The 55,579-nt window shown below is 73.0% G+C and carries 57 protein-coding genes and 1 pseudogene (2 of these 58 running past the window's edge); 14 read left to right on the forward strand and 44 right to left on the reverse strand.

Annotated elements, in window-relative coordinates:
* From BJY16_RS33620 to BJY16_RS33630, 3 genes are all read right to left on the reverse strand, one after another.
* Positions 1-171, reverse strand: the 5' portion of a protein-coding gene (locus BJY16_RS33620; RefSeq protein ID WP_203759188.1) for an oxidoreductase. 759 nt of this gene lie to the left of the window's left edge; only the first 171 of its 930 coding nucleotides appear in the window; the start codon lies at positions 169-171; the stop codon falls past the left edge of the window.
* A 107-nt stretch (positions 172-278) separates the two neighbouring features.
* A complete protein-coding gene (locus BJY16_RS33625; RefSeq protein ID WP_185043581.1) occupies positions 279-1,823 on the reverse strand; it encodes an alpha-L-arabinofuranosidase B in 1,545 nt (514 codons plus the stop codon).
* A gap of 134 nt (positions 1,824-1,957) precedes the next feature.
* Entirely contained in the window at positions 1,958-2,938 is a 981-nt protein-coding gene (locus BJY16_RS33630) for an RNA polymerase subunit sigma-70 (protein WP_185043582.1), read from the reverse strand.
* Between the two features lie 95 nt (positions 2,939-3,033).
* On the opposite strand from BJY16_RS33630, the gene BJY16_RS33635 reads away from it, so the two are divergent.
* On the forward strand, positions 3,034-3,606 hold the full coding sequence (locus BJY16_RS33635) for a dihydrofolate reductase family protein (RefSeq protein ID WP_185043583.1): 573 nt from the start codon (positions 3,034-3,036) through the stop codon (positions 3,604-3,606).
* Positions 3,607-3,794: 188 nt separating this feature from the next.
* On the opposite strand, the gene BJY16_RS33640 is transcribed toward BJY16_RS33635, so the two are convergent.
* The 3 genes from BJY16_RS33640 to BJY16_RS33650 form a co-directional block, all read right to left on the reverse strand.
* Positions 3,795-4,241, reverse strand: coding sequence for an SRPBCC family protein (locus BJY16_RS33640; RefSeq protein WP_185043584.1), 447 nt, complete (start codon positions 4,239-4,241; stop codon positions 3,795-3,797).
* A 388-nt stretch (positions 4,242-4,629) separates the two neighbouring features.
* Entirely contained in the window at positions 4,630-7,164 is a 2,535-nt protein-coding gene (locus BJY16_RS33645) for an ABC transporter permease (RefSeq protein WP_185043585.1), read from the reverse strand.
* A complete protein-coding gene (locus BJY16_RS33650) occupies positions 7,164-7,907 on the reverse strand; it encodes an ABC transporter ATP-binding protein (protein ID WP_185043586.1) in 744 nt (247 codons plus the stop codon). Before BJY16_RS33650 ends, BJY16_RS33645 begins: the two co-directional genes overlap by 1 nt.
* Before the next feature lie 112 nt (positions 7,908-8,019).
* On the opposite strand from BJY16_RS33650, the gene BJY16_RS33655 reads away from it, so the two are divergent.
* From BJY16_RS33655 to BJY16_RS33665, 3 genes are read left to right on the forward strand one after another with little or no spacing between them, the layout of a single operon-like run.
* On the forward strand, positions 8,020-9,171 hold the full coding sequence (locus BJY16_RS33655; protein WP_203759189.1) for a sensor histidine kinase: 1,152 nt from the start codon (positions 8,020-8,022) through the stop codon (positions 9,169-9,171).
* Positions 9,159-9,326: a hypothetical protein gene (locus BJY16_RS33660; protein WP_185043587.1), complete on the forward strand. Its 168-nt coding sequence runs from the start codon at positions 9,159-9,161 to the stop codon at positions 9,324-9,326. Before BJY16_RS33655 ends, BJY16_RS33660 begins: the two co-directional genes overlap by 13 nt.
* Positions 9,314-9,964 carry a response regulator gene (locus BJY16_RS33665; RefSeq protein ID WP_185043588.1) on the forward strand — a complete coding sequence of 217 codons (651 nt, stop codon included), beginning with the start codon at positions 9,314-9,316 and terminating at the stop codon, positions 9,962-9,964. Before BJY16_RS33660 ends, BJY16_RS33665 begins: the two co-directional genes overlap by 13 nt.
* A 216-nt stretch (positions 9,965-10,180) precedes the next feature.
* On the opposite strand, the gene BJY16_RS33670 is transcribed toward BJY16_RS33665, so the two are convergent.
* The 4 genes from BJY16_RS33670 to BJY16_RS33685 are packed head-to-tail and all read right to left on the reverse strand — an operon-like array spanning position 10,181 to position 14,058.
* A complete protein-coding gene (locus tag BJY16_RS33670) occupies positions 10,181-10,996 on the reverse strand; it encodes an ABC transporter permease (protein WP_185043589.1) in 816 nt (271 codons plus the stop codon).
* On the reverse strand, positions 10,993-11,838 hold the full coding sequence (locus tag BJY16_RS33675; protein ID WP_185043590.1) for an ABC transporter permease: 846 nt from the start codon (positions 11,836-11,838) through the stop codon (positions 10,993-10,995). Before BJY16_RS33675 ends, BJY16_RS33670 begins: the two co-directional genes overlap by 4 nt.
* 1 nt (position 11,839) lies before the next feature.
* Positions 11,840-13,045: an ABC transporter substrate-binding protein gene (locus tag BJY16_RS33680; RefSeq protein WP_185043591.1), complete on the reverse strand. Its 1,206-nt coding sequence runs from the start codon at positions 13,043-13,045 to the stop codon at positions 11,840-11,842.
* Between the two features lie 11 nt (positions 13,046-13,056).
* Positions 13,057-14,058, reverse strand: coding sequence for an ABC transporter ATP-binding protein (locus tag BJY16_RS33685; protein WP_185043592.1), 1,002 nt, complete (start codon positions 14,056-14,058; stop codon positions 13,057-13,059).
* 143 nt (positions 14,059-14,201) lie between these two features.
* Here BJY16_RS33685 and BJY16_RS33690 point away from each other — a divergent pair, with 143 nt between their 5' ends.
* The 4 genes from BJY16_RS33690 to BJY16_RS33705 all read left to right on the forward strand — a co-directional run bounded on the left by BJY16_RS33690 (position 14,202) and on the right by BJY16_RS33705 (position 18,871).
* Positions 14,202-14,891, forward strand: coding sequence for a FadR/GntR family transcriptional regulator (locus BJY16_RS33690; protein ID WP_221502061.1), 690 nt, complete (start codon positions 14,202-14,204; stop codon positions 14,889-14,891).
* A gap of 30 nt (positions 14,892-14,921) precedes the next feature.
* Positions 14,922-15,677, forward strand: a complete 756-nt coding sequence (locus BJY16_RS33695; RefSeq protein WP_185043594.1) for a cache domain-containing protein — start codon at positions 14,922-14,924, stop codon at positions 15,675-15,677.
* A gap of 288 nt (positions 15,678-15,965) precedes the next feature.
* Positions 15,966-17,207: a L,D-transpeptidase gene (locus BJY16_RS33700; protein ID WP_185043595.1), complete on the forward strand. Its 1,242-nt coding sequence runs from the start codon at positions 15,966-15,968 to the stop codon at positions 17,205-17,207.
* A 77-nt stretch (positions 17,208-17,284) separates the two neighbouring features.
* The gene (locus BJY16_RS33705; RefSeq protein ID WP_185043596.1) at positions 17,285-18,871 is read left to right on the forward strand and encodes a peptide chain release factor 3; all 1,587 of its coding nucleotides are present in this window, start codon (positions 17,285-17,287) and stop codon (positions 18,869-18,871) included.
* An 805-nt stretch (positions 18,872-19,676) separates the two neighbouring features.
* Here BJY16_RS33705 and BJY16_RS33710 read toward each other — a convergent pair.
* Positions 19,677-19,832 (reverse strand): hypothetical protein, encoded by a 156-nt coding sequence (locus BJY16_RS33710; RefSeq protein ID WP_185043597.1) that lies wholly within the window; start codon positions 19,830-19,832, stop codon positions 19,677-19,679.
* A 254-nt stretch (positions 19,833-20,086) separates the two neighbouring features.
* Positions 20,087-20,950, reverse strand: coding sequence for an oxidoreductase (locus tag BJY16_RS33715; protein ID WP_185043598.1), 864 nt, complete (start codon positions 20,948-20,950; stop codon positions 20,087-20,089).
* 69 nt (positions 20,951-21,019) lie between these two features.
* Between BJY16_RS33715 and BJY16_RS33720 the strand changes: the two genes are divergently transcribed.
* On the forward strand, positions 21,020-21,619 hold the full coding sequence (locus BJY16_RS33720) for an acyl-CoA-like ligand-binding transcription factor (RefSeq protein ID WP_185046798.1): 600 nt from the start codon (positions 21,020-21,022) through the stop codon (positions 21,617-21,619).
* Positions 21,591-21,692, forward strand: a complete 102-nt coding sequence (locus BJY16_RS49015) for a pentapeptide repeat-containing protein (protein WP_185046797.1) — start codon at positions 21,591-21,593, stop codon at positions 21,690-21,692. The genes BJY16_RS33720 and BJY16_RS49015 overlap by 29 nt, the downstream gene beginning before the upstream one ends.
* A 2-nt stretch (positions 21,693-21,694) precedes the next feature.
* On the opposite strand, the gene BJY16_RS33730 is transcribed toward BJY16_RS49015, so the two are convergent.
* The 5 genes from BJY16_RS33730 to BJY16_RS33750 form a co-directional block, all read right to left on the reverse strand.
* Positions 21,695-22,222, reverse strand: coding sequence for a hypothetical protein (locus BJY16_RS33730; RefSeq protein WP_185043599.1), 528 nt, complete (start codon positions 22,220-22,222; stop codon positions 21,695-21,697).
* 64 nt (positions 22,223-22,286) lie between these two features.
* Positions 22,287-22,706 carry a GNAT family N-acetyltransferase gene (locus BJY16_RS33735; RefSeq protein WP_185043600.1) on the reverse strand — a complete coding sequence of 140 codons (420 nt, stop codon included), beginning with the start codon at positions 22,704-22,706 and terminating at the stop codon, positions 22,287-22,289.
* A gap of 10 nt (positions 22,707-22,716) precedes the next feature.
* A complete protein-coding gene (locus BJY16_RS33740; protein ID WP_185043601.1) occupies positions 22,717-23,097 on the reverse strand; it encodes an ATP-binding protein in 381 nt (126 codons plus the stop codon).
* Entirely contained in the window at positions 23,094-24,953 is a 1,860-nt protein-coding gene (locus tag BJY16_RS33745; protein WP_185043602.1) for a SpoIIE family protein phosphatase, read from the reverse strand. The genes BJY16_RS33740 and BJY16_RS33745 overlap by 4 nt, the downstream gene beginning before the upstream one ends.
* Positions 24,953-25,288 (reverse strand): STAS domain-containing protein, encoded by a 336-nt coding sequence (locus BJY16_RS33750; RefSeq protein ID WP_185043603.1) that lies wholly within the window; start codon positions 25,286-25,288, stop codon positions 24,953-24,955. Before BJY16_RS33750 ends, BJY16_RS33745 begins: the two co-directional genes overlap by 1 nt.
* 179 nt (positions 25,289-25,467) lie before the next feature.
* Here BJY16_RS33750 and BJY16_RS33755 point away from each other — a divergent pair, with 179 nt between their 5' ends.
* Both BJY16_RS33755 and BJY16_RS33760 read left to right on the forward strand, forming a co-directional pair.
* On the forward strand, positions 25,468-25,683 hold the full coding sequence (locus tag BJY16_RS33755) for a DUF2795 domain-containing protein (protein ID WP_185043604.1): 216 nt from the start codon (positions 25,468-25,470) through the stop codon (positions 25,681-25,683).
* A 6-nt stretch (positions 25,684-25,689) separates the two neighbouring features.
* Positions 25,690-26,958, forward strand: a pseudogene (locus tag BJY16_RS33760) (M20/M25/M40 family metallo-hydrolase); the annotation flags it as partial.
* 8 nt (positions 26,959-26,966) lie between these two features.
* On the opposite strand, the gene BJY16_RS47780 reads toward BJY16_RS33760, so the two are convergent.
* The 24 genes from BJY16_RS47780 to BJY16_RS33880 form a co-directional block, all read right to left on the reverse strand.
* A complete protein-coding gene (locus BJY16_RS47780) occupies positions 26,967-28,391 on the reverse strand; it encodes an aminotransferase class I/II-fold pyridoxal phosphate-dependent enzyme (RefSeq protein WP_185043605.1) in 1,425 nt (474 codons plus the stop codon).
* A 157-nt stretch (positions 28,392-28,548) separates the two neighbouring features.
* Positions 28,549-29,781, reverse strand: a complete 1,233-nt coding sequence (locus BJY16_RS33770) for a cytochrome P450 family protein (RefSeq protein ID WP_185043606.1) — start codon at positions 29,779-29,781, stop codon at positions 28,549-28,551.
* Positions 29,778-30,107 carry an antibiotic biosynthesis monooxygenase family protein gene (locus BJY16_RS33775; protein WP_203759190.1) on the reverse strand — a complete coding sequence of 110 codons (330 nt, stop codon included), beginning with the start codon at positions 30,105-30,107 and terminating at the stop codon, positions 29,778-29,780. The genes BJY16_RS33770 and BJY16_RS33775 overlap by 4 nt, the downstream gene beginning before the upstream one ends.
* Positions 30,104-30,430 (reverse strand): antibiotic biosynthesis monooxygenase family protein, encoded by a 327-nt coding sequence (locus BJY16_RS33780; protein WP_185043607.1) that lies wholly within the window; start codon positions 30,428-30,430, stop codon positions 30,104-30,106. Before BJY16_RS33780 ends, BJY16_RS33775 begins: the two co-directional genes overlap by 4 nt.
* A 1-nt stretch (position 30,431) precedes the next feature.
* Positions 30,432-31,181 (reverse strand): SDR family NAD(P)-dependent oxidoreductase, encoded by a 750-nt coding sequence (locus BJY16_RS33785; protein ID WP_185043608.1) that lies wholly within the window; start codon positions 31,179-31,181, stop codon positions 30,432-30,434.
* Between the two features lie 14 nt (positions 31,182-31,195).
* Entirely contained in the window at positions 31,196-31,951 is a 756-nt protein-coding gene (locus BJY16_RS33790; RefSeq protein WP_185043609.1) for an SDR family NAD(P)-dependent oxidoreductase, read from the reverse strand.
* The gene (locus tag BJY16_RS49020; protein WP_185043610.1) at positions 31,948-32,412 is read right to left on the reverse strand and encodes an SRPBCC family protein; all 465 of its coding nucleotides are present in this window, start codon (positions 32,410-32,412) and stop codon (positions 31,948-31,950) included. Before BJY16_RS49020 ends, BJY16_RS33790 begins: the two co-directional genes overlap by 4 nt.
* A complete protein-coding gene (locus BJY16_RS49025) occupies positions 32,409-32,672 on the reverse strand; it encodes an acyl carrier protein (RefSeq protein WP_185043611.1) in 264 nt (87 codons plus the stop codon). The genes BJY16_RS49020 and BJY16_RS49025 overlap by 4 nt, the downstream gene beginning before the upstream one ends.
* A gap of 25 nt (positions 32,673-32,697) precedes the next feature.
* Positions 32,698-33,909, reverse strand: coding sequence for a ketosynthase chain-length factor (locus tag BJY16_RS33805; protein WP_185043612.1), 1,212 nt, complete (start codon positions 33,907-33,909; stop codon positions 32,698-32,700).
* A gap of 19 nt (positions 33,910-33,928) precedes the next feature.
* A complete protein-coding gene (locus BJY16_RS33810) occupies positions 33,929-35,182 on the reverse strand; it encodes a beta-ketoacyl-[acyl-carrier-protein] synthase family protein (RefSeq protein ID WP_185043613.1) in 1,254 nt (417 codons plus the stop codon).
* Positions 35,179-35,592 carry a cupin domain-containing protein gene (locus BJY16_RS33815; protein WP_185043614.1) on the reverse strand — a complete coding sequence of 138 codons (414 nt, stop codon included), beginning with the start codon at positions 35,590-35,592 and terminating at the stop codon, positions 35,179-35,181. The genes BJY16_RS33810 and BJY16_RS33815 overlap by 4 nt, the downstream gene beginning before the upstream one ends.
* Complete coding sequence (locus BJY16_RS33820; protein WP_185043615.1) at positions 35,592-35,957, reverse strand: TcmI family type II polyketide cyclase; 366 nt, start codon at positions 35,955-35,957, stop codon at positions 35,592-35,594. The genes BJY16_RS33815 and BJY16_RS33820 overlap by 1 nt, the downstream gene beginning before the upstream one ends.
* Before the next feature lie 142 nt (positions 35,958-36,099).
* Positions 36,100-38,121 (reverse strand): AfsR/SARP family transcriptional regulator, encoded by a 2,022-nt coding sequence (locus BJY16_RS33825; RefSeq protein WP_185043616.1) that lies wholly within the window; start codon positions 38,119-38,121, stop codon positions 36,100-36,102.
* A gap of 537 nt (positions 38,122-38,658) precedes the next feature.
* Positions 38,659-40,503 (reverse strand): asparagine synthase (glutamine-hydrolyzing), encoded by a 1,845-nt coding sequence (asnB, locus tag BJY16_RS33830; RefSeq protein WP_185043617.1) that lies wholly within the window; start codon positions 40,501-40,503, stop codon positions 38,659-38,661.
* On the reverse strand, positions 40,500-40,982 hold the full coding sequence (locus tag BJY16_RS33835) for a hypothetical protein (RefSeq protein ID WP_185043618.1): 483 nt from the start codon (positions 40,980-40,982) through the stop codon (positions 40,500-40,502). The genes asnB and BJY16_RS33835 overlap by 4 nt, the downstream gene beginning before the upstream one ends.
* Positions 40,976-41,440: an anthrone oxygenase family protein gene (locus BJY16_RS33840; protein ID WP_185043619.1), complete on the reverse strand. Its 465-nt coding sequence runs from the start codon at positions 41,438-41,440 to the stop codon at positions 40,976-40,978. Before BJY16_RS33840 ends, BJY16_RS33835 begins: the two co-directional genes overlap by 7 nt.
* A gap of 145 nt (positions 41,441-41,585) precedes the next feature.
* Positions 41,586-43,124, reverse strand: a complete 1,539-nt coding sequence (locus BJY16_RS33845; RefSeq protein ID WP_185043620.1) for an FAD-dependent monooxygenase — start codon at positions 43,122-43,124, stop codon at positions 41,586-41,588.
* Complete coding sequence (locus BJY16_RS33850; RefSeq protein ID WP_185043621.1) at positions 43,117-44,139, reverse strand: methyltransferase; 1,023 nt, start codon at positions 44,137-44,139, stop codon at positions 43,117-43,119. The genes BJY16_RS33845 and BJY16_RS33850 overlap by 8 nt, the downstream gene beginning before the upstream one ends.
* An 80-nt stretch (positions 44,140-44,219) precedes the next feature.
* Entirely contained in the window at positions 44,220-44,993 is a 774-nt protein-coding gene (locus BJY16_RS33855; protein WP_185043622.1) for an SDR family NAD(P)-dependent oxidoreductase, read from the reverse strand.
* A 13-nt stretch (positions 44,994-45,006) separates the two neighbouring features.
* Entirely contained in the window at positions 45,007-46,542 is a 1,536-nt protein-coding gene (locus BJY16_RS33860) for an FAD-dependent oxidoreductase (protein ID WP_185043623.1), read from the reverse strand.
* A complete protein-coding gene (locus BJY16_RS33865) occupies positions 46,502-47,911 on the reverse strand; it encodes a peptide MFS transporter (RefSeq protein ID WP_185043624.1) in 1,410 nt (469 codons plus the stop codon). The genes BJY16_RS33860 and BJY16_RS33865 overlap by 41 nt, the downstream gene beginning before the upstream one ends.
* The gene (locus BJY16_RS33870; protein WP_185043625.1) at positions 47,908-48,102 is read right to left on the reverse strand and encodes a hypothetical protein; all 195 of its coding nucleotides are present in this window, start codon (positions 48,100-48,102) and stop codon (positions 47,908-47,910) included. Before BJY16_RS33870 ends, BJY16_RS33865 begins: the two co-directional genes overlap by 4 nt.
* Positions 48,099-49,526: an FAD-binding oxidoreductase gene (locus BJY16_RS33875; protein WP_185043626.1), complete on the reverse strand. Its 1,428-nt coding sequence runs from the start codon at positions 49,524-49,526 to the stop codon at positions 48,099-48,101. The genes BJY16_RS33870 and BJY16_RS33875 overlap by 4 nt, the downstream gene beginning before the upstream one ends.
* Positions 49,526-49,942: a hypothetical protein gene (locus tag BJY16_RS33880; RefSeq protein WP_185043627.1), complete on the reverse strand. Its 417-nt coding sequence runs from the start codon at positions 49,940-49,942 to the stop codon at positions 49,526-49,528. The genes BJY16_RS33875 and BJY16_RS33880 overlap by 1 nt, the downstream gene beginning before the upstream one ends.
* A 165-nt stretch (positions 49,943-50,107) precedes the next feature.
* Between BJY16_RS33880 and BJY16_RS33885 the strand changes: the two genes are divergently transcribed.
* On the forward strand, positions 50,108-50,596 hold the full coding sequence (locus BJY16_RS33885; RefSeq protein ID WP_185043628.1) for a MarR family winged helix-turn-helix transcriptional regulator: 489 nt from the start codon (positions 50,108-50,110) through the stop codon (positions 50,594-50,596).
* Here the strand turns inward: BJY16_RS33885 and BJY16_RS33890 are convergent.
* Positions 50,593-51,399 (reverse strand): SAM-dependent methyltransferase, encoded by an 807-nt coding sequence (locus BJY16_RS33890; RefSeq protein ID WP_185043629.1) that lies wholly within the window; start codon positions 51,397-51,399, stop codon positions 50,593-50,595. The genes BJY16_RS33885 and BJY16_RS33890 overlap by 4 nt on opposite strands.
* A gap of 135 nt (positions 51,400-51,534) precedes the next feature.
* Here BJY16_RS33890 and BJY16_RS33895 point away from each other — a divergent pair, with 135 nt between their 5' ends.
* On the forward strand, positions 51,535-53,106 hold the full coding sequence (locus tag BJY16_RS33895) for an FAD-dependent monooxygenase (RefSeq protein ID WP_185043630.1): 1,572 nt from the start codon (positions 51,535-51,537) through the stop codon (positions 53,104-53,106).
* Positions 53,107-53,157: 51 nt separating this feature from the next.
* Here BJY16_RS33895 and BJY16_RS33900 read toward each other — a convergent pair whose 3' ends face one another.
* Both BJY16_RS33900 and BJY16_RS33905 read right to left on the reverse strand, forming a co-directional pair.
* Positions 53,158-54,711 carry an MDR family MFS transporter gene (locus BJY16_RS33900; protein ID WP_185043631.1) on the reverse strand — a complete coding sequence of 518 codons (1,554 nt, stop codon included), beginning with the start codon at positions 54,709-54,711 and terminating at the stop codon, positions 53,158-53,160.
* Between the two features lie 76 nt (positions 54,712-54,787).
* Positions 54,788-55,579, reverse strand: partial view of a quinone oxidoreductase family protein gene (locus BJY16_RS33905; protein ID WP_185043632.1) — the 3' portion only. 189 nt of this gene lie beyond the right edge of the window; the window shows 792 of its 981 coding nt (coding positions 190-981); its start codon lies off the right edge, out of view; the stop codon is at positions 54,788-54,790.

A 55,579-nucleotide genomic window follows, 5' to 3' on the forward strand; every position in this document is an offset into this window, starting at 1 on the left:
CCGGATCCGATCCAGCGCGGCCTGCCCGCGATCCGGGTCCCGGCAGGCGAGCACCACGGTCATGTCCCGTCGCGCCAGCTCCCGCGCGGTCACGTAACCGATGCCGCTGTTGGCGCCGGTCACCACCGCGACCCGGCCGGACTTCTCCGCGGGAAAGGGATGCGCATTCATCGTCATCAGGATCCACGGCGGACGGGCGTACCGGAAGCCGGAAAGCGTAAGCAGAAGCGGACCGGGCGGGATCAGCGATCCCGCCCGGTCCTGAGGGTCCGCCGCGGTCAGGACCAGCCGGCGCCGACGACCCAGCTGACGTCGTCAGCGAACAGGCCGGTGGCGTCGAACGTGTGCACGCCGCCCTGGCTGGCGAGGTAGCCGGTGTTGTTGTAGTGCCGGATGAAGCGGGTCGGATAGTTGAACGAGCGCAGCGCGTTGCCCTGGCCGTTGAGGCCGGCCTGCGGGCAGAAGGTGGCGTCCTGCTTGAACACCGCGCTGTTGTCGTTGGCGTTCAGGTAGAGCTGGAAATTGAAGTGCCGCAGGTAGCTGCCGGGCGTGTCCTTCGACTCGAACGACCGGCAGCCGCTGTTCGCCAGGCCGGCCCGGACGACGAAGGTGGCCTGCCCCTTCACGGTCGCCGAGCTGGACGAGGTGACCGCCTGGGTGGCCACGCTGGTGCCGGAGTGCGCGAGGTACCGCCCGGTGCAGCAGGCGGTGGTGGCGCGCAACGACACCGACGAGCCGACGGTGAGCGCCGGGCCGCTGGTCAGCGAGGTGGTGGCGTAACCGGCGGCGGTGATGTTCGCCTGGACCGCGTTCTCGGTGGCGTCCGACGGGTAACCGGAGGTCATCACGCCCTCGTAGAAGGTGCCCTGGGCGCTGACGCTGTTGTCGCCGCCGATGCCGAGGATGATGGCGCCCTCCTTGTGCATCGGGTTGTAGCCGGACTTGTTCGGCCGGACCCCGCTGTAGAAGGTGGACAGGCCGCCGGACTGGGCGTTGCCGCCGCGGATCGACCACTGGTTCGGGCCGCCCTTGAGGGTCGCGGTCAGGAACCGGTGGGTGATCGTCGGGTCGCCCGAGTTGTTGCCCGGGTTGTAGCCACTGAACAGCCCGTTCTCCAGGTCGGCCATGATCCACGGGCCACTGCCGGCGCCGGTGCCCCAGCCGGTGCTGGTGCCGAAGTAGAGCGCTTCCATGTGGCCGTTGCCGGTGTCCAGGCTGTTGGTCTCGGCGTTGCCGTAGTCGAAGCAGCAGCCGCCGTTGTAGTGGGTGCCGTCGAAGATCGCGTACATGCCCTCCGGCTGGTCGCCGGTGGCGATGCCGTTGGTGTTGTTGTTGCGGTAACCGGTGCCCGGCGAGATCCACACGCCGTAGGCCTTCCTGCCGCCCACGGTGATCGGGGCGCCGGTGGCGCTGGCCAGGTTGTCCTTGCCGCCCACGTCCGGGCCCTGGAAGCCGCCGGGCGGGGCCTGGGTCAGGTGGTTGCCGCGGCCGGACTGGTCGTAGATGACGGTGATCAGACAGGTGGTGTTCGCGCAGAAGCTGTCCTGGGCGGCGGCGTTGGCGACCCCGCCGGCGGTCAGCGGGGCGATCGTCGTGGTGGCTCCGTCGGAGTTGCGTCTGACCTGGTAGAGGGGCCCGGCGTAGGCCCCGTAGAGAGCGCGGGTGGTGCTGTGCGCGGCGACGCAGGGAGTGCCGCCGGAGGCGTAGATGTCGCACGGGCCGGTGCCGGCGGCGACCGAGGGGGTGGGGTCGACCAGGATGCCGGCGAGCAGGGCGCCGAGGACGGCGGCGCCGGAGACCAGCCTGCGGGTTCGGGACGGCATGGCGGGACTCCTCCTTTCGATCTTCCGGAGGTGGTGTGAGCGCTAACAGGAACGGGCGCACGTGAGGACGGATCGTGGAGTGTTACCGCTCACAGGGGATATGTCGCCGATTGAACACCGCGGTCACCCGACTGTCAACGCATCGACGAAAGCCATTCTTCGTCGACGACCGGCGGCAGTCCGAACAGGTCGAAGAGCCCCGGGTCGACGAAGGTCACCGCCCGCCGGATCAACCCACCGGACACGGTGAACACCTGCAGCGAATGCGCCCGTCCGTCCGGGGCGTAGGCGGCCAGCGCCGGACCGCCGTTGGCCGGCACCGGCACCAGACGCCAGCCCGGGCCGCGCATCGCGAACACCCGCTCCAGGAACGCCGCGTAGTGCGCGCGGCCGAGAAGCCAGAGCGCGACCGGCGGCATCTCCAGCGCCACGTCGTCGGCGAGCAGCCGGGACAGGGCCGGCACGTCGGCCGCCTCGAACGCCACCAGATAGCGCTCGACCACCGCCCGCTCCGCCGGATCACTCGGCTCACGCAGGTCGTCGAGCGCCGGGGCGGCGGCGCGCAGCGTGGCCCGGGCCCGCTGCAAGCCGCTGTTCACCGAGGCGACGCTGGTGTCGAGCAGGTCGGCGACCTCGGCTGCGGACAGCTGGAGCACCTCGCGCAGGACCAGCATGGCGCGCTGCCGGGCGGGCAGCAGCTGCAGCGCCGCGACCCAGGCCAGGCGCAGGCCGGCACGCTGCTGGGCGGCGTCGGCGGGATCACCGAGCCGGGCGTCCGGGAACGGCTGCAGCCACCGGATGTCTTCCGCCGCCTGCTGATCCCGCCGGCCGAGGGTCGGGGTGAGCGGCGCCTGCGGGTCGCCGGGGGCGCCGAGACCGCTCGGCAGCGGGCGGCGGGCCCGGCCCTCCAGGGCGGTCAGGCAGACGTTGGTGGCGATCCGGTGCAGCCAGGTGCGCAGCGAGGCGCGCCGCGGGTCGAAGCGGTCGGCGGCCTTCCAGGCGCGAAGCAGGGTCTCCTGGACCAGGTCCTCGGCCTCCTGGACCGAGCCGAGCATCCGGTAGCAGTGGGCGAGCAGGTCGCCGCGGAAGGCCTCGTGCTGCTCCGGAGTCGTCATGAGGCGAACAGTAGCGATGAGTTCGGCGGCGCGACCCGGTATGTGGTCGGTGAGAGGCGGTCCGCGCGGGCCGCCGCGACGACGAGGAGCATGTGATGGGCGACGTGATCGTGATTCAGTTCAGCACGCTGGACGGCGTGGTCTCCGACCCGGACGGGCGCGGCGGCACCCGGCACGGCGGCTGGGCGTTCCGGTTCGGGACCGGGCCGGTCGACGGCGACAAGTTCCGGCTCGGCGCCCGGATGCAGACGGCGGTTCACCTGTACGGCCGGCGCACCTGGGAGCACTTCGCCAAGCTGTGGCCGGCCCGCGAGGGCGACTTCGCCGGCCTGATGAACGCCGCCACCAAACGGGTCGCCACCCGCACCGGGATCGACGGGGCGGCCTGGTCGAACTCCGCCCCGATCGACGGCGACCCGCTCGCCTGGGTCAAGGACGAACGCCAGCACCGGGACATCGTGGTGATCGGCAGCCTGAGTGTGGTGCACGCGCTCGCGGCCGCCGACCTGGTCGACGAGTACCGGCTGGTCACCTTCCCGGTGGTGGCCGGCGAGGGCGACCGGTTGTTCGCCGACGGCCGGCCCGCCGACTTCCGCTTCACCACCGCGGAGTTCGGCGACCCCGCCGGCGTGACCACCCTGACCGTCCTACGCCGAGCCACCAGCTGACCCACCCTTGCCGGAGCATCACCAGCAGCAGACCCGCCCTCGCCGGACCAACACCGGCTGACCCGCCGTTGCCGGACCAACACCGGCTGACCCGCCGTTACCGGACCACCGGCTGACCCGCCGTTACCGGACCACCGGCTGACCCGCCGCTGCCGGACCACCGGCGGCAGCTGACCGCGCCCGTGGGGTCAGTGCCAGTTGCTGACCTGGACGTCGTTGGGGGCCGGCGCACCCGCGCCGGTCTCCACCAGCTGCTTGAGGCTGAGCAGGAAAGTGGCCCACTTGGTGCTGCAGTGGCTCATGAACTCGACCGGCTCCTTCCAGCCCTGGTGCTCGAACAGAATGATCGTGTAGTCGCCGTCCTGATGCAGCCGCCAGTCGATGGTGGTGCCGATCCACTCCTCCGGACCGTCCACGACCCGCCAGGTGACCCGCTCGGCCGGCCGCGTCTCGATCACCTCCATGTCGAACCCGCCCACCGGCGGGAACCGGAACTCCAGCCGGCCCCCGGCCCCGCCGTCGCCGGTCGTCTTCTCGGTCCACCAGCCGGCCAGCCCGTCGACGGTGGTGAGCGCCTCGTAGACCTTCGACGGAGCGACGCCCTTGACGCCGACCCGGTGCAGGATGTCCGCCATCGTGATCTCCCTCGCTTAGTGCAACCATTGGTTGCACATCACCGTAGTCCGCCGCTTCCCGAAGCGCAACCGGTGGTTGCACATCGGAGGGCGACGCGGACGGCGAGAGCCGCGTCGCGGAGCCAGTGCAGGCCATCGGGCCGTCGGGCCGCCGGGCCATCGGGCCGTCGGGCCGCCGGGCCGCCGGGCCGTCGGGCCGTCGGGCCGTCGGGCCGCCGAGCCATCGAGCCGCCGAGCCGCCGAGCCGCCGAGCCATCGAGCCGCCGGGCCGCCGAGCCGTCGGGCCGCTGGGCCGCCGGGTCACCGGGCCCGCTGGGCCGCCGGGTCATCGGGCAGGTCACTGAGCTGGAGTGGGCGGACGACTGTGCTGGGCCGTCAAGGGAGGCGGTCAGCTGGTGACGCCGAGCACGGAGGGCGCGTCGGCCGGTGGTGGTCGTGTCGCGACGCGGGTGGCTGCCGCAAGGGTGCCCCAGGCCAGCGCCGCGGTGAGCGCCACGATGGCGGCCAGCCCGGCGATCGAGACGCTCGGCACCGGCGAGCCGGTCAGGCCGCGGCTGATGCCGATCAGTGGCGGGATCGTGGCCAGCAGGCCGAACAGCAGCGCCGCGAAGACGACGATCCTGGCCTCGCCGTTCATCATGGCGCGGACCTGGTCGCGCCGGGCGCCGACGAGGCGCAGCACGGCGAACTCCCGCGATCGCGCCACTGTGGCCATCACCAGCGTGTTCACCACGGCGATCGCGATGTAGCCGAGCAGCACCGTCTGGAACAGCAGGTTGAGCACCCCGCCACCGGAGCCGTCCGGCCCGGGCGGGGTCCGGAACGCCGCCCGATCGCCCACCTCGACCGTCGGGTAGCGCGCGAGGACCTCGCGCAGCGCCGCCGCGACCGTGTCCCGCTCCGCGCCGGGTGCGGAGCGGATCAGCACCGCGGTGTTGGCCCGTGCGGTGGTGTGCGCGACGACCAGGTCGTTCGGCAGCAGGACGTCGCCGAACGCCAGCCCGTTCGCATAGATCGCCACCACCCGCGGATGAACCACGGCGCCATCCCCGAGCCGCAGCTCGACCGTCTCGCCGAGCCGCGCCCGTACCGTCTGCGCCCCGGTCCGGCTGAGCGCCACCGACTCGCCGCGCAGGTTACCGGTGTCGCCCTGGACAACCCCGACGTCCATGGTGTCCGCCAGCCCGTCCGGCGCCACCCCCGCAGCGACGAAGACCTTGGTCGCGGCGCTGTCCTCGGACGGAAACGTGACCAGCACCTGGGTGTGCGCCACCGGCGTCACCGCGGTCGCTCCGGGCAAGCCACGCACGGCCTCCACCACCTCCGGAGAGATGCCGGCGCCGGCCCGCGCGGTCAGCACGTGGTCGGCTCGCCATCCGGCATCGAGCTGTCGCTGCGCCCCGGCGATCGCGGTGGAGGCAGCGAACACCTGCACCGCGGCCAGGGTCACACCCATCGCGAGCGGTGTGGTGGCCGCACTGAGCCGCTGGGCATTGCCGCGCGCGTTGGCCTGGGCGAGGAAGCCACCGGCCGTGGTCTGCCGGTTCAGCACCCGGCCGAGCAAACCGACCAAACCCCGCATCAGGAGCGGCCCGAGACAGCCGAGCGCCACGACGAACAGCAGGACCGCGCTCCCCGCGGTGTCAGCCGCCGAGTCGCCCGGCGCCACCATCCCACTCAGGGCCAGCAACATCCCGAGCGGGATCAGCAGGACACCGATCGTCACCCGGAACCAGCCGAGCCGTTTCGGCTCGACGGCCGCGTCGCCGAGCGCCTCGACCGGGCTGACCCCGGCCACCCGGCGAGCCACCAGCCATCCGGCGACCCGGGCGCTGACCATGCAGAGCACCAGCGCCGCGAGGACCGGCAGCACGCCCACTCGCAGCGGGAAGTCCGGTGGCATCGCGCCGGCGAGGACGAACACCTCGCGCATCAGGTAGGCCAGCGCCACGCCGGGAATCGCGCCGGTCAGCGCGCCCGCGGCCGACACCAGGATCGTCTCGGCACCGATCATCCGGTGGATCTGCCGCGGCTTCGCACCGATCGCGCGCAGCAGGGCCAGCTCGCGACGGCGTTGGCGGACCGACAGCGCGAGGGTGCTGGCCACCACGAACACCACGATCAGCACCATGGTGCCGCCGAACGACGCCGCCGTCTCCACCACCAGCCCGCGGGCGTCACCCATCGCCGGGAACTCCACGTCGCCGCGGTGCACGCCGGTGTGGGCCAGCACTCCCGGCACGGCCGCGGTGATCCGGTCGGCCAGCTCCGCCGGGCTGACCGCGGGATCGGCAACCACCCCGATGGCGTCCACCCGGTCCGGACGGCCGGACAACTCGGCCGCCTGCCGGTCGGTGAAGTAGACGGCGTCCGGGCCGCTGGCCACGCCGACCACGCGGTAGGACGACGGGATCGAGCCGGTCACGACCTGCACCACGCTGCCGGGCGTCAGGTGGCCGCGCTCGGCCAGCCCGGCGGTCAGCGCCACCTCGCCGGGACCGTCGGGCGCCCGGCCGCTGTCCACGGCGAACGACCCGAGCCGCGCCGCGGACCACCCGTGCCCGGGCACCGTGTCGCCGCCCGGGATCGGCAGGCTGACCCGCACGCTGACATCACCGACGGCGGCCTGGACACCGGGCACCGCGGCAACGGCGGCCACCTTGTCGGCGGGCAGCGTGACCCGCTCGCTGTAGCGGACCTCGGAGGTCTCGTCCAGCCAGAACGACTGCTCCGCGCCGAGCACCACGGCCGCGCCCGCATAGCGCTGCGGGGGCACGCCGGCGACCAGCCCGGACTGCAGGAGGATCCCGCAGGCGGTGAGCACCGCCGAACCCGCGGCGATCGCCACGAAGGAGCCGGCGAAGCCACCGGCCCGCCCTCGGATCGTGCTCCAGGCCAGCGCCAGATCCCGGCGGCGGATCACTACTCCCCCAGGTGCGTGAGACGGGCCGCGACCTGGTCCGGGGTCGGCCGGCTCAGGTCGCCGGCCAGCCGGCCGTCGGCCAGGAACACCACCGAGTCCGCGTACGACGCGGCGACCGGATCGTGGGTCACCATCAGAACCGTCTGTCCCAGCTCGTCGACGACGTGCCGCAGCAACTCCAGCACCTGTCTGCTGGACCGGGTGTCGAGCGCGCCGGTCGGCTCGTCGGCGACCACCAGCTCCGGCCGGGTGATCAGCGCCCGGGCGATCGCGACTCGCTGCTGCTGGCCGCCGGAGAGCTCGCTGGGCCGCCGTCGACCGTGCTCGGCGAGGCCGACCGCGGCGAGCACCTCGCGTACCGAAACTGGATCGGTCCGGTGATCGGCGAGCCGGACCGGCAGCGTCACGTTCTCCTCGACGGTCAGCGACGGAAGCAGGTTGTACGCCTGGAAGACGAACCCGATCCGGTCGCGCCGCAGCTCGGTCAGCTCGCTCTCGGACCGCCCGGACAACTCGGTGTCGCCCAGCGTCACCCGGCCCGAGGTCGGCCGGTCGAGCCCGGCCGCGCAGTGGAGAAAGGTGCTCTTGCCCGACCCGGACGGGCCCATCACGGCGGTGAAGCTGCCGCGCCGGAAGCCGGCCGTCACCGCGTCGAGGGCGCGCACCGTGGTCCGCCCGGTCCGGTACTCCTTCGACACCGACTCCAGACGCACCACACAGGACTGGTCTGCCATCACGCTCATGCCGTCCGACGCTAGGGCCGGCGGCCATCCGGACCGATACCCCGTGCTACCGGATCCGAGCTACAGCTGGCTGTAGTGCCATCGGCGGCGGCCATCGGGCAAACTCGACGCCGTGCCCGAAACGCGACTGACCGCCCGGAGCAGCGGCGCCTACCTGCTGGCCGCGCTGCTCGCCGGAGTCGTCTCGCTGGCCGCGCTGCCGGTGCTGTGCGTTCCGCCGGTGGCCCGGGGCTGGGCGAGGTGGCACGGTCGCCGCGCCGGCCGGCTGGTCAGCGCCCCGCAGGGGTCGCGTCCGGATGTGATCCGGACCAGACGCGCTCTGCTCTGGCTGCCGGTGTCCGCGGTCACCGGCCTGACCATGGGGCTGTACGGGCTGCTGGTCGTCGGCAACATCGTCACGGCGGGGATCGCCACCGCGCTGTGGTGGGCGTTTCCGCCGGACGCCGGCCCGCGGTTGTTCCTCGACATCCCGGTGACCAGCTGGCCGGTGGCTCTCACCCTGGGTCCGCTGCAGGGCGGGATGCTCGTCGTGGTGGCCTATCTGTCTTTCCCGATGGTCGCCCGGGAGCACGCCAGGGTGTGCCTCGCCACGGTGTCGCAGTCGGCCGCCGAGCAGCTCGCCGAGCGGGTCGTCGTGCTGACCCGCACCCGGGCCGAGGTCCTCGACGCGCACGGAGCGGAGCTGCGCCGGATCGAGCGCGACCTGCACGACGGCACCCAGGCCCGGCTGGTGGCGATCGCGATGCGGCTGGCGGTGGCCCGGCAGGCGTTCGCCGAGGAGCCGCGGGACGACGCGTTCGTGGCCGGGCTGCTCCGGGACGCGCACGAGGGCACCGAGGAGGCGATGGCCGAGCTGCGCGAGGTGATCCAGAGCGTCTATCCGCCGATCCTCGCCGACCGCGGGCTGGACGGCGCGCTCACCGCGGTGATCACCCGGTGTACTGTGCCGACCCGGCTGGAGATGGGCGACGTGGACCGGGTTCCGGCGGCGGTGGAGGCGATCGTCTATTTCGCCGTCGCGGAGGCGCTCACCAACGTCGCCAAGCACAGTGGAGCGACTGCGGCCGCCGTCCGGGTCGGCCGCGCCGGGAAGTGGCTGTCGGTGGTGATCACCGACGACGGCGCGGGCGGCGCGGACGAGCAGCGGGGCACCGGCCTCGCCGGGATCCGCCGCCGCGTCCTGGCGCTGGACGGCGCCGTCAACCTGGTCAGCCCGGCCGGCGGCCCGACCGTCCTCACCGTGGAGTTGCCATGCGAGTGCTGACCGCCTCCGACAGCCGGACCGCGCCGACCGTGGATCCACCAGGTCAGCTGACCACCTCCGGCAGCCAGGCCGCGCCGACCGTGCGGCCGCCAAGTCAGCTGACCACCTCCGAGAGCCAAGACGCGCTGACCGTGGAGCTGCCGTGCGGGTGGTGATCGCCGAGGACAACGTGCTGCTGTCCACCGGCCTGGAGCTGCTGCTGGGCCGGGCGGGTTGTCAGGTCGTGGCCGTCGCCGACGACGCGGACGGGTTCCTCGCGGCCGTGCGGGAGCATCGGCCGGATGTCACGATCGTGGACGTCCGGCTTCCGCCGTCGTTCCGCGACGAGGGGATCCGCGCCGCCCTGCAGGCTCGCCGGGAGCATCCCGGGCTGCCGGTGCTGGTGCTGTCGCAGTATGTCGAGCAGCAGTATGCCGCCGAGCTGCTCAGCGCCTCCGACGGTGGCGTCGGCTACCTGCTCAAGGATCGGGTCAGCCGGGTGGACGGGTTCGTCGACGCGCTGCGCCGGGTCGCCGCCGGTGGCACCGCCATGGATCCGGAGGTGATCGCGCAGCTGGTCCAGCGGGCCGGGGATCCGATCGACGCTCTCACGCCGCGCGAGCGGGAGGTGCTCGCGTTGATGGCGCAGGGCCACGACAACACCGCCCTCGCCGAGCGGCTGGTGATCACCGACAATGCCGTCCACAAGCACATCGGCAACATCTTCGCCAAGCTGGGCCTGGCGGCGACCGACAGTGGTCACCGCCGGGTGCTGGCGGTCCTCGCCTACCTCAACTCCGCGGGGCCGAATTGAGGCGGGACCGGACCGAGGCAGGACCCGACCGAGGCGGGACCGGACCGCGGCGGGACCGGACCGAGCCAGGACCCGACCGAGGCGGGACCGGACCGAGGCGGGACCCGACCGAGGCGGGACCAGACCCAGGCGGGACCAGACCCAGGCGGGACCAGACCCAGGCCGCCCGACGATGCGACGGGGTAAGACGGAGGCGCCTGCCCACGCCGCTGTCGGTCACGTCCGGCTGGCGCCCGCCTCCGGGCCCGCCAAGCGCTGGGCCAGCCAGACCGGGATGACGGAGAGGACGATCAGGACCGCCGCGACGACGTTGACGATCGGAGCCTGGTTGGGGCGGAACAGGTTGTTGAAGATCCAGATCGGGAGGGTGGTCACCCCGGGACCGGCCGTGAACGTGGTCACGATGATCTCGTCGAAGGAGAGCGCGAAGGCGAGCAGTCCACCCGCCAGCAACGCCGACCGGATCAACGGGAAGGTCACGAACCGGAAAGTCTGTGACGGTGACGCGCCGAGATCCGCCGATGCGTCCTCGAGGTTGGTGCCGGTGCGGCGCAGCCGCGCCAGCACGTTGTTGTAGACCGTGACCACGCAGAACGTGGCATGCCCGACGATCACCGAGAACATGCCCTTGCCGATCCCGAGGTCGCCCATCACCGAGCGCCAGGCACTGTCCAGCGCGATGCCGGTGACGATGCCGGGCAACGCGATCGGCAGCACGATCAGCAGCGAGACGGTGTCCCGCCCGAAGAACGCGAAACGCTGCACCGCGAACGCCACCATCGTGCCCAGCACCAGCGCGATCACGGTCGCCCCGAGGCCGGCCCGCACCGAGGTGATCAGCGCTTGCCGGGCACCGTCGTTCTCCCAGGCCGCCGCCCACCACCGCGTCGTCAGATCGTGCGGCGGCCAGGCGAAGGTCCGGTCCCCGTTGAACGAGTTCACCAGCACGAGAAGCAACGGCACGTAGATGAAGGTCAGCCCGACGCCCATGAAGACGCGCAGCGCCCAGCGGGCCGGTCCGGACAGTGTCACAACTCCTCCAGGGCGCCGGAGCGGCGGACCGCGACCAGGTAGATCACCATGATGACCACCGGGATGGTGGCGATCGCCGCGGCGAACGGCAGGTTGTTGGCCGCGCCGATGTTGGCGTAGACGAGGTTGCCGATCAGTTGGGTCTTGCCGCCGACGATCTGCACGGCGATGTAGTCGCCCAGCGACAGCGAGAACGTGAAGATCGACCCGGCGAAGATCGACGGGATCAGGATCGGCAGCACCACCGCGCGGAGGGTGCGTCCAGCGCGCGCCCCGAGGTCGGCGGACGCCTCCAGCAGCGAGTCCGGGAGGCGTTCCAGTCCGGCGTAGATCGGCAGGATCATGTAGGGCAACCAGAGATAGGCGAGCACCAGGATCGTGGCGAACAATCCGTAACCGGGGCCGTTCCCGGGGCCGCCCAGCAGCGTGTCGATCGGTCCGCCGTTGGCCAGCAGGATCCGCCAGGCATAGGCCTTCACCAGGTACGACGCCCACAGTGGAGTGAGGATCGCGATCACCAGCCAGTGCCGCGACCGCGCCGACGCCACCTTGGCCATGAAGAACGCCATCGGCACCGCCAGCACGACGCAGATCGCGGTCACCGCGGCCGCCACCCCGAGACTGCGCAGGGTGACGGCACGGTAGACCTCCTCGGTGAGCAGGGTCCGGAAGTTCGCGAGCGAGAACTCCCGGACCACTCCCCCGGTGAACCCGTTGACCGTCCAGAAGGCCGACACCAGCAGCACGGTGAGCGCGCCCAGATAGGCCACCACCAGCCAGAGCAGGGGCGCGGAGAGCAACGCGGCCAGGCGCAGCCGTGGATGCCGGTGCAGGTAGCTCATCTCAGCCCTTGATCGTCGTCCAGGCCTGGGTCCAGGCCGAGTAGTCCTTGCAGGTCACATCGGTACGCCCGTCCACGCACCGGGCGAGCGGCGTGGTCCAGTACCAGACCTGGTCGAAGTAGCTCTCGTCCTCGGCGTGGAACGTGGTGCAGTGGTTCTTGTCGGTGGTCTCGCCGCACGACAGCTTGTTCGCCGGCGCCTCCCCGAACCACTCGGCCACCTGGGCGTTGGCCTTCGGCGAGACGATGTGGTTCATCCACAGGTAGCCGCAGTTCGGGTGCTTGGCCTTCGACGAGATCATCCAGGTGTCGGACCAGCCGGTCGCGCCCTCGCTCGGCAGGATCGCCTCGACCGGCGTCTTGTCGGCCTTGGTGAGGTTCGCGATGACCTGCCAGGAGGTGCCGATCACCGAGTTGCCGGACTTGAAGGCCTGCACCTCCTTGGTGTAGTCCGACCAGTACTCGCCGATCATCTTGTTCTGCTCCTTGAGCAGGTCGACGGAGGCCTGGAACTGTTTGTCGTCGAGCGCGTACGGGTTCTTGATGCCCAGGTCCGGCTGGGTCTTCATCAGGTAGAGCGCGGCGTCCGCGATGTAGATCGGCGAGTCGTACGCGGTGATCTTCCCTCGGTAAGGTGAGTTCGGGTCGAACACCGCGCCCCACGAGGTCGGCGCCGGCTTGACCGTGTCGGTCCGGTACATCAGCAGGTTGGCCCCGCGGCCGTGCGGCACGCCGTAGGCGACCCCGTCGACCGAGTTCCAGGTCTTGTTCTTCAGGCCGTCGAAGATGTCCTTGTAGTTGGCGACCAGGTCGGTGTTGACCGGCGCCACGTCCCCGCCGTAGATCAGCCGCAGCGACGCGTCGCCGGAGGCGGACACCACGTCGTAGTCGCCGGTCTTCATCAGCGTGACCATCTCGTCCGAGGTGGCCGCGACCTTGTTGTTGACCTGGCAGCCGGTCTCCTTCTCGAAGGGGGTCACCCAGTCGACGCTCTTGTCGGTGGAGCCGTCCTCCACGTAGCCGGCCCAGGAGACGACGTTCACCGCTCCCTCACCGGCACCCAGCGCGGTCAGTTTGTCGACCTTCGGGACCGGCATGCCGCCGGGACCGGACCCGGTGCCGCCGCTGTCGCCGCCACCGCCGCAGCCGGCGAGCGCGAGCATGCCTGCCGCCAGCGCCGCCATGATCGTCTTTCCGCTATCGCGCATGCGCCTACCCCTTAGATCTCGACGATGTGGTCGTCATGCCAGCTCAGGAGCACCCGGTGACCGCGGGCGACCAGCGGGGTGCCGTTGTGGCGGTTCTGCGCGACGACCACGGCGCGGGCGCCCGCGTCGAGGTCGACGACGTATCGGGTGATCGGCCCGGCGTAGACCACCTCGGCGACCACGCCGTTGCCGTCGTCGTCCGCGGCGAGGTCGAGCTTCTCCGGCCGGATCGAGAAGGTGCCCTCGCGCCGGAGCAGCGCCTTCGCCACGTCGCCGGTGAACACGTTGGAGGTGCCGACGAACCCGGCGACGAACGAGGTGGCCGGCCTCTCGTAGATCTCCTCCGGGGTGCCCACCTGGGCGATCCGGCCGGCCTCGAAGACCGCGACCCGGTCGCTCATGGTCAGCGCCTCGTCCTGGTCGTGGGTGACGAAGACGAACGTGATGCCGACCTCGCGCTGGATCGCCTCCAGCTCGACCTGCATCTGTTCGCGCAGCTTGCGGTCCAGGGCGCCGAGCGGCTCGTCGAGCAGCAGCACCTTGGGCCGGTTCACCAGGGCCCGGGCGAGCGCCACCCGCTGCCGCTGACCGCCGGACATCGCGGACGGCTTGCGGCCGCCGAAACCCTCCAGGCGTACGGATGCCAGCGCCCGCTCGGCCCGCTCCCGCCGCTCCCGTCGGCCGACCTTGCGCACCTTCAGTCCGTACTCGACGTTCTCCAGCACGCTCAGGTGCGGGAACAGCGCGTAGTCCTGGAAGACCGTGTTCACGTCCCGCTCGAACGGCGCCAGCCGGGTCACGTCCCGGCCGCCCAGCTCGACCGTCCCGGCGGTCGGCAGTTCGAACCCGGCCACCATCCGCAGCACCGTGGTCTTGCCCGACCCGGACGGCCCGAGCATCGAGAAGAACTCGCCGTCCGCGATCTCCAGGTCGACTCCGGCCACCGCCTCGACGGCGCCGAACGACTTGCGGAGCCCGGTGAGCCGGATCGCCGGGGTGGGTGTGTCGGTCACGGAGACGCCCTTCTTCCTGCCGAAGTGGCGAAAACGTATGGCGTCAGACTTTAAACATCAAGATCCTCCGGTAACGCTCGCGTTAACTGCCATGAGGGACAATCACCGGCATGGGGACGCGCCGATCGAGTACGCCGCCGCGGGTGTTCACACCCCTGGATCCGCACAGCCGCGCGGAGACCGTGGTCCGGCGCCTCACCGACGCGATCACCTTCGGCCTGCTCACCGACGCCGAGCAGCTCCCCAGCGAGGCCGAGCTGGCGGCCCAGTTCGGGGTCTCCCGGGTCACCGTGCGGGAGGCGCTGGTCACCCTGCGCCAGCAGAACCTGGTGGAGACCCGTCGCGGCCGGGGCGGCGGGAGTTTCGTCCGGGCGCCGGCCGCCGGCCTCGCCCCGTCGCTGCGGTCCCGGCTCGCCGCGACCAGCCTGCCCCAGCTGCGCGACACCGCCGACCACTACGCGGCGATCGCCGGGACCGCGGCCCGGCTGGCCGCCCAGCGCGCCGACGCCGACGACGTGCGGCGGATCGAGGAGGAGCTCGACGACCGGGGCCGCCCGCCGCACCGGGTGGAGCGGGCCTTCCACCTGGAGGTCGCCGCGGTCGCCCAGTCGGCCCGGCTGGCGCACGAGGAGGTGACCTTCGCGGCCGAGCTGGGCACCCTGCTGTGGTCGCCGATCGTGCCGGGCCCCGGCGACTCGCACGCCGACCACGCCCGGATCGCGGCCGCGATCGCCGCCGGTGACGGCGATCTGGCCCGCCGGCTCACCGAGGAGCACATCGCGCGGGCCGTCGAGCGTCTGATAAACCTTCATTTGACGCTGGTCGACCCCTGACCGCCCGTCGTCCGAGCCGAGGTGGGTCCCGTGGGACAGACGACTACCCGCAGCACCGCGATGACCGGTCCCGCCCTGGCCGACCACGTGGCGGCCCTCGCCGAGCAGGTCTTCGCCACCGCTGACCGGCTGCGCCAGGGCGCCGAGGAGATCTTCGCGGTCGCCGGACGCGCCGGCCGGCCGGTCACCTCCGCCGACCTCACCCCGCTGCGCCCGCGGGTGATCGCCGCGCTGGGCGGCCTGATCACCGGCGCCGGCGTGATCACCGGGCCGCTCACCGACGACCTGCCCGGCCTGGAGTGGTGGATGGGCTCCGGCCCGGAGCAGCGGTCCCGCCTGGTGCTCGACGTCGACCCGGACAGCGACACCTTCGTCGACCTGTCCCGGCTGCCCTGGTTCGCGGTGCCCCGGGAGACCGGCCGCCGGCACGTCACCGGGCCCTATGTGGACTATGTCTGCGCCGAGGAGTACACGCTGACCTTCACCGTCCCGGTCCGCGACGGCGCCGCCGTCACCGGGATCGCCGGCGCGGACGTCACCGTCGGCGACCTGGAGCGCGCCCTGCGTCCCGCGATGCGCCCGGCCGGCTCGACGGTCGCGCTGGTCAACACCCATGGCCGGGTGATCGCCGGCAGCACCGCCCAGCACATCACCGGCTCGCTGATCCGCGATCCGCAGATCCGCGCCGCCCTCGACGAGCGCACCACTCGAACGCTGCCCGGCGGCGTCCGCATCGACCCGTGCACCGCCCTGCCACTCGCGGTGATCACCTGGCGGCGCGGCTGAGACCGCCGCCACGCCTGCGGTCCGCGCCTGAGCAGATCGCTTCGGCTTTCCGGTACGACCTCAGCCGGACCTCGATGTGACGCCAATCTCGCCGCTCTATCGGCTTTCCGGCACCGCGAGGGCGGATTACGGCCTACCGGCTGCGACCAAGATCTGTCAAGATGACTGCCTTCAGCCAGACATTTGAAAATTTGATCGACTCGACAGGCAACTTCTCGGACCTCAGCCGCGTCTTATGGTGTGCGGCGACCGACGGCGCCGACCGGGACCCCCTCGATTGTGAGAGCCATGATTCAGCGACGTAAGGTCATCATCGGCACACTTGGTGTGGCCGCAGCCGCCACCGCCGCCGGGTGTTCCTCACGCAGCAAGGCGGGCAGCGACGGCGCCGCGACGACGAACTGGGTGGAGCCGGTCGCCGAGTCGGCCACCGAGCCGTCGGCCGCGCCGGTCACCCTGACCGTGACGCCGGCGCACGGGACCAAAGAGGTCTCCCCGGTGAAACCGATCACCGTCGCCGCGTCCAACGGCACGCTGAAATCGGTCACCGTCACCAGCGGCAAGTCGAAGATCAGCGGCGAGATGCAGTCCGACGGCACCTGGCAGTCGACCGAGGAGCTGGACTACAGCAAGACCTACAAGGTCGTCGCGACCACCAGCGACAGCACCGGCACGACCGCCGCGCACACCTCCAGCTTCGCCACCATCAAGCCGGACAGCCTGGCCAGAGTCACCTTCCAGGCAAACGGTCTGGCCTCGCTGAAGACCGGCGGGACCTACGGCGCCGGCCAGCCGGTGATCGTCGCGTTCAGCCGCTCGGTCAACAAGAAGGCGGCCGAGCAGGCCATCGAGATCACCACCTCGCCGTCCGTCCAGGGCAAGTTCTACTGGGCCGACGACAAGACCGTGCACTGGCGCCCGGCGAAATACTGGGCCAAGGGCACCACCGTCAAGGTGAAGGTCAACGCGCTCGGCGTGAAGCTGGGCAAGGGCGTCTACGGCGCGAAGAACTCGTCGACCCACTTCACCATCGGCCGTCAGCTGATCGCGCTCGCCGACACCCGCACCCACATGACGAAGGTGTACATCGACGGCAAGCTCGTCCGCTCCATGAAGAGCAGCTTCGGCAAGGGCGGCGGCACCACCGGGGCGCAGGGGCAGAAGGTGAGTTTCTGGACGGCCGGCGGCCCGCACATCGTGCTGTCCAAGGAGCGGAAGCACAGCATGAGCTCGGCGAGTTACGGCGTGACCGACCCGAAGGACCCGAACTACTACGTCTCCCCGGACATCGAGTACTGCACCCGGATCAGCTACTCCGGCGAGTTCCTGCACGCCGCCCCGTGGAACGGTGAGCTGGGCCGGGCGAACAGGTCGCACGGCTGTGTGAACCTGAGCACGGACGACGCCAAGTGGGTCTACAACACGTTCATCCTGGGCGACATCGTCGACGTCAAGCACAGCCCGCGCGAGCTGGAGATCTGGAACGGTCTCGGCGACTGGACCGTTCCCTTCGACAAGTACGGGGCCTGACCGGCGATCCGGGGTGACGTTACAGTTGCTCCGGAAGATCCGCAGGTAGCGGGTCCGCGGTGCGATGAGGGCGGAACGTGAGTCAGAGTGTGCTGGCGTCAGCGACGGGTGTGGCAGCGCAGGCGGGCAGGCGACGCACGTTCGCGGTGATCTCGCACCCGGACGCGGGCAAGTCGACGATGACCGAGGCGCTCGCGCTGCACGCGCGGGTGATCGGGCAGGCCGGCGCGGTGCACGGCAAGGGTGACCGCAAGGGCGTCGTGTCCGACTGGATGGCGATGGAGCAGCAGCGCGGCATCTCGGTGACGTCGGCCGCGCTGCAGTTCTCCTACCGCGACGCGGTGATCAACCTGCTGGACACCCCGGGTCACGCGGACTTCTCCGAGGACACGTACCGGGTGCTGACCGCGGTGGACAGCGCGGTCATGCTGCTCGACGCGGCCAAGGGCCTGGAGCCGCAGACGCTGAAGCTGTTCGAGGTGTGCCGGCAGCGCAGCATCCCGGTGATCACGTTCATCAACAAGTGGGACCGGCCGGGCCTCGACCCGCTCGCCCTGATGGACGAGATCGAGCAGCGGATCGGCCTGCGCCCGACGCCGCTGACCTGGCCGGTCGGCCCGGCCGGGCAGTTCCACGGGGTGATCGACCGGCGGACCGGCACGTTCATCCGGATGCAGCGCTCCCCCGGCGGCGCCGACCTGGCCATCGAGCAGGAGATGTCGGACGACGAGGCGAAAACCCTTTTCGGTACGGATTGGGACACCGCCGTCGAGGAGATGGACCTGCTCGAGCTGACCGGGGCCGACCACGACCCGGACGGCTTCCTCGGCGCCACCACGACGCCGGTGCTGTTCGGCGCGGCGGTCGCCAACCTCGGCGTCCGTCAGCTGCTGGACGTCCTGCTGGAGATGGCGCCGCCGCCGGCCGCCCGGCCCACCGCCTCGGGCGCCGAGCAGCCGGTCGACGCGAGCTTCTCCGGTTTCGTCTTCAAGATCCAGGCGAACATGAACCGCGCGCACCGCGACCAGGTCGCCTTCGTCCGGATCAACTCCGGCAAGTTCGAACGCGGCATGATCGTCACGCACGGCGGCAGCGGCCGGCCGTTCACCACCAAGTACGCGCAGCAGATGTTCGGCCAGGACCGCGACACCATCGACGAGGCCTTCCCGGGCGACGTGGTCGGCCTGGTGAACGCGACCGCGCTGGCCATCGGCGACACCCTCTACGTCGGCAAGCCGGTGCAGTACCCGCCGCTGCCGTCCTTCCCGCCGGAGCACTTCGCCGTGGTCCGCACCACCGACACGTCGGCGTTCAAGCGGTTCCGCCGCGGCATCGAGCAGCTCGACGCCGAGGGCGTGGTCCAGGTGCTCCGCTCCGAGCAGCGCGGCGACCAGTCCCCGGTGCTGGCCGCGGTCGGCCCGATGCAGTTCGAGGTCGCCACGTTCCGCCTGGAGACCGAGTTCGGCGTCAAGGTCAACGTCGACCACCTGCCCTACGAGACGACCGCCCGCACCGACCCGGCCGGCCGCGACATCCTCCGCACCGAGGCCGGCGTCGAGGTGATGACCCGGGTCCGCGACGACGCCTTGCTGGCCCTCTTCCCGAACAAGTGGCGGATGCGCTCCATCGTCGGCCGCCACCCCGACCTGAACCTGGAGCCCTGACCAGGCCCGTCCGACACCCCGTCCGGCTCGCGCAGACCCACCTGGCGGCCGCCGCCCGTGCCCGCACGTCCGTGCCGCAGAAACCCGCACCCACGGACGTCGTCGACATATCAGCCGTTCTCCAGGGCAGCGCCGCGGCCGCCACCGCGGCCGCTTCCCCATGGCCACTGTCCGATTCCCGCCACCGCTCAGCCATGACTTGCCCTCCCGAGGGCGGTGGCGTCCGCCGCCCACACCGACCTGACCGGCCCCGGCCACCCACGGGAAGTCGTCGACGGGCTCGGGCAGGTCGCCTATCGCCCACCAACGACGTTCCGGAAATGTCGGAATCGACTCCCCGGCCACGCCTGGCCAGCGCGCGAGGCCCGGGCCACCCGGACCGCCGCGCAACCCGCGGCCCGGCCGGCGCCCAGGGGTGAGCCTCTCGGCCGATAGTGCGTGGTCGCCGCCGACACGGTCGCGCGTTATCCACACCAGCGCGCTGTCCACAAGCCGCCCCCGTGCAACCGCCTATCCGCGCGACACTGTCTTCGGGCAGGCCCCCTGGGTGGGCGGGGTTCGGGAAGTGGGCCGAGTTCGGGAAGTGGCTCGGGTTCACGAAGTCCGCAGAGTTCAAGAAGTTGGGCCGGTTCAGGAGGCGGGCCGGGTTGGGAGGCGGGCCCGTTTCAGGAAGCGGCGGTGTTCAGGAGGCCGGCCGGTTTCAGGAAGCGGCGGCGTTCCGGAACCGGCGAGGTTCAGGAAGCCTGCGGCGCTCAGGAAGCCGGCGGCGCTCAGGAACGGGCGGGGCTCAGGAAGCCGGCGGCGCTCAGGAACCGGCGGGGCTCAGGAAGCCGGCGGCGCTCAGGAAGCCGGCGGCGCTCAGGAAGCGGGCGGGGCTCAGGAAGCGGGCGGGGTTCGGGGTGGGCGGATCGCAGCGCGGCCGCGTCCCGGTCAGCGGCTGGCTCCCAGGGGTGCCTCGCATGCACCGAGACACCTCTGAGAGCCAGCCGAGCCCCGAGATTTACCGTCAGATCCATGTCGAAGCCGCTGACCGCGACGCGCGAGCGGCCGGCCCCAGCGTCGGCCTCGACAGAGCTGCTGGACCCACGCCTCGGGCGTCGCCGGCGGCGTAGGCATCGGCGACCGCCTGGAGCGGCCGCGGACCGGGGCACCGCAGAGGTAGCGCGGGCGCCGGCGTTGCGGGCGCTCGGCGTCGTACGGAAAGCGGGTCCTGATTTAACGAGCCTGGCTCTGCAGGGCGTAGTGGACGCCGGTGAGCTGCTCGGAGACGGTCCAGAGGCGGGTGGCGAGCTGCGGGTCGCGGGCGTCGGCGGACGGCTCGACGAGTTTCGGGGCGCCGCGCATCTCGCCGGGGCCGGACGGGCCGTAGAAGTCGCCGCCCTGGACGTCGCCGGCGGTGGCGGCGTGCAGGATGGACCGGGCGCCGCTCTCCGGGCTCTGCGCGAGCAGCGGGGCGGTCAGGCGCAGGAACAGGCGGTTGGCCCCGACCGTGCCGGCCTGTTGGATGTTCGTCCTGGTGAAGCCGGGGTGGGCGAGCACGCTGCGGATCGGGCTGCCGGCCGCGGTGAGGCGGCGGTGCAGTTCCAGGCCGAAGACGGCGTTGGCCAGTTTGGACTGGTTGTAAGCGGTCATCGGGCGATAGCCGGTGGCGCCGGTCAGGTCGTCGAAACGGAGCTTGCCCTGGCGGTGCAGGCTCGACGAGACGGTGACCACGCGCGGGTCGTGGCCGTCGGCCAGCAGGTCGAGCAGCAGGCCGGTGAGCGCGAAGTGGCCCAGGTGGTTGACCGCGAACTGGATCTCCTGGCCCGCTCCGGTGAGGGTGCGCGGCATCCCCATCACGCCGGCGTTGTTGATCAGGAGGTCCAGCCGGCGGTGGTCGGCGCGCACCTCGGCGGCGAACGCGTGGACCGAGTCGAGATCGGACAGGTCGAGGTGGCGGGCTTCGACGCCGGGTAGCAGCCGGGTGGCCCGGTCCGGGTCGCGGACCGCGGCGATCACCCGGTCGCCGCGGTCGAGGAGCGCGCGGGCGGTGGCCAGGCCGAGCCCGCTGGTGGTGCCGGTGATCAGCGATACCGTCATTGCCACAGCATGCCGCCCATGGCACTCAGTGTCAATCCAGGCGCGTAGTATCGTGGCGCGGTGGCGAGCATGGCGGAACGCAAACGGCAGCTGGTGGCCGACGAGATCACCGAGGCGGCGTTGCAGCTGTGCGCGGTCAAGGGCTTCGACACCACCACGGTCGACGAGATCGTGGCGGCGGCCGGCATCTCCCGGCGCACCTTCTTCCGGTACTTCTCGTCCAAGGAGGACGTGGCCATCCAGCTGCTGGCCGCGCTCGGCGCCGACATGCGCGACGAGCTGCGGGCCCGGCCGGCCGGCGAGCCGCCGGCCACCGCGCTGCGCCACGCCGTCGGCATGGCGATCGACCACTGCGTCGACGAGCCGGTCAAGTCGTTGCGGGTGGTGCAGTTGATTCTGCGTACGCCGGTGCTGCACGCCCGTCTGCTGGAGCGGCAGGCGCAGTGGCGCAACGGGCTCACCGCCGAGCTGGCCGTCCGCCTGGGCCGGGATCCGGCCACCGACCTGTTCCCGGAGATGGCGGCCGGGATGGCGCTGGCCGCGTTCGAGGCGGCGATGCACCACTGGAGCGCCAGCGACGGCGCGGTGGACCCGCACGAGTTGGTCGACCGGGCGTTCGCGGTGATCCGGCCGGCGCTCGATCAGGCCGGCCGACCTCGGGCCGGCTGACCTAAAGCGGGCTGACCTAAAGCGGGCTGACCTAAAGCGGGCTGACCTCAGACCGGCTGACCTCAGGCCCTGACCTCAGGCCGGCTGACGGAAATAGCTGTCGGCTCTCGGCACGGTCTGGCAGACGAGGGCGGTCACCAGCACCAGCGGCACCACGACCATGAGCGTGACGTCGAGCGTCGTGTACCAGTCCGGCCACGCCCGCTCCAGGCGCCGGGCCAGCTCCGGCGGGTCCACGGTCCCGGCAGCCGAGGGCAGGGCGGCGTGCAGGACGCCGAGCACGCCGTACCAGAGGAGCACCGGGAACCCCAGCATCCAGCCGACCGCCCGGGCCCAGTTGTGCCCCAGGCCGGTGAAGAAGGCCAGGAACACCAGGCCCGCACCGATCAGGACGCCGATCGCGGCCGGGACCAGGTGCGCGGCGACACCGAACGCGGACCACGCCATGTCGTTCCGGATCAGGCCGTCGGCGATCGCCTGCTCGTAGACCGCCATGCCGGTGAAGTAACGCTTCGCGGAGAGCAGCACCTCCGCCGTGAACAGCGCGCCGCCGGCCGCCAGCAGACTCGCCGCCACCATGACCACCGATGGTTTCTCGCTCATGACCAGGACGGTAGCGACGAGATATGGGCCGGCGGTGGGGAAGATGTGGACGTTCGGTGCAGGTTCAGCCCGGCGGTTTCCAGAGCAGCAGCTGACGGTGCTGGGTGAACCCGTTGCGCAGGTAGAAGTCGACGGCGCGGCGGCCGGAGTGGACGGTCACGTGCCGCAGGTCCCGGGCGACGGCCTCGGCCAGGATCGCCTCGGTCAGCGCGGTGCCGATGCCCCGGCCGCGATGCTCCTCGCGGACCATCACCGACTGGATGTCGCCGAACCGGCGGTCCAGCGAGCCGTAGCCGGGCACCCGCGCGGTGACCAGCAGCCAGGCGGCCCCGATCACCCGGCCGTCGACCTCGGCGACGAACGGCAGATGGGTCTCGGCGTGCGCGGCCACCCAGTCGGCGAAGCCGGTCAGCTGATCCGCCCCGATGTCCTGCAGCTCCGCCAGCGCCGGCACGTCCGCCGACCCGGCCCTTCGCACGATCACCGGCCGGAGTCTAACCGGGCATCGTGACGGTGACGCTGGTGCCGGACCGGTCGCTGGTGATGTGCAGGCTGGTGGCGACGTTGCGGACGTACCAGAGGCCGCGGCCGTTCAGCGCGTGCCGGTCCGGCGGGGTGAGGTCGCGGCCCGGGGCGGGGAAGCCCGGCCCGTGGTCGGTGACCCGGCAGCGCAGGCCGGTGGCGGAGTGGCGCAGGTGGAGGTGGCCGGCGCCGCCGCCGTGCCGGATCGCGTTGGTGGCCAGCTCGTGGACCGCGGCGACGAAGCGGTAGAGGGCCACGCCGACCAGGCCCTGGGCGGTGCCGAAGCGTTCCACCTCGGTGCGCAGCGTCGGCAGGTCGGCCCGGGTGAAGTCGCGGGTGATCTCCGGCGTCATGGGTGGGCCGCCGTGCGGCGCAGCGCCAGGATGCAGGTGTCGTCCTGCGGGTTGGCCCGCCGGAGCCGACCGACGAGGTCGGTGAGCGGCTCGCCCGGGTGGCTGGCGGCCAGCGCGGTCACCACCGGCGTGAAACCCTGCGTGATCGACTTGCCGCGGTCCTCGATCAGGCCGTCGGTGTAGAGCAGCAGCAGGTCGTCCGGGGCCAGCTCGACGGTGCTGGTCCGGTAGACCGGGTCGGGCCGGGCACCGAGCAGCATCCCGGCCGGCCGGTCGAGCGGGACGGTGTCGCCGTCCCGGGTCAGCAGCGGCGGCGGGTGGCCGGCCTGCGCCCAGGTCAGGGTGGCCGCGGCCGGGTCGAACCGGGCGATCAGCGCGGTCGCGGTGTCGGCGTCCGGCCAGTCGGTGTAGAGCAGCTGGTTGAGGTGGCGGAGCAGGTCGGCGGGCTCGGTGGTGCTGGTGACGCTGAGCGCGTCGACGGCGTGCCGCAGCCGGGCCATCGTGGTGGCGGCCCGGATGCCGTGCCCGGCGACGTCGCCGATGGCCAGCAGCACCTGGCCGTCCCGGGTACTCGCGGCGTGGAACCAGTCGCCGCCGACCTGGCTGGCCTGTTCGGCCGGCAGGTAGCGGACCGCCATCCGCAGCCCGGGCAACTCGACCACGCCCGGTGGCAGCGGCAGGATCACCTGCTGCAGCTGGCCGGCGAGCTGGTGTTCCGCCTCCAGGGTCTGCCGCTGGCGGTGCAGCTGCTGCTCGACCTCGGCCAGCTTGGCCCGGCTGGTCTCCCGGGCGGTCACGTCCTGGGTGATCCCGTAGATCCGGACCGGGCGGCCCTCGATGTCCCGGACCGCGTCCACCACCGAGCGCAGGTGCTTGATCCGGCCGCCGATCCGGGCCCGGTACGTGATGTCGACGGTCTCGCCGCGCCCGAAGGTGGCGGCCGCCTGCTGGTGGATCGCCTCGTCCTCGGGCAGCCGCAGCGCCTTCGACTCCTCGTCGCTGAGCGGCCCGTCCTCCGGCTCGCGCTCGTAGATCCGGTACATCTCCTCGGACCAGACCACCCGGCCGGAGAGCAGGTCCCACTCGCCCCAGCCGAGGTTGCCGAGCCGCTCGGTCTGGGCGATCCGCTCGCCCATCCGCTGCTGCTCGTCCGGCCGGACCCAGCTGTGCAGCAGGCCCGGCCCGATCGGGTGGACCCGGACGACCAGGCTGATCGCGAACGGCGCCGGACCCTCGCCGCCCTGGTAGGTGATCGGACCGACCTCGCGGGCCACCCCGTCGGCCAGGGTGTCCGCCCAGGCCTGCCAGATCGGGCTGCCGGCGACGCCCGGGTAGATCTCGGAGACCCGGCCGCCGACCACCGACTCGCCGCGCCGGCCGGACAGGTCCACCACGGCCGGGCTGACCGCGACGATGTCGTAGTCGGTGATCGTGCCGTCCGGCCGGCGCACCGGCAGCAGCACACAGTGGTTGCCGGGCAGCGCGGCGAGCACCTGCCGCAACGAGCCGGCCCACTGCTGGCCGGTCGGATGGATGACCGGCGACCGCGGCGCGGCGTGCGCGGACGGTGGCGGGCGCAGCGCTCTCTCGACCATGGTGCGGACCGCCTGCCGGGCGGTGGACGGCCTGTTCTCCAGGGCGGCCAGCAGGTCCTGGGCGACCTCGGCGGGGGCCCGGCCGCGCTCGCCGGCGATCTGCCGCAGCTGGGCGTGCGCCTCGTCGACCCGGCAGCCGACCCGCCCGGCGAGCAACCCGGCGGCCCGCTCGACCAGCACCATCGGGTCCGGGCGGGCCCGGGCGACGGCCTCGTCGATCTCGGCGAGCCGCTGCAGGTAGTCCTGCGGTGCGCTGCTCATCAGGCCAGCCAGCTCGGCGAACCGCCGGAGGTGCCGAGCAGCTCGGCCAGGCCGGCCAAGTGCAGCTGGTCCCGGACCTTCTCCGGCGGGTGCAGCAGGCGCAGCTGCCCGCCCCGCTGCTCGGCCAGGTGCAGCAGCCGGACCAGCACCGCGATCCCGGAGGAGTCGAGGAAGGTCACCGCGGCCAGGTCGACCTCGATGTCCGGGCCGGTGGCGAGGGCGGCGTCGGCCCGGATCACCTGCATGACGTCCGCGGCGTTGGTGAAGTCGATGTCGCCGCGCAACACGATCACCAGCGTCCCGCCGGCGTCCGCGGTGGTGTCCACCCAGTCCATTGCATCCTCCCGCGCTCGCAGGAGCCCGCCACGCGGCCCGAGCCGGGTGACACGCCTCAAACCCGCCTCATTCTCGCAGGCATCGGGCGCCAGAAATACCACTCGTTCGCAGGATGCGGGTCCGGGTGCCGGCCGGAGATCGGCTGGTTAGACGATGCCGGGACGGGTACCCGCCGCCCATGACTGACGTGGCTTTCACCGACGTACAGAAATTGCTGGAAGACCTTGATTTTCCGGCGGACAAGGAAGAGATCGTCGCGCACGCCGAGCAGAACGGCGGCGGCCCGGACTCGGCCGCGGTGCGGGCGCTGCGCGCGATGCCGCTGGCCACCTACCGCAACATGTCCGAGATCCGCAGCTCGGTCGGGCTGCCGCCGGACGAGATGCCGGACTGAGCCGGGGTGCCGACGATCCGCACCGAGCAGGAGCTGCGCGCGGCGCTCGACCGGGTGCTGCCCGGGGTGCGCGACGATCTGGAACGGCTGGTCCGGGTGCCCGGGATCGCGTTCGCCGGGTTCGACCACAGCCAGGTGGACCGGTCCGCCGCGCTGGTCGCCGAGCTGCTGGACGACTGCGGCCTGCGGACCCGCGTGGTCCGGGCCGGCGGCCAGCCCGCGGTGATCGGTCACCGGCCGGGCCCGCCCGGATCACCGACCGTGCTGCTCTACGCACACCACGACGTGCAGCCGGCCGGCGATCCGGCGCTCTGGCACAGCCACCCGTTCTGGCCGGTGGAGCGGGACGGCCGCCTCTACGGCCGGGGCGCCGCCGACGACAAGGCCGGGGTGATGGCGCACGTGGCGGCGCTGCGCGCCTGGGGCGACGACCTGCCGGTCGGGGTCACCGTGTTCGTCGAGGGCGAGGAGGAGTACGGCTCCGCCTCCCTGGAGCGGCTCCTCGACGAGCACGCCGAGGCGTTGCGCGCGGACGTGATCGTGGTCGCCGACTCGGACAACTGGGACATCGGCCGGCCTGCCTTCACCACCTCGCTGCGCGGGCAGCTCGGCTGCCTGGTCGAGGTCCGCGGCCCGGACGCGCTCACCGCGCTGGTCCGGCTGCTCAGCACGCTGCACGACGAGGCCGGCGAGGTCGCGGTGGCCGGTCTGGTCAGCCGGGAGACCGCCACGGTGGACTATCCGGAGGAGCGGCTGCGCCGCGAGGCCGGTGTGCTCGACGGTGTCCGGCTGGTCTCCCGCGGCCGGATCGCCGACCGGCTCTGGGCCAAGCCGTCGCTCACCGTGCTCGGCGTCGACGCTTCGCATCCCCGGCTGCGCCAGGCCACCGCCAAGGTCAGCCTCCGGTTGGCCCCGGGGGACGATCCGCTGTCCGGGTACGAGGCGGTCCGCACCCACCTGCGCGCCCATCTGCCCCGGAACGTCTCGCTGGAAGTGACCCTGGAGAGCCGCGGCGACCCGTGCGTCGTCCCGGCGGACGGCCCGGTCTACGACGCGGCGCGCGCCGCGTGGACCACCGCCTGGGACGGCACCGCCCCGGTCGACATCGGGATCGGCGGCTCGATCCCGTGCGTCGCCGCCTTCCAGCGACGCTTCCCGGAGGCGGTGCTGCTGGTCCCCGGCATCGAGGACCCGTACTGCGCGGCGCACGGCCCGGACGAGAGTCTGCACCTGGCCGACTTCGCCCGGACCTGCCTGGCCGAGGCGCTGCTGCTCGGCGAGCTTCAGTCCTTGACCACCCGGAAGGTCTTCAGCTCCGGGTCGGCGGCGTCCGGCAGCGTCATCCCGGCGGCCAGCCCGGCCCGCAGGTAGTCGACCACCTCGTCGATGAACCGCTCGCCGGGCAGGATGGCCGGCACGCCGGGCGGGTAGGGGCTGATCATCTCGGCGCTGATCCGCCCGGCCGGGTCGGCGACCTGCTCGGTCTCGGCGAAGAACGCGGCCCGCGGGTTCATCGCCTGCTCCAGGTTCAGCTTCTCCAGCTGCGGGATGCGTGGCGCCGGCCGGTCCGGTTCCGGCGGCTTCGCCGCGAGGCTCTCGAATGCCTCGGCGAGCCGTTCCAGCGCGGCGCTGTCGTCGGCGTAGGTCAGCGAGCAGATCACCCGGCGGGCGTCGCCGAGCTGCACGGTCAGCCCCTTCTCCGCCTGCATCCACTCCTTGGCCTGGTAGCCGGTGATGCCCAGCCCGGAGACGTCGACGCAGAGCTTGAGCGGATCCCACTCGGCGACGCCGTCCTCGTGGATGATCGAGGCGTCCATGACGCTCAGCCCGGACACCCGGGACAGCCGGGTCCGGATCCGGTCGGCGCAGTCCAGCGCGGCGTCCAGCAGCCGCTCGCCGTGCTGGGCCATGTGCCGGCGCCACCCGTCGATCGAGCCGAACAGCAGCGCCGACGGGCTGGTCGTGGTGATCAGGTCGAGGCGCAGCCGCAGGTCGACCGGGTCCACCAGGTCACCGCCGACCTGGATCATCGAGGCCTGGCAGAGGCCGCCGCCGGCCTTGTGCACGCTCTGCACCACCAGGTCCGCGCCGGCCTGCACGGCCGCGGTCGGCAGCCCGTCGTGGAACGGGAAGTGCGCGCCCCACGCCTCGTCGACCAGCAGCGGGATGCCGCGCCGGTGGCAGAGGTCGGCGATGCCGCGGACGTCGGCGCCGCAGCCGTACTCGGTCGGGGTGATCACCATGACCGCGCTGATCTCCGGGTCGGCGTCCAGCGCGGCCTGCACGTCGCCGGCGGTGGCCGGGTGGGCGATCTGCCGCTCGTGGTCCCAGCGCGGGCGCAGCCAGACCGGCTCGGCGCCGGCCATGATCAGTGAGGCGGCCACCGACTTGTGCACGTTGCGGTCGGCGAGGATCTTCTTGCCCGGTCCGACCAGCGAGAGCACCGCGGTGTGCATGGAGATGCTGGAGCCGCAGGTCGTGAAGATCGCGTCGCGGGCGCCGACCGCCTCGGCCATCAGCTGCTCGGCCTCGCCGGCCACCTGCTTCGCGGTGATCACGTCGGCGGCGAACGCGCCGCGCGACAGCACCGAGGCGGTCCGCTCGTCGATCCCCCGGCCGAGCCGGTGCCCGGGCAGCGCGAACGTGTAGTCACCCTCGTCCCGATAGTGCTCGATCGCGTCGAGAATCGGTGTCCTGTCCTGGTCCATGGGCGGCGAATACCACCGGGAACAGGGTGTGAAACGCCCGTCGTCGGCGATTCCCCGTGCGGTGGCCGCCGGCCCGCGGCCACCGCATCCGCATCCTCATCGCCGCCGATCCGCGCCGATCACGCTGCCGGCTCGGCCGCGGGTTTCGACTCGGCGGTCAGCGCAGCCGCACCGGCAGCTCGGACAGGCCGCGCATCATCAGGCTGAGCCGCCACGGCAGATCCTCGGCCGGCGTGGCCAGCCGCAGCCGGGGGAAGCGGTCGAACAGCGCGCGCAGCGCCACCTCCGCCTCCAGCCGGGCCAGCGGCGCGCCCAGGCAGTGGTGGATGCCGTGCCCGAAGGCCAGTCCCCCGGCCCGGTCCCGGGTGATGTCCAGGATGTCGGGCTTCTCGTAGCGGTCCGGGTCCCGGCCGGCCGCGCCCAGGCAGATGGTGACGAACTCGTTCGGCGGGATGACGGTCCCGCCGACGGTCACCTCCTCGGTGGTGAACCGCCAGGTGGCGTTGCTGACCGGGCCGTCGAACCGGAGGAACTCCTCGACCGCGGCCGGCCAGCGCTCCGGTTCGGCCTCCAGCAGCGCCCGCTGTCCGGGATGGGTGAGCAGTGCCAGCGTCCCGTTGCCGATCAGGTTGACCGTGGTCTCGTGCCCGGCCACCAGCAGCAGGAACGCCATCGCGATCAGCTCGTCGCCGGTCAGCTGGTCGCCGCCGTCGGAGACCCGGACCAGGTCGGCGAGCAGGTCGTCGGCGGCCCCGGTGCGCTTGCCGTCGATCAGCGCGCGCAGGTAGTCGACCATCGCCTCGCTGGCGTCCAGCACGTCGTCCCCGCCGGTCCCGGAGACCAGCAGGTTCGACCAGGTGCGGAACTTCGCCTGGTCGGCCGGCGGCACGCCGAGCAGCCAGCAGATCACCGTGAACGGCAGCGGGAAGGCGAACGCGGCCATCAGGTCGACGACCGGTTCGCCGCTCGACGACGCGCCGTCCAGCAGCTCGGTGACCAGCTGCTCGATCCGCGGGCGCAGCGCGGCGACGGCCCGGGCGGTGAAGACCCGGCCGACCAGGCGGCGCAGCCGGGTGTGGTCCGGCGGGTCGCTGTCCAGCATGTGCCGGCTCAGCTCGGCGGGGAACTGCCGCCGGGTGCCGGACTCGGTCAGGAACGCGGCCCGTTTGACCGGGTCGGCGAAGTTCTCCGCGAGGAACCGGTGCCCGACCGTCATGTCCTTGCTCAGCCGTGGGTCGGTGAGCAGCTCCCGGGCGTCGGCGTAGCGCACCACCAGCCAGGTACGCAGCCCGTTGGGCGTCTCCACTGGGTGCACCGCGGCCTGCTCGCGCAGCGCGGCCAGCACCGGGTACGGATCCCGGGCGAACGCCTCGTCGAACAGCCGCATCATCGTCCCCCGTCCGGGAAGGGATCGCCGTGGCGGGCGGCCACCCGGAACACCTCGAACGGCCGGGCCCGGCTGTGGTCGCGGAACGGGCGCAGCGGCGCGGTCTGCTCCTGATGCCCCGGGCTGCGTTCCCAGGTGGCGAACTCGTCCCAGCCGCTCCACCGGCTGACCACCGCGAAGCTGCGCCGGTCGGCGACGCCCTGCTGCAGCTCGTTGCCGAGCAGCCCGGGCGTGCCGGCCATCCGCCGGCTGGACTCCAGATAGGCGACCAGCACCTGGTCGTAGTCGTCGGCCTGGTGGTAGACCATCACCTGCACCGGCTCGCTCACCGGGCCGCCCCGGTCCCGGCCGGCAGGTGGGCCACCACGTGCATGGTGGTCATCGACCCGCCGCTGCGGTAGGGGTGCAGCTTGGTCCGGTGCTCGAGGTGCCGGTCGCTGGTCTCGAACTCCCGGAACAGCGGCTCGTCCACCCAGTCGCTGACGATGTAGTAGATGCCGTCCTCGTCGATGCTGCGGGACAGCCACTGGCCGAGGTTGGCCGGGTGGCTGGTGACCGAGTCGCCGACCTCCCGCCAGACCCGCTCGAACTCCGGCTCCAGACCCGGCTTGATCTCCATCCGGAGCATCACCCGGAAGCGCTCGCCGGCCATCTCAGATCCCCCCGTCGACGTTCAGGGTTTCCCCGGTGATGTACGCGCTGAGGTCGCTGAGCAGGAACAACGCCACCGCGGCGACCTCCGGGACGGTGCCCAGCCGGGCCAGCGCGGTCTTGCCGGAGTACATCTCGCGCAGCGCCTGGGCGCGGTCCGGCGGCATCTCGTCCATCGCCTCGGTCTCGATCACCCCGGGCGCCAGCACGTTGATCCGCAGGCCGCGGCCGCCGTACTCCTTGGCCAGCGAGCGGGTCAGCCCGATCATCGCCGACTTGGCCGCGGTGTAGTGGGCGCGCAGCGGGATGCCGGCCGCCGCGCCCCGGGAGCCGATGTTGACGATCGAGCCGCGGTCGCCGAGCAGCGGCAGGCACTGCTGCACGACGCGGAAGGCCGCGGTCAGGTTGGTGTCCAGCACCCGGTGCCATTCCTCGACACCCAGTTTTTCGTACGGGATGTGGCTGATCACGCCGGCGTTGTTGACGACGCCGTCCAGCGTGCCGAACCGCTCCCGGGCCTCGGCGGCGAGCCGGTCCACCTCGGTGACCTCGGCCAGGTCGGCGCGCACCACGTGGTGGTCACCGCCGGTCTCCTTGAGCGCCGCGACCAGGCTGTCCACCGCCGGCCCGTCGCTGCGATGGCAGGTGAGCACGTCGGCGCCGGCCTCGGCGGCGGCCAGGACGATGCCCCGGCCGATCCCCCGGGTGCCGCCGGTGACCAGGATCTTGCGGCCCTGCAGACCGAAATCCATGCTGTTCTCCTCTGTTAGACGCAACCGTCGACGTGGATGTTCTGGCCGGTGACGTAGCCGGACACCGGGCTGGCCAGGAAGACCGCGACCGCGGCCACCTCGGCCACCGTGCCGAGCCGGCCGAGTGCGTTGAACCGGGCGAAGATCGCCCGCTGCCGGGCCGCCTCCTCGGGGCCCAGCGCGTCCAGCGCCTCGGTGTCGATCCGGCCCGGTGAGATGACGTTGACCCGGATCGCCTGCGGACCCAGCTCGCGGGCCAGCGAGCGGGTGTAGCCGACGATCGCCGCCTTCGCCGCGGTGTAGTGCACGCCGCCGGCCATCCCGACGAAGGTGACCGTCGAGCCGAAGTTGACGATCGACGAGCCGGGCGCCAGCAGCCGCAGCGCGCCCTGGGTCAGCTGGTGGGTCGCGGTCACGTTGCCGGCCAGGGTGCTCGCCCAGGCGCCGGTGCCCAGGTCGGCGTACGGCTGCGGGCGGAACGCGCCGGCGTTGTTGACCAGCACGTCCAGGCCGCCGAGCGCCGACTCGCACTCGGTGAGCAGCCGCTGCGCGTCGTCCGGCCGGCTGACGTCGGCCTGCACCACGCGGTGCTTGCCGGGCAGCCCGGCCAGCTCGGCGCGCAGCGCGGCGGCGCTGTCGTCGTCCAGGCGATGGCAGGTGACCACGTCGGCCCCGGCCCGGGCCATGGCCAGCACGATCCCCCGGCCGATGCCCTTGGTGCCGCCGGTGACCAGCGCCCGCCGCCCGGCGAGCGCGCCCGCCGCGGTCACCGGCCGGCTCCGGCCCGGGCGGCGGCCTCGACCCGGTCCTTGATCAGGCGCAGCTGCACCGCGGTGTTGCGGTTGAGCCGCTCGGTCATCGCGGCGTCGTCGACCGGCGCGTGCGGCTTCATCCGGAAGTCCTGCACCCAGCGCATCCGGACGCCGGCGTTGGTCTGCTCGTAGGTCCAGTGGATGTTCATGAACGCGAAGACGCCGGTCTCCACCCGGTGGGCGCGCACCTCGAGGGCGTCCCGGTCCGGGGTGCGCTCGGACACCCAGCTCCAGGTCCGGCCCTGCTCGTCCGGGTGCAGGGTGAGCCGGAACCGGACGGTCGGGCCGTCCTGGGCGAGGATCTCGGCGGACGCGTACTCGCTGAACAGCCGGGGCCAGTTCGCCACGTCGTTGGTCATCGCCCAGACCAGGTCGAGCGGGGCGTCGATGACGATCGCGTTGTCGGTGTGCCCGCTCATGCCGCGTGCACCTCGGTCAGGCGGCGGTTGATGTAGTCGATGGCGGTACGCGGCGTGGTCATCTCGATCACGCAGTCGTCCGGCATCCGGACGCCGTACTCGCGCTGCACCACGGCGGCCAGCTCGAGCATGGCCAGCGAGTCGTAGCCCAGGTCGGCCAGCGCGACGTCCAGGTCGTCCGGTCCGAACTCGGCGTTGCCGGCCAGCCCCTCGTTGGAGGCGAACAGGTGCCGCAGGTCGGTCAGGGTGAAGGCGGTCATGCGGGTGTCTCCCTTCGGATGACGGTCAGGCGGTGAGGACCAGCGCGGCGGTGAAGCCGCCGTGGCCGCGGGCGAGGACCAGCGCGGTGCGCGGAGCGGTCGGGCGGGCCTCGGCGACCAGGTCCAGGTCGGGTCCGGCGGCTGGGCGGGTGACCGGCACGGCCGGCGGGATCACCCCGGCGCGCAGGGTGAGCAGGGCGGTCGCGACGTCGAGCGCGGCACCGGCGGCGTACATCCGGCCGGTGAGCGTCTTCGGCGCGGTCACCGGGACGCCGCCCGCGGTGAACACCTCGGCCAGCGCCTCGGCCTCCAGCCGGTCGGCGGCCGGCGTGCCGGCCGCGTCGGCGAAGACCACGTCGACGTCGCCGGGCGCCAGCCGCGCCTCGGCCAGCGCCGCCCGGATGGTGCGGGCCAGCGCGGGCGGGCGCGGTGAGCCGGGCGGCGGGTCGAAGCCGGCGGCGTACCCGGCCAGCCGGCCGTAGACGGTCGCGCCGCGCGCCGCGGCCGCCGCCTCGTCCTCGATCACCAGCATCGCGGCGCCCTCGCCCGGGACGTAGCCGGACGCGTCCGCGTCGAACGGCAGGTAGGCCCGCGCCGGGTCGGGCTCCGCCGACAGGCCGCCGTTGCTCAGCTGGGCGACCAGGCCGTACGGGCAGAGCGACGCGTCCGCGCCGCCGCCGAGCACCAGCCGGGAGCCGCTGCCGAGCAACCGGCGGGCCTGGCCGAGCACGTCGAGCCCGCCGGCCTGCTCGGTGCAGATCACCCCGCACGGCCCGCGCATCCCGTGCCGGATCGAGACCTGACCGGTGGTGGCGGCGTAGAACCAGGCGATCGACTGGTAGGCGCCGACCCAGTCCGGGCCCTTGGTGTAGAGCCGTTCCATCTCGTGCTGGCCGAACTCGGTGCCGCCGGACGACGCCGCGGTGACCACGGCCATCTCGTACTCGGGCAGCTCCTGCGGGTTGACCCGGGCGTCGGTCAGCGCGTCCGCGGCGGCGGCCAGCCCGAAGTGGGTGCCGCGGTCGGTCTGCGGCACCAGCCGGGCCGGGACCTGCTCGGCGGCCCGGAAGCCGGGCACCTGCCCGGCCACCCGGACCGGGTAGTCGCCGGCGTCGAAGCGGGTGATCCGGCCCAGCCCGCTCTTGCCGGCCAGCACGGACGCCCAGTGTTCCGCGGTGGTGACGCCGGTCGGCGCGACGACGCCGATCCCGGTCACCACGGCGCTGGATGAGTTCACAGCTTCCCCCCGTTCGTGCTCAGCACCGGCTCAGCACCATGGCGCTCTGGAACCCGCCGAAGCCGCTGCCGACGCTGAGCACCACGTCCATCGGATGCTCCCGGGCGGTCCCGGGCACGTAGTCGAGGTCGCACTCCGGGTCGGCGACCGTGAGGTTGGCCGTCGGCGGGACCACCTGGTGGTGCAGGGCCAGCGCGGACGCGGCGATCTCCAGCGAGCCGATCGCGCCCAGCGAGTGACCGATCATCGATTTGATCGAGCTGACCGGCACCTGGTAGGCGTGCGCGCCGAGGGTCCGCTTGAACGCGGCGGTCTCGTGCCGGTCGTTCTGCTTGGTGCCGGAGCCGTGCGCGTTGACGTAGTCCACCGCGCCGGGATCGAGCCGGGCCCGGTCCAGCGCCACCCGGATCGCCTCGGCCATCTCCCGGCCGTCCGGCTTCAGCCCGGTCATGTGGTACGCGTTGCTGCGGCTGGCGAAGCCGGACACCTCGGCGTAGATCCGGGCGCCGCGCCGCCGGGCCGCCCCGGCCTCCTCGATCACCATGATCGCCGAGCCCTCGCCGAGCACGAAGCCGTTGCGCCGGCCGTCGAACGGACGGGACGCGTGCTCAGGGTCGTCGTTGTCCGGCGAGGTGGCCCGGATCGCGTCGAAGCAAGCCGAGGTGATCGGCGAGAGCGGGGCGTCGGTGGCGCCGGCCACCGCCAGGTCGGCGCCGCCCTCCTCGATCAGCTGCACCGCGTGCCCGACCGCGTCCAGCCCGGAGGTGCAGCCGGTGGAGATCAGCGCCACCGGGCCCTCGGCGCCGATCTGCCAGGCCACCTCGACGGCCAGGGTGCTCGGCACCATGTAGCCGTAGAGGTGCGGGACGCCGTACCGGTGGTCGACCAGCCACTGCCGGCCGCCGTCGGAGAGCACCGCGTACTCCTGCTCCAGGCCCATCGTGCAGCCGACCGCGCTGCCCACGCTCACCGTGATCCGCGCCGGGTCGTAACCGGCCGGGTCGATGCCGCTGTCCGCGATCGCCTCGCGGGCCGAGACCACCGCGAACTGCGCGGCCCGGTCCATCCGGCGGATCTCCTGCGGGCTGAGCCCGGCGGCCGCCGGGTCGAAGTCGCACTCGGCGGCGATCCGGGAGCGGAAGTTCGACGCGTCGAACAGCGAGATGGTGCGGGTCGCGGTGCGGCCGGCGGTCAGCAGGTCCCACATCCGGTCCCGGCCGACGCCGCCGGGCGCCACCGCGCCGATCCCGGTGATCACCGCGCGGCGGGTCACGAGCCACCCCCGACGTCCGGGTTGGCGCCCGGCCCGGTCTCCTCCAGGTCGACGTGGCCCAGCTCCGGGCGCGGGGCCAGTGGAGACAGGTGGAAGACCGCGCGGGCCTCCTCGGCGCCGACGTTCACCAGGCGGTGCCGGACGCCGATCGGCACCAGCAGCGAGTCACCCGGCTCGAGCCGGACCGGGACGCCGTCCACCGACATCTCCAGCAGGCCCGCGACGACGTGCAGGAACTCCTCGGAGTGCGGATGCAGGTGCTCGGTGACCCGGTCGCCGGGGGCCAGCGTGAGCACCCCGCCGAACCCGGACGTGCAGCCGACCGTCTTCGGGCTGAGCGTGACCCGGATGTCACCGCCGCGCCGAGTGTTCGCCGCGACGTCGGCGACCGCGACCTTGGGGGCGCCCATCAGGCGCTCCGGCGCTCGGCGGCCGCGCCGGCGAACACCGGCCCGTCCTCGGGCGTCCAGACGTAGAACGGGTCGGCCATCGCGTCCTTCGGCTCCCGCCAGCCCGGGTCGTACGGCGAGATGTACTCGCCGAGCCGGGTGTTGATCTCGCCGTACAGCGGGTGGCTGCGCGCCCGGTAGAGGTTCGGGGTGATGTCCTCCGGCGCCTCCACCAGGTGGAAGTAGAGGTCGTGGAAGCGGAACAGGGTCCGGCGCGTGACCCCGACCATGCGCGGCAGGTCGGTCCGGTCCGAGTCGGCGAAGACGCCGGCCACGGCCGCCGCGTCGCCGGGCTGCATCCTGGCCACGATCAGGCTTCGGTGCACGTTTCCTCCAGGCTCTCAGGTGATGTGCTCACCCTCGCCGAGCGATCTGGAGACGCGATGGAACCCGTCTGGAGCCCGCGTCGAGGCATGAAACGGCGGCGCGCCCGGCCCGATCACGGGCCGGGCGCGTCGTCCTCGGAGGTCAGGCGGGATGCACCGCGGTGAGCGAGAAGGGGGACCAGCGGAACCGGTTGGCGCTGGGCAGCGGCACCGCCGCCGAGTAGAGGCCGGACTCCTCGGCCCGGGTGATCGAGCGCAGCGCGAGCGCGGTGAGCCGGGGCAGCCGGTAGCGGTACTCCGGGAGCGAGGTGAGCGGGCGGTGGCTGGGCGTCGTGGGGGCCGGCACCTCCACCGCCAGGTTCACGTCGACGAGGTGTTCCAGGATGGTCTCCGCGGCCTCCGGCGTCTCGCCGAGCTCGTCGGCGACCGTCCGCGGCGTCCAGCCGGCCGGCCGTGCGGTGGCCATCATCCGCAGCACCCGGCGGTGCACGTCGGGCAGGTTGCGGTAACTCAGGGCGATGCTGCCGACCAGGTTGGCCGGGCCGGCGGCCAGGTCGAGGAACATCGACTCGTCGACCCGCAGCCGGTCGCGCAGCCGGCCGGCGCTCCAGCCGGGCCGGGTCGACAGCCGGGTGGCGACGCCACGCACCACCAGCGGCAACAGGTCGCACATGGTCAGCAGCTCCTCGACCACCTCACCCTCGTCCTCGATCCGCCAGGACCCGGCGATCCCCGCGAACAGCCGCATCCCCTCCTCCAGCGTGGGCGGCGGCAGGGTGACCCGGTGCGCGCCGGCCAGGCCCTCGTGCCGGTAGCGGTTGGTGCTGACCACCGCGCAGCCGGACGAGCCGGGCAGCAGCGGCTCGAGCAGCTCGGCGCTGAGCACGTCGTCGATCACCAGCAGCACCCGCCGGTCGCCGGTCCAGCTGCGCAGCGTCCGGCTCAGGTCGGCGACGCTCTCCGGCAGCGTCTCCCGGGGCAGCCCGCACGAGCGCAGCGTGGCGGTCAGCACGTCGGCCATCCGGACGTCGCCCGAGGTGAGGCCGGAGGCGTCGACGAACAGCTGCCCGTCCGGGAAGTGCTCGCGGACCCGGTGGGCGGCCCGGACCGCGAACGTGGTCTTGCCGATCCCGGGCGGCCCGTGCACCTCGACGATCCGGGCCCCGGCGTCGCTCGGCCGGCTGGCCGTGAGCACCTGCTCCACCAGCGACAGCTCCTGCTCCCGGCCGACGAAGTCGGGGATCCCGGCCGGCAGCTGCGCCGGCGCGGTCAGCGGCCGGGCGGTGGCGGTGGCCGGGGCCGGGCGCGGCCGGACGACCGGCGCCGGCTGCTCCGCCACGGCCACCGGGGCGGCCGCGTGCGGGGTGGCGTAGAGCTTCGGGTCGTCGGCGAGGATGCCCTGGTGCAGCCGGTGCAGCGCGGCGGACGGCTCGACGCCCAGCTCCTCGACGAGCCGGCCGCGCAGCTTGCGGAAGACGTCCAGCCCCTCGGCCCGCCGGCCGCTGCGGTGCAGGGCGAGCATCAGCTGGCGGGCGAAGCCCTCGTGGGTCGGGAAGGTGCCGGCCACCCCGGCCAGCTCGTCGACGATCGCGTGGTGCCGGCCCATCTGCAGCAGCGCGCCGAACCGCCGCTCCATCGTGGTCTTGCGCCGCTCTTCCAGCTCGGTGACCCAGACCGAGAGCTGCCGGCCGACCGTGACGTCGACCAGCGCCGGGCCGCGCCACAGGGCCAGCCCGGCGTCGAAGCTCTCCACCGCCTCGGCCAGGCGGCCGGCGTCGAGCAGGGCCCGGCCCCGGCTGACCGCCCGGTCGAAGTCGTGCACGTCCACCCAGGCGTTGTCGCCGAGCCGCAACTCGTAACCGCCGACCCGGGTGAGCAGGACCGGGGCGGTCGCGTCGCCGGCCGGCCCGGGCTGCGCCGGCCGGCTCTGCTCCTCGGCCAGGCCGAGCCGGCGGCGCAACTGGTAGATGTAGGTCTGCATGGTGGTCTGCGCGCTGACCGGCGGGCTGTCCTCCCAGAGTTCCTCGGCGAGCTGCTCGACGCTGACCACCAGGTTGGCGTTCAGCACCAGGGCGGCCAGCACCCGGCGCAGCTTCGGCGCCGACGGTGTCAGGTCCCGTTTCCGCCGCACGCGCAGCGAACCCAATAACTCAATCTTGATCACTTCGCCCCCGTCCCGGCCCATCCTCGTCCCATTGACGTCCTTCACAAGGCTGTCCCTTCGGGCCGTCGCCCACACTAGCCATGGGACATTGGGCTAACAAGTGCTCGAGGATTGCTGGAGGGCGACTGTGAACGGGCCGATGATTTATATCCGGGAAGATGAAGCTCCGATGAAGTAGCTGGTCAGAGCCGGTTCCGGGACGTGGAGCGATGTTCGCCACAGCGCCCGGCGTCACATCGAGTGACATCGGAATGCAATTGGGAAGCCATTTTTCGGGGTCCGGATAAAGCGTCGGTCCGGACAGTTTCGTGTCCTGTCGGAATGCCTTTGGAAATGGAATAAACTTTCAGCGGGCTGTCAGCAACAGCCGCCAGCAGCGCAAAGCGTGCCGACCGGCGGGACGGGCCGGGGGCCGGCGCCCTCGCGCCGGCCCCCGGTTCACCGAACCATCGACATCAAGTTGCCGATTTCATATACATGACAGCAGTCATGCGAATGGCGTCAGACACTCCGCTCGGATCACTGTCCGTGATTGGTTCACACTCGGAGCGTGATCGCGTAGTCGGTGAGCCAGGTGTCCAGTTGCAGCACCATCTCCATGCTGGCCCGCTCCACCCAGGCGAACGCGCCCTCCGGCGCGGCCGCCGCGGCCAGCGCGGCCGTGGTCGCCGCCGGGTCGAGCAGCGGGGCGACCGCGGCGCCCGGGTCGCTCGCCACCTCGGCGAACCGGCGGCGCACCGCGTCGCCGTAAGCGGCCTCCTGGATCGTCGGGTAGGCGCTCTTGCGCCGCTCCAGCACCGGCCCGGGCAGCAGGTCGCCGACCGCCTCGCGGAGCAGGCCCTTCTCCCGGCCGCCGGCCCGTTTCATCGCGGCCGGGACGTTGTAGACGTACTCGATCAGCCGGTGGTCGCAGAACGGCGGCCGCAGCTGCACGCCGGCCGCCATGCTCAGCCGGTCCGCCCGGTCCAGGTGGGTCGGCGCCCACCGGGTCAGCGCCAGGTAGGTGACCTCCCGGGCCCGCCGCTCCGGGGCGGTCGCGCCGGGCAGGTGCGACACCTCGGCCAGCGCGTCCCGGTAGTGCCCGTCGGCGTACCCCAGGAAGTCCAGCTCCTTGCGCAGCGACAGGTCGATCAGCGAGCAGCCCAGACCACCGGCCGCCGCGTCGTGGCCGCGCTCGAACGAGACCCACGGGAAGGTGGTCGAGTTGCTGTGCTCCGGGTCGTACGCCCAGAAGTAGCCGTCGAAGACCTCGTCGGCGGTCTCGCCGGAGAGCACCGCGCGGCGGCCCTGCTCGCCGAGCCGGCGGAAGAACAGCAGCAGCGACGCGTCCATGTCGCCGAGCGGCGACGGCGCGTCCTGCGCGGCCATCGCGGCCCGGTGCAGCCCCGGGTCGGTCAGCTCGGCCAGGTCCACCAGGATCTCGGTGTGCCGGGTGCCGACGTGCTCGGCCACCATCGCGGCGAACGGCGCGTCCGGCGTGGCCCGCATCGTCGGGTGCGGCTGGAAGTTCTCGGTGTACCCGGCGAAGTTCACCGAGTACGACCGCAGCCCGGCGTCCTCACGGGCGGCCAGGGCGGTCAGCGCGCTGGAGTCGATGCCGCCGGAGAGCATCGCGTCCACCGGCAGGTCACCGCGCCGATGGCTGGACACCGCCTCGGTCAGCAGCCGCCGCACGGTGCCGACGGTGGCCGGCAGGTCGTCCCGGTGCTCCGCCGCCGCCAGGGACCAGTACCGCTGCTGGGTCAGGCCGCGGCTGCCGAACCGGACGCAGTGCCCCGGCCGTACCTCGGAGATGTCCTGGAAGACGGTCGTGCCGGGCAGCTTGCCGTGGGCGAACAGCTCGCGCAGCCCGTCGGCGTCCACCACCGGGTCGACGGCCGGGTGCGCGAACAGCGCCTTCGGCTCGGATCCGACCAGCAGGCCGGCGTCGCGCCGGGTGTAGCAGAGCGGCTTGACCCCGAGCCGGTCGCGGACCAGCAGCAGCTCCTCCCGGCGCGGGTCCCAGACGACGATCGCGAACATCCCCTCCAGCCGGGACGCGAAGTCGGCGCCCCACTCCACATAGGCCGCCAGGGCCACCTCCGCGTCCCCGCCGCCGCGGTACCAGTGCCCGCGTCCGTGCAGGTCCCGCCGCAGCTCCTCGTGGTTGTAGATCATCCCGTCGAGCATCAGGACGGCCCGGTCCGGCGCCACCGCCGGCTGCGCGCTGCCGGCCGGATCGACCGCCGCGAGCCGCTGCGCGGCGAACGCGACGTGCGGCGCCGACCACTCCCCCTCGCCGTCCGGGCCGCGGTGGCGCAGCCGCCGCGACATCTCCCGGACGATCGCCGGGTGCACCACGTCCTCCCGGCCGAAGTCCACCCACGCTGCCAGTCCGCTCATCGCTGTTCCTCCTCCAGCCGCACCTCGACCAGCGACAGGCCGCAGCGGCGGACCGCGTCGCGGACCTCCTCGCCGGTCGGGGTGCGATCCACGTTGATGATGATGCCGAGCCGGCGTTCCGCGTCGGTCCGGCCATATTCGCTGATCAGCCGGGCGTAACCGGCCACCGTGGCGTCAAGCGACTCGACCAGCCGCAGCTCGGCCGGCCGGCGCCGGCCCCGCCAGGTGAGCGCCGCGGTCGTCCCGCCGGCGAAGTTGTGCCGCCACCGGCTGCCGGTGGCGAGGTGCAGGGCGCCGCCGATCCGGTGCAGGCCGGCCACCACCTCCAGGTCCCGGCCGGTACGCCGGCCCCGGAAGTGCAGCAACACCAGCCGCTCCCCCATCGGGCCCGGGTCCGGTCCGGCCAGCCGCGCCCGGATCGCCTCGTCCCGCTGGTGCGGCGCCGGGACGTTGCGCACGATCGCCGGCGCGGTCACCACGGCGTCACCACCGCGGCGGCGGCCAGCACGCAGGCGGTCACCGCGAACGTGGTGCGCAGCAGGTTCCAGCCGCGCCAGCGCCGCCGCGGATCGGCCCAGGAGTCGTCCACCCGGGCCGGATCGGTGCGCTTGACCCGCCGGTTGATCGGCACGTTGCCGAGCTGGGACACCAGGGCGACGCCGGCCAGGGCGACCGCCACCCCGGCCAGCAGCGCGGTCCGGGCGCCGTCGTCGCTGCGCGCCGCCAGGGTCACCGCGGACCCGAACGAGGCCAGGTTGATCAGCGGCATGACCCGGTCGTAGCGGCGGCCGAGCAGCTGATGGGTGACCACGTAGCGGTCCGGCGTCATCGCGGCCAGCGCCGGGACGACGCTGAGCGCCACCGCGAACAGGACCCCGGCCAGAAGTCCGGAGCCGGTCAGCACGGTCATCGTGAGGGTCCGGTCCACCAAGCTCATGCGCGCCTCCTCCACGGCCCGGCCGGGCGGCCGGGCGCTTCGGTCCCAGCCTGGCAACCGGTGCTCGGGCTCGGCTGGAGCGCGACTGGAAACGATCAATGGCTCCTCCCGCCGCGCGGGAGGAGCCATCGCCGGGCTGCCGGGTTCAGACGGCCAGGACCGTCCGCAGCGCCTCGGTGAGCGCGCCGGCCGGGTCGGCCGGGCGACGGGCCGCCCGCCACGCCACGAAGCCGTCCGGGCGGACCAGCGCCGCGCCGCCGGGGGCCAGGCCGTACCGGTCCCGGAAGCCGGGCACCCCGGGGTCGATCACGTGCGCCTCGACCGGCACGCCGAACTTCGCCGCGGCGGCGGCCGCGGCCGCCGTCCAGTCCGGCTCCGCGCCGGCGGCGAGCACCACGAAGTCCCGGCCGAACAGGTCGATCGTCGAGCGGTCGCCGAGGACGACGTGCGGCGCGCGGGCGCCGGGCCGGCCGTCCGGCGCGAACGGGTCCTCCAGCGTGCCGTCCGGATAGCGGTAGCCGAACGTCATGGTCTCCTCGCTGACCATCGCGGCGGCCACGTCCTCGTAGCGCTTGCCCTCCCGGATCGCGAACCGCAGCATGGCCTGCTCGACGGTGCGCTCGGCGACCGGCCGGCGCTCGGCGTCGTAGGTGTCCAGCAGGCCCGGTCCGGCCACCCCGCGGTGCACCAGCGCCAGCTTCCAGGCCAGGTTGTAGGCGTCCTGGATCCCGGTGCTGGCCCCGAACGCCCCGGTCGGCGGCATCACGTGCGCGGCGTCGCCGGCCACCAGCACCCGCCCGTCGCGCATCCGGTCGGCCACCCGGGCGGAGATGTCCCAGCCCGGCCGGCTGCCGCCGGCGATCGTCACGGCCAGGTCCGGCACCCCGACCGCGGCCCGGACGATCGCCACGCACCGCTCGTCGTCGAAGTCCTCGACCCGCTGCCCGCGGTCCGGGAAGTAGGACACGTTCATCACCCAGCGCCGGTCGTTGTCCAGCGGGATGATCGTGCCGCGCACCTCGTCGTTGTTCACGTAGGCCGCGATGATCCGCCGGCCGCGCAGCGCCTCGGTGAGGTCGGCGTCGAAGAAGAAGCTGACCAGCTCGGTGATCACCCCGGGGCCGTGGTGGCCGATGCCGAGCAGCGCCCGCAGCGGGCTGCGGCTGCCGTCGGCGGCGACCAGGTAGTCCGCGGTGACCTGGTACTCCCGGCTGGCGGACCGCTCCCGCAGGGTGGCCCGGACGCCGTCGCCGTCCTGGCGGAGCGCGACCAGCTCGGTGCCGAACCGGACGTCCGCGCCGACCTCCTCGGCACGCCGGCGCAGGATCGGCTCCAGCTGGTTCTGGTCGATCAGGGTCCAGCCGGCCGGACTGATCCGGTCGATCGCCTCCGGGGTGGCGTTCGGCATCCGGACCCGCTCCCGGCCGGCCAGCGTCTCCACGTGCACCAGGTCGGTGTTGCCGGAGATCGGCGACCGGCCGGCCCGGACCGCGTCGGCCATCCCGACCGCGCCGAAGACCTCCATGGTGCGCGGGTTGATCGCCCGTGCCTTGGGGTGCTCGGAGGTGCCCGGGTGCCGTTCCACCAGGGTGGCGGAGACGCCGTGCCAGGCCAGGAAGACGGCGGTGGACAGGCCGGTGAGCCCGCCGCCGACGATCAGCACCGGGGTGTGGCGGTCAGTCATGGTCGCCCCCGGGACGCCGTCCGACGACCAGGGTGTGCGTGCCGAGCAGCGGCCGGTCGCCGCCGTCGGTGAAGCCGGCCGCGGTCACCCAGGCCCGGCAGTCGGCCACCCGGTACTCGCCGCCGTCCGGGCTGACCAGCCGCATGTGCAGGCTGCTGAGCAGCCGGTCGGCGTTGCGCCGGCCGTCGTCGATCATCCGGTCGTAGATCAGCACCGCGCCGCCGGGGCGGACCGCCTCGAACACCCGGCGGAGCAGCGCCCGGGACCGGTCGGCGTCGAAGCCGTGCAGGATGTGACCGAGAACGATCACGTCGGCGGACGGGATCGGGTCGGTGAAGAAGTCACCGGCGGTGAAAGCGATCCGCCCGGTCAGGCCCAGCCGGCCGATGTGCTCGTCGAAGATCGGCGCGGTCCGGGGCAGGTCGTAGCAGGTCGCCTCCAGGTGCGGATGGCGCTCCACCAGCACCGCCGCCAGGTTGCCGCGGGCGCCGCCGAGGTCCACGAACGACTTGTAGCCGCTCCAGTCGACCGCCTCGGCCAGTTCCACGCCCATCCGGTCGCTGAACGCGTCCAGCCCCTTCAGGAACCGTTTCATCTTCTCCGGGTCGGCGTGCCGGTCGCCGACGAAGCCGCCCTTGTCCGGGTCGAGGTGCTGCGGCTCGCCGGTCCGCAGCGCCTCGGTCAGCCGCCCCCACGTGCCGTACAGCGTCTCGTTGGTCAGATCGATGAACCCGCCCAGGTAGGTGTCCCGGTCCTGGACCAGGTAGGTGTCGGCGAGCGGGGTGTTGCGGTACCGGCCGTCCTCGCGGGCCAGCAGCCCGAGCCCGGCCAGCGCGTCGAGGAAGTCGGTGGCCAGCCGCGGGTGCAGCCCGGCCGCGGCGGCCAGCTCGCCGGCGTCCAGCGGGCCGGCCGCGAGCGCCGTGAAGACGTCCAGCTGCACCGCGCTGTGCAGGACCTTGGCGCCACAGTCGGCGATGGTGAGGCGGATGAGTGGACCGGGGTCGGTGGTGGTCACGCGATTCCTCCGATGGTGCGGGTACTCGGACCGGCACACCGTCGTGCACCGGGGTGGAAGAGGGCTGGAACGCCGCTGGATCAGCTGCCGCCGGTGACCCGCAGCGTCTCGCCGGTGGTGTTGCCGTTGGCCGCCGAGCCGAGGAACAGCACGGCGGCGGCCACGTCCTCCGGGGTGGACATCCGCCGGGTGGGCAGCGTGGCGGCCTTCGCCTCGCGGGCCGGCGCGGGCATGTGGGTGAGCACGTTGCCGGTCAGCGTCTGCCCGGGCACCACGGTGTTGACCAGGATGCCGCGGTCGCCGAGCTCCCAGGCCAGGCTGCGGGCCAGGCCGTAGAGGGCGGACTTGCCGGCGCCGTACGACCCGGCGCCGGGCACCCCGGTGTCGGCCAGGCCGGCGCCGAGGAAGACGATCCGCCCCCACGGCCGCCCGCGCATCGCCGGCAGCGCCGCCTGCACCAGGTGGTAGGTGCCGCCGATGGTGGTCTGCAGCACGTCCTGCCACTGCTTGGCCGGCACGTCCTCGAAGGCCGGGCGGGGCGCGCCGGGCCGCGGGATCGCCTCGCCCCAGCTGATCGCGTTCGCGACCAGCACGTCCAGGCCGCCCCAGCGCTCGGTCAGCCGCTCCACGGCCTCCCGGGCGGTGCGTTCGTCGCGCAGGTCGTACCGGGAGATGTCGGCCTCGCCGCCGGCGCCCCGGACCGCCTCCGCGGTCTGCTCGGCCCCGTCCCGGTTGTCGTGATAGGTGATGCCGACGCGGGCGCCCTCGGCCGCGTAGGCCAGCGCGGTCGCCCGCCCGATGCCGGAGCTGGAGCCGGTGATCAGCACGACCTTGCCGGTGAGATCGGTTCGCATGGTCACTCCTCGTTCATGCCGTCGCGGGGAACAGGACGCCGCGGACCGCGGCGAGCAGGGCCTTGGCCGGGTCGGCCGGACCGGCCGGGGACCGCCAGGCCACGAACCCGTCCGGGCGGACCAGCACCGCCTCGCCGGTCTCCAGCCGGTACGCCCGCCGGAACTCGTCCGTGTCGATCGCGCAGGCGTCGATCCGCACGCCGGTGACGGCGGCCGCCGACCGGGCCGCCTCGGTCCACCGGTCGCCGGGCCCGGCGGCCAGCACGGTGAACCCGGCCCCGAACAGGTCCAGGGTGGAGCTCTCGGCGCCGTCCCGGCGCAGCCAGACGTGCGGCGCCCGGGTGCCCGGCTCGGCGGGCAGGCCGGCCGGCTCCACGCCCGGCACCGGATAGCGGTAGCCCATGGTCACCGCCTGCGCGTCGTGCACCACCGCGTCCGGTCGCTGCCCGGACCGGACCGCGAGCTGCAGGGCGCCCTGCGCGGCGGCGAACGCGCCGACCGGGCGGCGCTCGCTGTCGTAGGTCTCCAGCAGCTCCGGCCCGGCCGTGCCGGCCAGCACCGCGGCCAGCTTCCAGGCCAGGTTGTGCGCGTCGGCGATGCCGGTGTTCGCGCCGTAGCCACCGGTCGGCGGGATCACGTGGGCGGCGTCGCCGGCCAGCAGCACCCGGCCGTCGACGTAGCGGGTGGCGGTCGACTCGGCCATGTCCCACGGGAAGCGGGAGCGGATCCGTACGTCGATGTCGTCGACGCCGATCGCGGCCCGGACCAGCTCGGCGCACCGCGAGTCGGTGAAGTCCTCGAGGCTCTCGCCGCGCTCCGGGTCGTAGCCGACGATCAGCGTGCCCTCGCGCAGCGTGTCGTCGTGCACCAGGATGCCGCGGACCCGGTCGTTGCCCACGTGCACCACGCTGAACCGCCGTCCGTCCAGGACCGGCGCCATGTCCGCGTAGAAGGCGATGCTGACATGCCGCGAGATCACCCCCCGTCCGGTACGGGGAATGCCCAGTGCCTCCCGCACCGGGCTGCGCGGCCCGTCCGCCCCGATCAGATAGTCGGCGCGGATCCGGAGTCGCTGCCCGGTCTGCTCGTCGGTCAGCACCGCGTCCACCCCGGACGGGTCCTGGGTGAACGAGGTGAGCGTGGTGGCGAACCGCAGGTCCGCGCCGAGCTCCTCGGCCCGCGCCCGGAGCAGCGGCTCCAGCCGGTCCTGGGTGAGCAGCAGCAGCCGGCACGGGGTGACCGTGTCGAGGTCGTCCTCGTCCATCTCGGTCCGGCTGAACGTGGTCCGCCCGGCGAGCGACTCGACCCCGGCCCGGGTGCGGTGCCCGGCGAACCCGGCCGCCGCCTTGAGCGCCCGCTCCTCCAGCCCGGCCTGGCGCAGCAGCTCCATGGTGCGCGGGTAGTAGCCGACCGCGCGCGGGTGCACCGAGGTGCCCGGATGCCGCTCCACCAGCACGCAGGACACGCCCTGCCGGGCCAGGAACAGCGCGCTGGACAGGCCGACCAGGCTACCCCCGGCGATCAGCACCGGCGTATACGTTTCTCTCATCGATTCCTCCGCTTGTCGGGATGGAAAGGTCCGGTCCGGCCACCAGCAGGGCGACCCCGGCCAGCACCACCGCCAGGCCGCAGCCGGCGAAGTAGATCTCCGGTTCCAGCACGCTCGTGAGCAGGTAGAGCCGGTTGCCGACCAGCGCGCCGAGGGCCGCGAACAGGCCGTACAGGCCGAGGTAGCGAGCGGTCAGCCCGGGCGGCGCGAGCCGGGCGGTGATCGCCAGGCCGAGCGGCCCGACCACCAGCTCGCCGGCCGCCTGCAGCAGGTAGACGCCGCACAGCCAGCCCGCGGACACCGGCCCGGTGGCGGCCTGCCGCTGCGCCACAGCCAGCAGCACGAAGCTGGCGCCGCCGGCGGCGAGCGCGGCCGCGAACGACCGGGCCGGGCGCCGCGGGATGTCCCGCCGCCGGCGCACCAGGGCGTAGACCGGCGCGAGCAGCAGCACCAGCGCCGGGTGCAGCGCCTGCAGCCAGGCGGCCGGCACGGTGAACCCGCTGATCGTCCGGTCGGTGTGGTCGCGGGCGAACAGCGCCAGCGCCGACGAGCCCTGCGCGAAGATCAGCCAGTACGCCGCCGACGCGCCGAGCAGCCAGGCCAGCGCGGCCAGCCGCCGCCCGGCGACCGGGTCGTCGGCCACCGCCCGGCGCAGCAGGCGCAGGTCGACGAACGGCGCGGCGACGGTGACCAGGCCCAGCCCGATCAGCACCGGGGTGATCGACAGCCGGGACCCGGCGGCCACGAGCAGCACGCCGAGGCCGGCCGCGGACCACGCCAGCCGCCGCCGGGCCGCCGCCGGCAGCGGGCGCAGCGGGCCGTGCGACGGCACCGGGCCGGTCGCGAAGACGGCCAGGCCCACCGCCATCACCACGGCCGGGGCGGCGAACGCGACCGCCCACCCGGCCCGGTCCGCGGCCAGCCCGGCGACCAGCGGCCCGGCGATCGCGCTGAACTGGATGCTGACGTAGAACACCGAGTACAGCGACGCGGTGTGGGTGCGCCCGGACGGCAGCTCGGCGACCAGCGCGGCGGTGGCCGGTTTGACCAGGCCGGTGCCGACCGCGATGCACAGCAGCCCCGGGTACACCGCGACGGTGGCGAGCAGCAGGTGCCCCGCGGCGATCAGCAGGCCGCCGGTGAGCGCGGTGGCACGGGGGCCGAGCAGCCGGTCGGCAACCCAGCCGCCCAGGCCCCCGCTCAGGAAGGACAGCGAGACGTACGCGCCGAAGACCGCCGCCGCCTGCCCGGCCGGCAGCCCGGGGCCGTCCGCCGCGACCAGGTAGAGCACCAGCGTCGCGGCCAGCCCGAAGAAGCTGAACCGCTCGCACATGTCCAGCACGAACAGCGGTCCCAGCCGTCCGGTCACGCCGCCTCCCGGTCCGCCATGTCGAGCAGCGGCAGCAGTTGCTGGACCTCGCCGAGCTGGGTCCAGAGCAGCCGCTCGGCCCGCAGGCCGGTCGGCGGCGGGACCGCCGCGCCGAAGTGCGCCGCGCCGACCGCGATCAGCCCCTCCCAGAGCAGGGCCGCGCCGGTCTGGCACCACCGTGGCCACCTCACGGCGCGACGCTCTGCTCGTGCCGGAAGAAGTCGCCCGGGTCGACCGCGCGCTTGACCGCCCGCAGGCGCGCCAGGTTCGCGCCGAAGAACCGGGACGGCCAGTCCGGCTCCGGGCGGGTGCTCGGGAAGTTGACGTACGACCCGCAGGCCACCGGCGCCAGCGTGGCGGCGGTCCGGTCGGTCCACGCCCAGGCGGCCGGCATCGCCTCCGGGCTCGGGGCGCGCAGCGCGTACTGGAAGCCGGCCAGGAACCGGGCGCTCCGGTGCGGGTACGCGGTGGCCGCCGGATCCACGTCGTTCGCCCGCCCGCCGACCGCGATGAACAACAGGTACCGCTCCTGGTCCAGGGACGGGTCCCAGGCCTCGACCGCGGCCGACGCCTCGGCGGCGGTCATCGCCCGGTCGGTGAGCCGGTAGGTGCGCAGCGTCATCGGATGCCGGTGACCGCGGGCCACCGGGCTGCTGCCGGCGCGGTGGCACTCGGCCGGCGACAGGTCGCCGCACAGGCTGCGGTGCATCGCCTCGGCGTACGGCTCCGGCCCGGTCACCCGGGACTCGGCCGGCGCGCTGCCGGCGCCCTCGGCCAGGTGCGCCAGCTCGGCGGCGAGCCGGTCGGCGCCGCCCAGCGAGACGCCCCAGACCCGGACCGAGGCCGGCTTGCCGGGACCGAACGAGGGCAGCACCACCAGCGAGGAGCCGAGCGTGTCCGGGGCGGCCACGCACCAGTCCTGCCAGGCGGCCACCACCTCGGCGGCGCGCTCGATCGGCCAGGTGGTGTCGTAGCGGACCAGGTACGGTGCGGCGATCGCGCGGACCTCGTAGTCGACCACCACGCCGAAGGTGCCGCCGCCACCGCCGCGCAGCGCCCAGAACAGATCCGGCTCCACCTCCTCGCTGCAGTGCACCAGGCGGCCGTCGGCGAGCACCACGTCGGCCGAGACCAGCCGGTCGCTGCCCACCCCGAACCGGCGGGTCTGCCAGCCGAGGCCGCCGCCGGCCAGGAAGCCGCCGGCCGCGACGGTCGGGAAGGTGCCGGTGACGATCTGCCGGCCGAGCGGGCCGAGCCGGTCCAGCGCGTCGACCGAGCGCAGCCCCGGTCCGAGATGGACGGTGGCGCCGGTGAGCCGGATGTGGTCGAGCCGGGACACGTCGATGACCAGCGCCTCGCCGGTGGACCAGCCGTTGTGGCTGTGCCCGCCGCTGCGCAGGCGTACCGGCAGGTCCTGCTCGGCGGCGAAGCGGACCGCGGCCTGCACGTCGGCGACCGTGGCGCAGTAGGCCACGGCCAGCGGCGCGATCGCGTCGAACTCGACCTGCTGCAGCTCGCGGGCCTGCGGATAGCGCTCGTCGCCGGGACGGATCAGGTCACCGGTGAGCCGGGCGGTCAGCGCGCCCCAGGCCACCGAGGATGCGACGGACGGCATTACCGGTCGACGCCGTACTTGGTGGCGGTGACCGCCGACCCGCCGTGGCTGCGCAGCGGCTTGCCGTCGGCGTCGTGGAAGGTCGCGCCGCCCTCGCCGGTCCAGCTGTCGGCCGCGGTCAGCGTGCCGCGCACGGTGATGTGCGCGGTGCCCTTGAAACCGCCGTCCGCGTCGGCGGCCAGGATGTGCGCGTTGTAGACGAAGGTGTCCGGGCCGGTGGCGGCCCAGTTCCCGAGGCCGATGTTCTTCGCGTTCAGCTGGGTGAGGATGACTCCCCCGTCGGCGGTGAAGGCGGACAGGCCGACGACCGGGGTGCCGTCGTTGTCCAGCACGGTGGTCCAGGAGCCGACCAGCCGGCCGGCCACCGAGGCGCGATGATCGGCGGTCGGGGTGGTGGTGACGGCGACGTCGCTCACGGCGCTCTCCTGTCTGCACTGCGCGGGCCGGTCCCGCGCCGGCCATCACTCTCAGATCCGGGACTCAAGCGCCGGTCGAGTGACGCTGTAGCCGTCGCGCGGTAGCATCTCGCCGGGGTGAGGTCATATGCATGACGTCACTCATAAGACTCAGGAGCGGGGGACATGGACGCGACCAGCGGCACGACGCGAGCGGAAGAGCTGATGGACGCGGTGGGCCCGGCCTTCTCCCGGCTGGGCCGGTCGGTCGCGCTGAACGCGCAGAAACCGATCTCGCGCCGGGATCTGACCCGGACCCGGGTGCTGCAGATCGCGTACGACGCCGCCGAGCGGGCCGACCACGACATCACCGTCGGTGACATCGCCGAGCGGCTCGCGGTCGATCCGTCGGCCGCGAGCCGCATGGTGTCCGACGCCATCTCGGCCGGTTATCTGCGCCGGGTCGCCTCCCAGCGGGACGGCCGGCGGACCGTGGTGCAGCTGACCGACGCGGGCAGCGCGATGCTGGCCGATTTCCGCCAGCACCAGCGCGCCGCCTACGAGCACATCACCCGGGACTGGCCGGAGCAGGAGCGCCTGGAGTTCGCCCGGCTGCTGATCAAGTATGTCGACGCGCTGGCCGCGCTGCCCGCGGTGCCGGAGCGCGAGGACTAGCTCTTGCGGGCCACGCCGGCCAGCATCGGCGCGTCGGCGCCCAGGCCGTCCGGGTCGCCGCCGGGCTCCGGGCGCCACAGCGGCACCGGCACCACGCCCGGTTCGAGCAGCTCCAGCCCGTGGAAGAGGGACGTCACCTCGGCGCGGTCCCGCCAGATCACCTCGTTGACCGCGCCCTGGTAACGCGCCGCGAAACCGGGCGTGGCGTCCGGGACGGTCTCCGCCCCGGCGTGCGTGACGACCAGGTAGCTGCCCGGGGCGAGCGGGTCGACGTACCGGTCGACCAGCGCGACCGGGTCGGCGTCCGGCGGCACGAAGTGGATGATCGCGGCCAGGATCACCGCGATCGGCTGGTCGAAGTCGAGCAGCGCGCGGGTCTGCGGGGCGTCCAGGATGTCCGTCCACTTGAAGATGTCGCCCTGGATCGCGACGGCGCGCGGCTCGTCGGCCAGGATCGCCCCGGCGTGCGCCACCGCGACCGGGTCGATGTCGACGTAGACCACCCGGCTGTCCGGGGCGCAGGCGAGCGCGATCTCGTGCACGTTGCCCTCGGTCGGGATCCCCGAGCCGACGTCCAGGAACTGCCGGATGCCGAGCCCGGACAGCTCGCGCACGGCCCGGCGCAGGAACGCGCGGTTGGCCCGGAAGGTCTGCGGCAGCATCGGGTTGGCCTGTTCGACGGTGCGGCCGACCTCCCGGTCCACCGGGAAGTTGTGTGAGCCGCCGATCCAGTAGTCGTAGACCCGAGCGATGCTCGGCCTGTCGATGTCGATCTCCGGCGGCGCCCAGCTGGGACGGGTCACGGCATTTCCTCACTTCTCCTTGACGGTACGACGGCCTCACGCTGCCCGGCGGAGCTGGAATGTCGCTCGATCCTCGACGGAACCTCCAGCCGGTCCCGGTTTGCTGGGCGGGATTCCCGATCCGAAGGAGCATCCGTGACTGATGACGAGACACCCGTCCTGATCGTCGGCGGCAGCCTGGCCGGCCTGTCGTCCGCCCTGTTCCTGGCCCACCAGGGGATCCGCCCGCTGCTGGTCGAGCGGCATCCGCGGATCTCCGCGCACCCGCGGGCGCAGGCGGCCAGCCCGCGCACCATGGAGCTGCTGGACGCGATCGGCCTGGGCGACGAGGTGCGCGCGGCCGAGACCCCGAACGCCCAGTACGGCGACATCCTGCAGGTGGAGTCGCTGGCCGGCAAGGAGCTCGGCCGGTTCGACGGCCCGTTCCGGCACGACACGCACGGGGTGAGCCGGACCGGGTGGACGCTGATCGGGCAGGACCGCCTGGAGCCGATCCTGCGCGCCCGGGCCGAGCAGCTCGGCGCCGACATCCGCTTCGGCACCGAGCTGGTCGGGCACACCCAGGACGCCGACGGGGTGACCGCGGTGATCCGTGGCGCCGACGGCGCCGAGCGCACCGTCCGGGCGAAGTACCTGATCGCCGCGGACGGCCACCGCAGCCCGATCCGGGCCGAGCTGGGGATCGGCACCACCGGCCGGGGCACCTTCGGCCGCCAGATGATCATCCTGTTCCGGGCCGACCTGGAGCCGCTGGTCGCCGGCCGCAAGTTCTTCCTCTGCTTCGTCAGCAACCCGGACGTGCACGGCGTGCTGGGCCAGCTCGGCGCGGCCGGCACCCGGCTGTGGTGCCTGGCGCCGAGCCTGCGCCCGGAGGACGGGCACCAGGAGTACCCGCCGGAGCGGTGCGTCGAGCTGGTCCGGGCCGCGGCCGGCGTGCCGGACCTGCCGCTGACCGTGACCGACGCGTCGAGCTGGGAGATCGCCGCCCGGGTCGCCGAGCGGTTCCGCGCGGGCCGGGTCTTCCTGGTCGGCGACTCGGCGCACGTGATGCCGCCGACCGGCGGCTTCGGCGGCAACATGGGCCTGCAGGACGCGCACAACCTGGCCTGGAAGCTGGCCCTGGTGCTGCGCGGCACCGCCGCCCCGAGCCTGCTGGACACCTACGAGCCGGAGCGGCTGCCGGTCGCCGAGTTCACCGTCGAGCAGGGCGTCATCCGCTACCTGCAGCGCAGCGGCCTGGACCCGGAGGTGGCCGCCCGGCACCAGCCGGAGGCCACCGTGCTGTTCGGCCACCGGTACCGGTCGGCCGCGGTGCTCACCGAGGACGACGACCCAGCCGTGGTGGAGGATCCGCGGGAGGCGTCCGGCCGGCCCGGCACCCGGGCGCCCTACCTGCCGCTGCGCCACGGCGACCGCGAGGTGTCCCTGGCCGACCTGGTCCACCGGGACTTCACGCTGGTGGCCGCGGCCGGCGGCGACGCCTGGCTGGCGGCCGGCGAGAAGGCCGGCATCCCGCTGGACCGCTACCTGGTGGGCGCCGACCTGATCGACCCGGCCGGGCAGTTCCCCGCCCGGTACGGCGTCGGCGACACCGGCGCGGTGCTGATCCGTCCGGACGGCTTCGTGGCCTGGCGGGCGCCCGCGGTCACCGCCGACCCGGTGGAGTCGCTGCGGTCGGCCGTCGCCCGGCTGCTCGGGCACGAGTGAAACGCCGGTGGTCCTCCCCCGGGACGGGGAGGACCACCGGCGCGTGGACGGCTACTCCGCCTTGGCGTCACCGCCGTGGTGGTGCTGACGCAGCCGCACGTCCTTGAGCAGCAGCGCCAGCACCAGGCCGACCGCCAGCATCGGCAGGGTGGCGAGGAAGACCGGGCTCAGCGCGTCCGCGTACGCCTGGGCCACCCCGTGCCGCACCGCGGCCGGCAGATGCTGGAGCACCTCCTGCGAGGAGGTCGCGTCCACCGACAGGCTGCCGCGCGCGTCCGCGGGCAGGTGCTCGGCCAGCGAGGTCGCCAGCCGGTCGTAGAAGATCGCGGCGAACACCGAGATCCCGATCGAGGTGCCGACCGTCCGGAAGAACGGGATGGTGGCCGAGACGGCGCCCATGTCCTCCCGGGGCGCCGCGTTCTGCGCCGCCATCGCCAGCACCTGGATGTTGAGGCCGGCCGCGACGCCCAGCACGACCATGTAGCCGATCGCGACCGCGCGCGGCGTGTCGGCGTCCATGGTGGCCAGCAGCGCCGCGGCGACCAGGCCGAGCGCCATGCTGGCCACCGGGTACCACTTGTAGCGGCCGCTCTTGGCGATGTGCTTGGTGCTCAGCATCGACGAGGCGACCAGGCCGAGCATCATCGGCAGCAGGATCAGGCCGGACTGGGTCGGCGTGGCGCCGGTCACCACCTGGACGAACAGCGCCAGGAAGTTCACCGAGCCGAGGAAGACCGCGCCGGCCAGCGCGCCGATTAGCACGGCCAGGGTCAGCGTCGAGTTCTTGAACAGGCGCAGCGGGATGACCGGCTCCGGCACCCGGCGCTCGACCAGGATGAACAGCGCGGTGCACAGCAGCGTCGCCGCGCCCAGGCCGAGGATGATCCCGGACGTCCAGTCGTAGCGGACCCCGCCCCAGCTGGTGACCAGGGTGAGGCCGACGATCGCGCCGGTCAGCAGCACGATGCCGGCGTAGTCGATCCGCGGCCGGCGCGGATGGCGGGGCAGGTGCAGGAAGAGCCCGACGGCGATCAGGGCCAGCAGCGCGAGCGGCACGTTGAGGAAGAAGACCCAGCGCCAGCTGAGCGCGTCGGTGAGCACCCCGCCGACTGCCGGGCCGGCCAGCGCGCTGACCGCGAAGACCATCGAGAAGTAGCCGTAGTAACGGGCACCCTCGCGGGGCGCGAACATCTCGCCGATGATCGCGAGCACCGAGACCAGCAGGCCGCCGGCGCCGATGCCCTGCACCACGCGGAACGCGATGAGCTGCCCGATGTTCTGGGCCAGGCCGCACGCGAACGAGGCGGCCAGGAACAGCACGATGGCGGTGAGGAAGACGTTCTTGCGTCCGAACAGGTCGCCGAGCTTGCCGTACACCGGGGTGCTGACGCTGCTGGCGATGATGTAGGCGGTCGTCACCCAGGCGAACTCGGAGAGCCCGCCGAGGTCGCTGACGATCCGGGGCAGGGCGGTCGCGACGATCTGCGCGTCGAGCATGCCGAGGAAGACGGCGAGCATGAGCGCGAACATGACCAGGCCCTGCCGTGGCCGAGGTGATCGTGGCGCCGCCGGCGTGCCCGGTACGTGGGCCGCGGTGGAAGTCACAACTGTTTCCTTCGTAGAAAGTCCAGGATGGGACGCGGGGCGCGAGACGGGGGACTCGCACCCCGCGGGTCAGGTGTTACGGAACGAGGACGACCTTGCCGAGCTGGGCCCGGGCCTCCATCAGCTCGTGCGCCTTGGCGGCCTCGTCGAGCGGCAGCGTGGTGTGCACGACCGGCTTGAGCTTGCCGGTGGCCAGCATGTTCACCAGGTCGCGCTCGCCGGCCTGGATGACCTCCGGCTGGGTGAACATGATCGCGTAGAGGCTGAAGCCGGTGACCGTCTTCATGTCGATCAGGTCGACGACGCTGACCGGCGGGATGTCGAACCCGGCGGCCGATCCGTAGAAGACCAGCCGGCCGAACTGGGCGATCAGCGGGATGCTCTGCCGCAGGATGTCGCCGCCGACGGTCTCCAGGATCACGTCGGCGCCCTTGCCGTCGGTGGCGGCCAGCACCTCCTCGGCCCAGCCGTCCTTGGTGTAGTCGATCGCGACGTCGGCGCCGAGCGAGCGGGCGAACTCCAGCTTGGCCGGGCTGCTGGCGGTGGCGATCACCTTGCCGGCGCCGAGCGCCTTGGCGATCTGCACCGCCAGGTGGCCGACCCCGCCGGCCGCGGCGTCGATCAGGATGGTCTCGCCGGCCTGGAGCCGGCCGCCCGCGGTGATCGCGTGGTAGGCGGTCTGCGCCGGGCTGAGCAGCGCGGTGGCCTGGCCGGCGTCGACGCCGTCCGGGATGGCCAGCAGTGAGGTGGCGTCGGCGGTGACGTAGTCGGCGTAGGCGCCGTGCCAGACGCCGGCCACCACGCGGTCGCCGGGCTGCACGCCGGTGACGTCGTCGCCGATCGCCTCGACGGTGCCGGCCACGTCGCC

The sequence above is a fragment of the Actinoplanes octamycinicus genome, assembly GCF_014205225.1.
GTDB classification, from domain to species: Bacteria; Actinomycetota; Actinomycetes; order Mycobacteriales; family Micromonosporaceae; genus Actinoplanes; species Actinoplanes octamycinicus.

Coding starts and splice junctions, on each gene's coding strand:
- BJY16_RS33625 (WP_185043581.1), bottom strand. CDS start 1,823: ATGCCGTCCCGAACCCGCAGGCTGGTCTCCGGCGCCGCCGTCCTCGGC.
- BJY16_RS33630 (WP_185043582.1), bottom strand. CDS start 2,938: ATGACGACTCCGGAGCAGCACGAGGCCTTCCGCGGCGACCTGCTCGCC.
- BJY16_RS33635 (WP_185043583.1), top strand. CDS start 3,034: ATGGGCGACGTGATCGTGATTCAGTTCAGCACGCTGGACGGCGTGGTC.
- BJY16_RS33640 (WP_185043584.1), bottom strand. CDS start 4,241: ATGGCGGACATCCTGCACCGGGTCGGCGTCAAGGGCGTCGCTCCGTCG.
- BJY16_RS33650 (WP_185043586.1), bottom strand. CDS start 7,907: ATGAGCGTGATGGCAGACCAGTCCTGTGTGGTGCGTCTGGAGTCGGTG.
- BJY16_RS33660 (WP_185043587.1), top strand. CDS start 9,159: ATGCGAGTGCTGACCGCCTCCGACAGCCGGACCGCGCCGACCGTGGAT.
- BJY16_RS33675 (WP_185043590.1), bottom strand. CDS start 11,838: ATGAGCTACCTGCACCGGCATCCACGGCTGCGCCTGGCCGCGTTGCTC.
- BJY16_RS33680 (WP_185043591.1), bottom strand. CDS start 13,045: ATGCGCGATAGCGGAAAGACGATCATGGCGGCGCTGGCGGCAGGCATG.
- BJY16_RS33700 (WP_185043595.1), top strand. CDS start 15,966: ATGATTCAGCGACGTAAGGTCATCATCGGCACACTTGGTGTGGCCGCA.
- BJY16_RS33710 (WP_185043597.1), bottom strand. CDS start 19,832: ATGCGAGGCACCCCTGGGAGCCAGCCGCTGACCGGGACGCGGCCGCGC.
- BJY16_RS33715 (WP_185043598.1), bottom strand. CDS start 20,950: ATGACGGTATCGCTGATCACCGGCACCACCAGCGGGCTCGGCCTGGCC.
- BJY16_RS33720 (WP_185046798.1), top strand. CDS start 21,020: ATGGCGGAACGCAAACGGCAGCTGGTGGCCGACGAGATCACCGAGGCG.
- BJY16_RS33730 (WP_185043599.1), bottom strand. CDS start 22,222: ATGAGCGAGAAACCATCGGTGGTCATGGTGGCGGCGAGTCTGCTGGCG.
- BJY16_RS33740 (WP_185043601.1), bottom strand. CDS start 23,097: ATGACGCCGGAGATCACCCGCGACTTCACCCGGGCCGACCTGCCGACG.
- BJY16_RS33745 (WP_185043602.1), bottom strand. CDS start 24,953: ATGAGCAGCGCACCGCAGGACTACCTGCAGCGGCTCGCCGAGATCGAC.
- BJY16_RS33750 (WP_185043603.1), bottom strand. CDS start 25,288: ATGGACTGGGTGGACACCACCGCGGACGCCGGCGGGACGCTGGTGATC.
- BJY16_RS33755 (WP_185043604.1), top strand. CDS start 25,468: ATGACTGACGTGGCTTTCACCGACGTACAGAAATTGCTGGAAGACCTT.
- BJY16_RS47780 (WP_185043605.1), bottom strand. CDS start 28,391: ATGGACCAGGACAGGACACCGATTCTCGACGCGATCGAGCACTATCGG.
- BJY16_RS33770 (WP_185043606.1), bottom strand. CDS start 29,781: ATGATGCGGCTGTTCGACGAGGCGTTCGCCCGGGATCCGTACCCGGTG.
- BJY16_RS33780 (WP_185043607.1), bottom strand. CDS start 30,430: ATGGCCGGCGAGCGCTTCCGGGTGATGCTCCGGATGGAGATCAAGCCG.
- BJY16_RS33785 (WP_185043608.1), bottom strand. CDS start 31,181: ATGGATTTCGGTCTGCAGGGCCGCAAGATCCTGGTCACCGGCGGCACC.
- BJY16_RS49020 (WP_185043610.1), bottom strand. CDS start 32,412: ATGAGCGGGCACACCGACAACGCGATCGTCATCGACGCCCCGCTCGAC.
- BJY16_RS49025 (WP_185043611.1), bottom strand. CDS start 32,672: ATGACCGCCTTCACCCTGACCGACCTGCGGCACCTGTTCGCCTCCAAC.
- BJY16_RS33815 (WP_185043614.1), bottom strand. CDS start 35,592: ATGGGCGCCCCCAAGGTCGCGGTCGCCGACGTCGCGGCGAACACTCGG.
- asnB (WP_185043617.1), bottom strand. CDS start 40,503: ATGAGCGGACTGGCAGCGTGGGTGGACTTCGGCCGGGAGGACGTGGTG.
- BJY16_RS33840 (WP_185043619.1), bottom strand. CDS start 41,440: ATGAGCTTGGTGGACCGGACCCTCACGATGACCGTGCTGACCGGCTCC.
- BJY16_RS33845 (WP_185043620.1), bottom strand. CDS start 43,124: ATGACTGACCGCCACACCCCGGTGCTGATCGTCGGCGGCGGGCTCACC.
- BJY16_RS33855 (WP_185043622.1), bottom strand. CDS start 44,993: ATGCGAACCGATCTCACCGGCAAGGTCGTGCTGATCACCGGCTCCAGC.
- BJY16_RS33860 (WP_185043623.1), bottom strand. CDS start 46,542: ATGAGAGAAACGTATACGCCGGTGCTGATCGCCGGGGGTAGCCTGGTC.
- BJY16_RS33875 (WP_185043626.1), bottom strand. CDS start 49,526: ATGCCGTCCGTCGCATCCTCGGTGGCCTGGGGCGCGCTGACCGCCCGG.
- BJY16_RS33885 (WP_185043628.1), top strand. CDS start 50,108: ATGGACGCGACCAGCGGCACGACGCGAGCGGAAGAGCTGATGGACGCG.